The following is a 48518-nucleotide window of genomic DNA, read 5'->3' as shown; positions in this document are numbered from 1 at the left end:
TGCCGGCGGGGGCTGCCCGCGTGCGGGGTCAACCAGTGGGGGCGCCACCGGGCCGGGGCCCGGGTCCGGTTCCGGCGCCCCGCGCCGCGGGCCGCGGCGGCTGACCGGCCGGACGCCGCCGCGGACGTCGAAGGGCCGGCGCTGCTGCGCGCCGAGGTCGCCGCACAGCGCCGGCAGGTACGCCACGCGATCCGCTGGCTGGACGGCGGCGAGCGCACCGTGTTCGCGCTGTGGTGGCTGGAACTGATCGGCGAGCTGAACCGCACCGACCTGGCCGCCGGCCTCGGCATCAATGTCGCTCACGCCGGCGTACGGGTCCAGCGCATGCGCGAACGCCTGGAGGCCGGCCGCCGGGTCGTCGCCGCGCTCGAGACGATGCCCGCGTGCGCCGCCCTCGACCAGGTGACCGCCCGGTGGGACGGCACCCCCGGCCCGTACTGGCGCAAGCGGATCGAACGCCACGTCCGTACCTGTCCGGTCTGCGCACGTGCCGGCGGCGACCTGGTGCCGGCCGAACCGCTGCTCGCCGGCATCGCGCTGCTGCCCGTGCCCCTCACGCTCGCCGGCGCCCTGCTCGCCAAGAGCCTGGCCGCCGGTCCACCGGCGGCCGTGGCCGGCGGCGCCACCTGGCTCGCCCGGCTGACGCAGGCCGCGACCGTGCATCCGGTGGCCGCCGCGATCAGCGCGGGCGTTCTCGCCGTGGGCATCGCCGTGCCCACGACGTGGACGGCCGCCCCCGCCGAGTACCGCGCCGCCGTGGGGCTCCTGCCGCGCCCCGGCCCGGTGCCGCCGCAGCCCGATCCGGCGAGCCAGCTGCCGAAGGGCAAGCTCTCGCTGGAGTCCGCCGCCGAGGCCGGCCGGTTCGTCGCCGTGGCCCAGGGCCGGGGCGTGCTCGTTCCGGTCAGCCCGGCGAGCGACGCCGCGGCCCGGCAGCGGGCCACGCTGGAGGCGGTCACCGGTCTGGGCGACGCCGCCTGCTTCTCCCTGGTCGACGCCGACGGCCGCTATCTGCGGCATTCCTCGTTCCAGCTGCGGTCGAGCCCGGACGAGGGCACCGTCCTGTTCCGCCGGGACGCGACCTTCTGCGCGCGAGCCGGCTTCCGGCAGGACTCGATCTCGCTGGAGTCGGTGAACTTCCCCGGCTTCTTCCTGCGCTCGGTCGACGGTCAGCTGTGGATCGACCAGTTCGACGGCAGCGACGCGTTCCGGGCGGAGAGCTCGTTCGTCGTGCGCGCCCCGCTCGCCTGAGAACCGCGCCCCGCTCGCCTGAGAACCTAGGGCAGGCGCAGGCGGGCCTGGACCGGCAGGTGGTCGCTCGGGTACTGGGAGCCGCGACGATAGGTGTTCATCAGCGCGCCGACCGCGGTGACGCCCGGCGTGGTGAGGATCCAGTCGATGCGCTTGCCGTCGGGTGTCGGGGACTGGTAGCCGTGGTTGGTCCCGTACGCCGGTCCGCGCCGCGCCGCGGAGGTCCAGGTGTCGCGCAGGCCGGCCCGGTCCACCAGCGCGCGGTAGATCTGGCTGCTGTCCGATGCCGGGCTGTTGAAGTCGCCGGTCAGCACGACCGGCAACCGGTCGAAGGTGGCGAGCCGCTGCACGATGAGCCGGGTCGCGTTGCGGCGGGCCGGCTCGCTGACGTTGTCCAGGTGGGTGTTGACGGCGTAGAACTCGCGGCCGGTCGCCAGATCGGTGAAGAGCGCCCAGGTGACCATGCGGACGCTGTAGGCGCCCCAGCTGATGGATCCCGGGACCTGCGGCGTCTCGGAGAGCCAGAAGTTCCCCGACGTGCGCGGGCGCAGCCGGGCCGTGTCGTAGAAGATCGCCATGTGCTCGCTGAGGGAGCCACCGGCGCGGCCCAGGCCGAGGTAGTCGTAGTTCTCGCCGAGGTCGCTCTCGATGTCGCGGAGCTGGCCGGCGAGTCCCTCCTGGGTGCCGATCAGGTGGGGCCGTTCGGCGGTCAGCAGGTCACGCATGGCCGGGCGCCGCTGTGCCCACGAGTGCGGCGTGATGCTGGCGGCGAACCGGAGGTTGAAGGTCATGACGTCGAGGTCGGCGGGCGTGGCCGGGCCGGCGAGCGTCTCCATCGCGGGGAGTTGCGGATCGCTGGTCAGCACGTGCCGGACGGGCTCGCGGCCGGTCTGCTGGAGACAGACGGCGGTGAGCGCCGCCACGATCAGCAGCCGCACGCTGCGCTTCGGCATGGTCCGACGATAGCCAGCAGCGCTCAGCCGAGCTGCTGCGCGATCCGTTCCAGGCCGCTTTTGATCAGCTTGCCGTACTCGTCGTCGCCGAGTGCGCCGATCCCGGCCCGCGCCTGCTCGAGGTGTTCGCGGGCACGGCCGGGGTCGCCGAGCCGGTGGTAGCAGTCCGCCAGGTTGAGGTGCAACGACGGGTACAGCCCGGCCACCGGCAGCGTCACCCCGGCCTCGGCGACCCCGCTGTCGGTGAGCCGGTCGGCCGCCGCCAGCGCACGCTGGTCCCAGAGCAGCTCCTGACGGACGTCGTCCTGCACGTCGGCCATCGTGTGGGCGAGGACGCAGACGTGCAGCGGGTCGCCCTGCTCGCCGCCGATCTCGTCCCAGAGCCCGGTGAGCTGGTCGCGGGCCGCGTCGGGCTGCCCGCGATGATGATGCAGCTCCGCGGCCTGACCGATGCGGACCAGCACGGCGTCGGTGATCATCGCTGGTCTCCTCCGGACGGCATGAGGTACAGCGTCGTGAACACTGCCACGCCGACCACCGCCGCGGCGATCAGCTGGGTGGTGCTGTAGTCGGCACCCGCACCCACCATGGTCAGGTAGACGGCGACCGCGATCGCGCCACCGACGTGACTGGTCGACTCGAACAGCGCGGAGGCCATCCCCCGATCCTCCGGGGCGGCGTCGCCGATGCACTCCCGGGTGAGCCCCACGTAGATCGGGCCCGCGCTCAGCCCCCAGGCGATCAGGAAGACCACCAGCAGCGGCAGCGAGCTGCGGCCGCTCACGGCCACCAGGGCCAGGGCGATCGCGCAGAGCGCCAGCGCCGCGGCGACCATCCGCCGGGAGCCGTAACGCCGCGCCAGCCGGGCGGCCGGTGCGGCACTGATGATGGCGGCGAGCAGCACCGGGGCCAGCACGATACCGGCCTGCGCCGCGGACAGCCCGTGCGCGTCCTGCAGCTGGAGGCTGCCGACGACCACGACGGCGGCGTAGGCGGCCGAGTGCGCGCCGAATGCCAGGCAGCTCGCCACCAGCCGGCGCGACCGGACCACGGCCGGTTTGATCAGCGGGTGCGCGACGCGGCTCTCCCACCGGGTCAGCGCCGCCAGCATCAGCAGGCCCACGACGACGGGCAGGAGCGCGACCGGCCGCCACCCGTGTTCGCCGATCTGGCTGGCGCCGTGGATGAGCGCGAGCAAACCACCGGTGACCAGCACGGCGCCGGTGACGTCGAGCGGTTCCCGCCGGCCGCTGCGCGGCTCGTCGGCCGGCAGCCACAGCAGCGCGGTCAGCACGGCCAGCACGGCGACCGGCACCACGATCAGAAACAGCCAACGCCAGCCCAGGTACGACGTGATGAGGCCACCGCAGACGGCGCCGGCCATCCCCGCCGTGTTCGCCGCGACCGCCACCACCGCGAAGACCCGGCTGCGCCACGGCTCCTCGGGGAAGAGCGTGGCCGCCGACGCCAGCATCGCCGGGATCGCGAAGGCGGCGCCGACGCCCTGCAGCACCCGCCCGGCGAGCAGCACCGCGAAGGTCTGCGCCACCCCGGACAGCAGCAGGCCCACCGCGGTCAGCGCGATGCTCGCGACGATCACCCGGCGGCGGCCCCAGACGTCACAGACCCGGCCGCCGAGAACCAGGAAGCCGCCGATGCTCAGCGAGTAGAGCGTGACCACCCACTGCAGCCGGCCGGCCGGGACGGCGAACTCGGCGCCGATGCGCGGCAGGGCGGTGGCGACGGCGAGGCTGTCGAACAGCACCAGGAACATGGCGCCGGCGAGCACCAGAGCGGTGGGCCAGCCGGGCGCCGCCCGCCGCGTCGCGGGGGTGATCGACTGCGGTCGCATCGGTCCGTCCTCCGTGATTCGCGGGGTGTCGTTTACCCACCTCTGCGCAGAGCACCAGGCCGACACTTCCCGCTCGGAGGCGGACCCAAACCGGTCAGCCGGCCCGGCGCACGAACGTCATGACCCAGTTCACCGGATCCCAGGTCGCGCCGTCGTCGTAGGAGAAGTCCTGCTCCCACCGCGCCGAGGTCGGTGTGATCATCGACCACCGGTAGCGGACCAGAGCCGGCCGGCCGCCGATCGTGTCCGGGCCGAGGAAGACGCCGACGCCGTCCCGGAACCGGCCCTCGACCGGTGGATCGAGCCGGCCGGGACGGGTGGTCGAGCTCCACCAGATGCGCCACAGATCCGCTTCCGGGTCGTACAGCCGCAGTGACATGCCCTCCATCGGCAGGCCGTCCGGCAGCGTGGCCGAGAGGGTGTCGACGTTGCCGATGCCGCCGAGCACCGGCCGGGCCTCGCAGGTGCTGTCGAACTCGCGCCACTCGGTGCACTCCGGGTCGAGCACGTCGGCGATCCTGCGGTGGCGCACCGTCCACTGGCCGAAGAGGAAGTCGAAGTCGCCGCGGCCGTCGAGGGCCTGCGAGGCAGTGGTCTGCTGGGTCATGCGGCGACGCTAACGCCGGGGTGTGTCAGAAGCTGTCAGGGTTGCCGGGCATGATCGCCGCATGACTGCCGGTCGCCTTCTGTCCATGGTGCTGTTGCTGCAGACCCGGGGCCGGCTCTCCGCCGGGCAACTCGCCGGCGAGCTCGGCGTCTCCGTCCGCACCGCCTACCGCGACCTCGCCCGGCTCCAGGCGGCCGGCGTGCCGGTGTACGCCGAGACCGGCCAGCACGGCGGATATCAGCTGGTGGAGGGCTATCGGACCCGGCTCACCGGGCTGAGCGGCAGCGAGGCGCGGGCCCTGTTCCTCGCCGGGCTCCCGGCCACCGCCGCGGACCTCGGCCTGGCCGAAGAGGTCGCTGCCGCCCGCCTCAAGCTGCTCGCGGCCCTGCCGGACGACCTGCGCGACGAGGCCGCCCGTACGTCTGCGGTCTTTCATCTGGACGCGCCCGGCTGGTACCGGGAGCCGGAGGCGCAGCCGTTCCTGATCCTTCTCATGGACGCCGTCGTCGCGCAGCGGGCCGTCGACGTCTGCTATCTGCGCTGGCGGGCGCCGCAGGAGGTCCGGCGACGCCTCCATCCGTACGGTCTGGTGCTGAAGTCAGGGGTCTGGTATCTGGTGGCCGGCGCCGCCGGCGACGGCGATCGCGGGCCGGCCACCTATCGGGTGGCCCAGTTGCGGCAGGTCGTCCTGACGACCACCGGTTTCCAGCGCCCGGCCGGCTTCGCGCTGGAGGCGCACTGGTCGGCGTATCTGGCGGACTTCGAGGCTCGCCGGTTCACCGGCACGGCGACCATCCGGATCTCACCGCGGGGCCGGGCCCGGCTGGCGGACCTGGCCGAGCCGGCGATCGTCCGAGCGGTGGAGCGGACCGCGGGCGAGCCCGGCGCCGACGGCTGGGTCGACGCCACCATTCCGGTCGAGAGTGTCCAGCACACGTGTCAGGAGATGCTGCGGCTCGGCGCGGACGTCGAGGTGCTCGCACCGGCGCCGCTGCGGCAGGCGATGGCCGCGACGGTGCGTGACCTGGCGATCCGGTACGCCGTCGCCTGACGGGGCGGCCGGCCGATCTCCACAGTGCCGTTCCTCCGGCCGGGGTGTTTCGCCGTGGCGGGCCTGGGCACACAGCGCGGGAAACAAGGAGGTGAATGCCGTGACGGCAAGCGCATCGCCCGGTGGCGAGTCCACCGGTGCGTCGACAGCGGAACTGGTGAGCCAGGCGGCCGCCCAGATCTCCACGCTGGTCCGGGACGAACTGACCCTGGCGAAGCTCGAACTGACCGAGAAGGGCAAGCGCGCCGGCGTCGGCGGTGGCCTGTTCGGCGCAGCCGCCGCCCTTGCGCTCTACGGCGTGGGCCTGCTGCTGACTCTCGCCGTGGTGGCACTCGACCTGGTCTGGCCGTTGTGGGTGGCCGTGCTGGTCGTGATGGTCGTGGTCTTCGCCGCGGCCGGGATCGCCGCGCTGCTCGGCCGGACGAAGTTGAAGGCGGCGGCGCCCCCGCTGCCGCGTGACGCGATCGCCGGTGTGGAAGCCGACGTGAACACCATCAAGACCGCAGCCCGGGAAGGACGTCGCTGATGAGTACTTCGGACACCCCCGCCGATCCGGAGCAGTTGCGCTCCGAGATCGAGCAGACCCGCGCCGAGCTGGGCAGCACGGTGGAGGCGCTGGCGGCGAAGACCGACGTCAAGGCCCGTGCCAAAGAGGCCGCGGCGGACGCGAAGATCCGCGCCAAGGTGGCGGCGGCCGACGCGAAGGATCGCGCGAAGGAGGCCGTGAGCGACGCGAAGGTCCGTACGAAAGAAGCCGCGGTGGATGTCAAGGACCGCACCCGGCAGACCGTGGCCGAGGTCCGTGAGGACCCGCGCCGCGCGGTGCCGCCGGCCCTGATCGGCGCGATCGCGCTGGCCATCCTCGTCACCGTGATCGTGGTGCGCCGCAGACGAGCCTGACAGCACGGGGAACGCCGGTGCGGCGGAACCGGACGCCGCCGCACCGGCCCATCGTCACGACCGTTGTGCTGCCGGCACGGCCGCCGGCATCGGCGCCGCGCCGCGCCGGCGGGCGATCAGCGCGTCGACCGACCACGGCCCGGCGCCGATCACCGCGATGGCCAGGAAGGCCCAGGCGTAGAGGGCCGGGGTGACGCCGCCGTTCTCGATCGGCATCAGCCCCTGCGGCTGGTGCACGACGAAGTAGGCGTAGGCCATCGATCCGGAGGCGAGGATCGCGGCCGGCCGGGTGGCGAGCCCGGCCAGCACCAGGGCGCCGCAGACCAGCTGGATCATCCCGGCGTACCAGTTCGGCCAGGTGCCGGGGTCGATCGCCTGGCCGGATCCGCGGTTGCCGCCGAGGACGCCGAAGACCGTGGCCAGCCCGTGGCAGAAGAAGAGCAGGCCCACCACGATCCGGAACAACGACCAGACCGGCTCAGCGAGGCGCGGAGTAGTCATGGGGTCTCCTTGGGGAAGGGGAACGGGGATGACCGCAGATTACGAAGCGTCACACCGATTTCACAATGACGTTCGTCAATGTGCAGCTAAAGCTGTGGGAGCGCTCCCAGGATGCGGGAAAGGGCGTCATTCCGCTCGGTAGGTGGCCCGGTCGACATCGGCGTAACCGCCCTCGGCACCCAGATCCTGCACCCAGAGACCGACGAAGGCGCCGGTGAAGCCCCAGGCCTCGGGTTCGCCGGGCACGATCGTCGCGGCGTACTCGTCGGACAGGGTGGTGGCGTCAAAGGTGCCGCCGAGATCGTGCCAACCGGACCCGGTCGTGAACGCGAAGCTCAGCGCCGCACCGTCCAGGCGGACCCGCAGGCCCACCCGCCGGTGGTCACCGAGCGGGGTGCGCAGGCCCGGCGCCGCGGTGACACGCCCGCTGTCGCAGCACAGCACGTCGAGCACCGCCGCGCCGTCGTCGTCGGCGGTGACGTGCAGGTAGTACCAGTTGCGGGAGTTGTAGTAGGCGGTGACACCGGCCAGCTGGCGGTAGTTGCGTGGCTCGAACTCCATGGTCGCCTCGAAGGTGCACCGCCGGGCGGTGACCCGGCGAGCCACCAGGCTCGGCCGGTGCCGCGCCATCGGCGACTGGCCGCCCCGGATCCGCAGGTACGACGGGCGGGCCGCCAGATCCAGCCAGTCCGGTGTGGCCGGCCGGCGCAGGGTCGACCAGTTCACGCCCAGCTCCGGGGCGTCGAAGTGGTCGTCCTCGAACTGCTCGGAGGAGACCTGCTGGGGCGGCACGGTGACGCCGGCGGGCGCGGGGACCTCGTCGGCGGGCACCCCGTCGTGGATGCGGGGGAACCCGCCGTCCGGCCACTCGACCTTCTGCAGGGCGGTCTCGCGGCCGAGCACGCACCGGTCGAACGGCGGGTACGGCCGGGCGGCCAGGTGCGCCAGGTACCACTCGCCGGCCGGGGTCTGCACCAGACTGCCGTGGCCGGCCTTCTGCAGCGCCAGGTCGGGACGGCCGGACGAGGTCAGCATCGGTCCGGCCGGATCCACCTCGTACGGCCCGAGCAGGCGCCGGGACCGGGCGACCGTGACCTGGTGCGCCCAGCTGGTGCCGCCCTCCGCCGTGACCAGGTAATACCAGCCGTCCTTGCGGTAGACGTTGGGAGCCTCGGTGAGACCGGCCCCGGTGCCGGCGAAGATGATGTGGTCCGGGCCGACGAGACGGCGCTCCCGCGCGTCGTAGCGCTGGAGGGAGATCCCGGCGAAGCGGTCGCGGCCGGGCCGCCAGTCGGCGCGCATCGACAGCATCCAGGTCGTGCCGTCCTCGTCGTGGAACAGCGACGCGTCGAAGCCGCGGCCGTGCAGCACCACCGGGTCCGACCAGGGTCCGGCCATGCTCGGCGCGGTGACCAGGTAGTTCTGTGGATCCCAGTAGCCGCCCGCGAACGTGGCCACATCGGTGTACAGCAGGTGGAACAGCCCGTTGGCCCAGGTCAGGTTGGGCGCCCAGACACCGCACGAGTCGGCGGCGCCGGTGAGGTCGAGCAGCCGCCGCTCGGTCAGCACGCCGCCGAGCGGCCGCCAGTCGACCAGGTCGGTCGAGTGGTGCACGCGCACCCCTGGGTACCACTCGAAGGTCGAGGTCGCGATGTAGTAGTCGGCGCCGACGCGCAGGATCGACGGGTCCGGGTGAAAGCCCGGCAGCACCGGGTTGCGGATCATCCGGTGGCCGGCGCGGCCGTCGTCGGCGGTGGGGACGGCGGCCTTGACGATCGTCATATGGGTACCACCCGCAGTGATGGTGGCGCGGCGGACGAGCCGCCGCGCCACAGGTGAGTTCGGATCGGGATCAGCTGGTACGACAGGTGACCGTCGGCCAGGTCCAGTTGCCGTTCGCCATGATCGTCACGCCGAAGTTGTTGCCGCTGCCGTTCGGTCTGGCGGTGACGGTTCCGGTCGTGCCGCTGACGGCGGCGTTCCAGCTGTTCTGAATGCTCTGACCCCCGTTCAGGGTGAGGGTCACGGTCCAGTTGCTGGTGTTCTGCACCGCGACGTTGAGGTTGAACCGGTCACCGAACTGCTGGCCGGCCGAGAGCACCGCGGTGCAGTTGCTGCCGCCGGGGTTCTGGGTCGGGCCGGTGGTCGGCGTGGTGGGGCCGCTGCCTTCGCGGACGGTGATGTCGGAGCTGCCCTGACTCTGGTAACCCTCGGTCGCCATGATCTGGTAGCTGTGGTTGGTGCCGAGGTTCAGCCCGGCGCGGGCCCACGCGTCGAAGTGGTTGGCGATGGTGATGGTGCCGCTGCTGCGCTTCTGCTGCCGCACGCTCCAGAACTGGTAGAACGTGGCGGTGCCGTCGATCGACGGCTGGTTGACCCGCTGGCTGCGCAGGATGTCGTAGGTGCCGCCGTCGGTGGTCACCGTCCCCATCCGGGTGGCGCCGCTACTCGGGTTGTAGCTGCCGAAGTTCTCGACGATGTAGTACTCGATGAGCGGGTTGCGGGTCCATCCGTACAGGGCGAGGTAGGTGTTGTTGTTGCCCGGGTTGTAGGTGCCCGAGTAGGTCACCGTCCGCCGGGTGCCGGTGGCCCAGCCCTTGCCGCCGACCCAGTTGTTGGTGCTGCGGTCCCAGCTGCTGGTGTACCGGCCGTCGGCACGCAGCGTCATGCTCGCGTTGCCGCTGTCCTTCCAGAACGAGAAGTAGTAGCCGTTGTGGGTGCCGGTGGTGTTCGAGCTGACGGTGCGGTCGGCCTCGGCGTGCGCGGTGCCGGCCAGGGTCACTCCGGTGATCGCCATCGCCAGGGCGGAGAAGGCGGCGGCGAGCAGGCGGACACGGCCGCGTCTGCGGCGTTGGGGGTGAGCGAGATCTGCGGTCATGTGAGTGCTTCCTCCTCATGAAGGGCTGACGGGGAAACAGCCCCACGGGGCACGACGACCACATCGGTCCTCGTTGCGGGGGACGCCGGCCATCGAGGCCGGTCATTGCGAGATCGTGGCCCGACCGCCGTAGCCTTGTCAACAACTTCCGGAAACATTGCGTAAATACCGAAGTTGATCTTCAGTGGGCGCGCGGCCATATAAAACCAGCTCAGCTTGGAGTTTCACCAAGAAAGACGCTTCGCTACGTGCGCCAGCGCGGGAAACATCGGAATGAATACCGGGAGTATCGCCGAAACTTTCGGAATCCCACTAGGGTATGCCGGTGACATTGCTGTTGAAACTCGTGCTGGCGCCGTTGCTGGTCGTCGGCTCGTCGCTGGCGGGCCGGCGCTGGGGAGAGCGGCTGGCCGGCGTGCTGGTGGCCTTCCCGATCGTCGCCGGCCCGATCCTGCTGATCACCGCCCTCGAGCACGGGACCCGGTTCGGCGCGCGGGCGGCCTCCGCGTCGCTGCTCGGGCTGGTGTCGCTGGCGGTGTTCGTGGTCGCCTTCGCCTACGCCGGCCGCCGCTGGAACTGGCTCGGATCGCTGACCGCCGCGTGGGCGGCGACCGTGGTGGCCGACGTCCTGCTGGCTCAGGTCACGGTCGGCGCCGCCGGAGGTCTCCTGGCGGTGCTGGTGGCGGTGGGCATCGCGCATCGCCTGGTGGCCGCGCTGGATCAGGGCGTCACGGCCGGCGCGCCGGCGGTGGCGCCCTGGTGGGACCTGCCCGGCCGGGCGGCGGCCACCGCCGCGCTGGTGCTGACGATCACCGGGATCTCCACCGCGGTCGGCCCGGTGGTGACCGGCATCCTGGCGCCGTTCCCGATCGCGACGAGCGTGGTCGTCGCCTTCGTGCTGGCCCAGCAGGGCCCGGCGGCCGCGGTGCGCACACTGGCCGGTGTCACCCGCGGCCTGGCCGGCTTCGCGGCCTTCTGCTTCCTGCTCGCGATCCTGCTCGTCCCGGCCGGCATCCCGTGGTCGTTCACCGCGGCCGTCGCCGGGGCTCTCGTCGTGCAGCTGGCCTGGCGGCAGCGGTCGCCGCAGGCCCGGCGCGAGGTGACCGATACGATCGCCGCAGACGCATCGGGCAGGAAAAATCGGAGGTCAAGTGGCACGGGATGACATCTCGCGTGGCCAGGCGGAGCGACTTCGCGGGCTGGACGAGGCGGCCCGCGCGGCCAAGACGTTCGAGATCCTCGCCGACCGGGGCGCGCTCTGGGTGTGGGGCGACGAGGACGAGATCCTGTTCAGCGAGAACGGGGAACGCCGGACCGTGCTGCCGATCTGGCCGCACGCCACGGTGGCCCGGCTGGAGAACGAGGGTGAGGTCTCCGGCGAGCACGCCATCCGGATCCCGATCGACGCGTTCCTCAACGAGTGGCTGCCGCAGCTGGCCGAGGACGACGCCGACATCGCGCTCTTCCCGGTCGAGGACCGCAACGCGGCGGTCCTCACCCTCGCCGAGTTCCGCTCACGGATGACCGCCGCACTGCGCCTGAACTGACCGTTGTCGGAAAGCCGATGGCTGGCGGCCTTGAGCAGGGCGGGCGCACAGGTCGAGCATCGATCCCATACCTCGGAGGTCTGGGATGGCGGCACGGCGGGAGGCGCCCAGCGCGCCGGCAGGGAGCATCGGCGGCGGCTTCACCCCGCCGGTCCCCCGGCCGGCCGCCCCGGCCGTCAGCCTTCCGCCGGCGGGCGGCGCGATCCGCGGCATCGGCGAGACCTTCGGCACCGATCCGTTCACCGGCACCGCCGGCCTGACCGTGCCGATCGCCACCAGCCCGGGCCGGGCGGGGTTCGGGCCGGCGCTGACGCTGGCGTACGACTCGGGGTTCGGCAACGGCTCGTTCGGGGTCGGCTGGGCGCTGTCGGTGCCGGCCGTCTCCCGGCGCACCGACCGGGGGCTGCCCCGCTACGACGACACGGACGTCTTCCTGCTCTCCGGGGCCGAGGACCTGGTTGCGGTGCTGGAGCCGGACGGCGCCGGTGGCTGGCGGCCCGTCACCGCGATCGAGCCGCCGCACGCGCCCGGGTTCCGCATCGACCGGTTCCGGCCGCGCACCGAGGGTCTGTTCGCCCGGATCGAACGCTGGACCAGGCTGGCCGACGGGGACGTGCACTGGCGCTCGACCAGCCGGGACAACGTCACCCACCGTTACGGTGAGCACCCGGCCGAGCGGATCGCCGACCCGGCGGACCCGGGGCGGGTCTTCTCCTGGCTGCTGTGCCGCAGTGACGACAACCTGGGCAACGCGATCGTCTACGAATACCTGGCCGAGAGCGACGACGGCGTCGATGTCACCCGGGCCTGCGAACGGCACCGCAGTTCCCTGCAGCGCACCGCCAACCGCTATCTGAAGCGAATCCGTTACGGCAACCGGGTCTCCACCCGGATCGCGCCGGACCCCGATCCGGACGGCTGGCTCTTCGAGGTGGTGCTCGACTACGGCGATCCCCCCGCGGCACGGGCGCATCCGTTCTCGTCGTACCGTGCCGGGTTCGAGATCCGCACCTACCGGCTGTGCCGGCGGGTTCAGGTCTTTCACCACATGCCCGAGGAGCTGGCGGTCGGCGCCGGCTGCCTGGTCCGGGCGACCGAGTTCGGCTACGCCGACCGGGGCGCGGCCGGCGAGTTCCTCACCTCGGTCACCCAGCGCGGTTACCGGCGTGACGGGAGCGGCGGCTATCGCGACGCGGCGATGCCGCCGCTGGAGTTCAGTTACAGCTCCGGTGAGCTGCGCGCCGAGGTGCACGAGATCGACCCGGACAGTGTCGCGAATCTGCCCGCGGGTTCGGCCGCCGCCGGGCACCGGTGGGTGGACCTGGACGGCGACGGGATCGCCGGCGTGCTCGCCACCGGCCCGGACGCCTGGTACTACACGCCGAACCTGGGCGGCGGGCGACTGGGCGCGACGCGCGAGGTCCCGGGGATGCCGTCTCCCGCGGTGTCCACGCCGGCCCGGCCCCGGCTGCTCGACCTGGACGGCGACGGCCGGCTGGAGGTCGTCACCGGCGAGGGGCGGCTGACCCGGACCGCCGGCGCCGGGTGGGAGCCGTGGCAGCCGTTCCCCTTCCCGCCGCCGGTCGACCTGGACGCCCCGCACGTCACGCTGGTCGACGTGGACGGTGACGGGGTCGCCGACATCCTCGTCCTGGAGGGCGACAGCCTCACCTGGTATCCGTCCGCCCGATCCGACGGGTTCGGGGCCGGCGTCACGCTGCCGACCGCGGCGGACGACGACGCGGGGCCGCGGCTGGTGCTGTCCGGCCGGTCGTCCTCGGTGCACCTGGCCGACATGTCCGGTGACGGGCTGGCCGATCTGGTCCGGATCGGCAACGGCGAGGTCAGCTACTACCCGAATCTGGGGTACGGGCGGTTCGGCGCGCGGGTCGCCATGGACGGCGCGCCGTGGTTCGACAGCGCGGAACTGTTCGACCCGGCGCGGCTACGGCTGGCCGACGTCGACGGGTCCGGCGTCACCGACATCCTCTACCTGGCACGGGACGGGGTGCGGATCCACCTCAACGACGGCGGGAACGGCCTGGTCCCGTACGGAGATCTGCCGGGACTGCCGTCGCCGCAGGCGACCGAGAGCGCTGAGACGGTCGACCTGCTGGGAACCGGCACCACCTGCCTGGTCTGGTCGTCGTCGCACCCGGACGACGCGGGACGGTCGCTGCGCTACGCCGATCTGACCGGCGGGGTGAAACCGCACCTGCTGGAGCGGGTGGTCAACAATCTGGGCGCCGAGACCGCCATCGGGTACGCGCCGTCCACCCGGTTCTGCCTGGCCGACGCGGCGGCCGGCCGGCCGTGGCAGACCCGGCTGCCGTTCCCGGTGCAGCTGGTGGAACGGGTGGAGACCCTGGACCGGATCAGCGGGAACCGGTTGGTGCGCCGGTTCGCCTACCACGACGGGTTCTTCGACGGGATCGACCGGGAGTTCCGCGGGTTCGGGATGACCGAGCAGTGGGACGCCGAGGAGCTGTCCGGATCGGACGTGCCGCCGGTGCTGACCCGCACCTGGGCGCACACCGGCGCGTTCACCGGCGGGCAGGCGATGCCGGAGACCGTGCTGCTGACCGACGGCTCCCGGCTGCCACACGAGCCGGAGACCGGCGAACTGCGCGAGGCCTACCGGGCGTTGCGCGGCGCGCCGCTGCGGCAGGAGGTGTACGGCCTCGACGGGTCGGCCGGGCAGGACCTGCCCTACACGGTGACGACCACGTCGTACGCGGTGGAGCTCCTGCAACCGGCCGCCGGGCAGCGGCATGCGGTCTGCCTGCGCCGCCCGCTGGAGACCGTGACGGAGTCCCACGAGCGGGCGCTGGTCCCCGATCCGCGCGTCGGCCACGAGGTGGTTCTCGACGTGGACGGGTTCGGCAACGTGATGCGCGGCATCTCGGTGGTCCATCCGCGGCGCGAGCCGGGGGCCGATCTGGATGCGCGGCTACCGGCCTGGGCGGCGGACGCGGTCCGCGCGGCGCAGGGCACACCGACGGCCGTGGTCACCACCAACCGGTTCACCAACGCGGTCGACGACGGGCCGGCGTACCGGGCTCCGGTGATCGCCGAGTCGCACGCCGAGGAACTCACCGGGGTGGAGACCGCGCCGCTGACCGTGACGGAGCTCCGGGCGCTCGCCGACGGCGCCGGCCGGCGCACCGTCCGCCGGTCGCGGGTGCGCTACCGCGCCGACGACCTGTCCGGGCCGCTGCCGGTGGGCGTGCAGCAGTCGCTCGGCCTGCCGTATCGCAGCGAGCAGCTGGTTCTCACCGACGAGCTGGTGGGCACGCTGCCACTGAGTGACCCGGCGGCGGTGCTGGGCGGCGAGTGCGGATATCTGCCCGATGACGACGGATGGTGGGCGCCGTCCGGGCAGGCGGTGTTCGGCTCGTCAACTTTCCTGCTGCCGGAGGGTTTCACCGACCCGTACGGCAACGCCAGCACGCTCGAACGCGACCGGTACGAGCTGCTGCCGGTGGCGGTCACCGACCCGCTCGGGAACACGGTGACCGTGGTCAACGACTACCGGGTGCTCGCGCCGGCCCGGCTCACCGACCCGAACGGCGCGGTCTCCGAGGCGCTGTTCGACGCGCTCGGCATGGTCGCCGCGACCGCCCGGCGGGGCCGGCCCGGCGATCCGCGCGGCTCGGCGCTGGACGGCGTCGACCCCGACCTGGACGACGCCACGGTGGCGGCGTACCTGGCCGATCCGGTGGGCGCCGCGGCGGAGCTGCTCGGTGCGGCCGGCAGCCGCATCGTCCACGACCTGTTCGCCTACGCCCGGAGCGGCGCTGACCCGCCGGTGGCCGCGACGCTCGTCCGCGAGTCGTACGACGCCGGCGACACCCGGATCGGGCAGGCGCTGACGTACTCGGACGGGTTCGGCCGGGTGCTGCAGACCAAAGCGCCGGTGGCCGGCGGCTGGGTGGCGTCCGGCTGGACGATCGTGAACAACAAGGGCCTGCCGGTGCGGCAGTACGAGCCGTTCTTCACCGCCACCCACCGCTTCGAGGCGGACGTGCGGGCCGGGGTCAGCCCGATCATCTGCTACGACCCGCTGGGCCGGGTGGCGGCGACGGTGAACCCGGACCACAGCTGGGCGAAGGCGGTGCACAGCGCCTGGCGGCGGGAGTCCTGGGACGGCTGCGACACCGTGCTGATCGCCGACCCGCGCACCGACCCCGACGTCGGCGGCCACCTGGCCCGCCTGCCGGCCGGCGACGTGCTGCCCACCTGGCTCGCCGGCCACGCCACCGATCCGGCGGCGGCCGCGCACGCCGGCACCCCGGAACAGGCCTACCTGGACCCGGTCGGCCGGGTGATCCTCACGGTGGCGCACAACGACGTGCTGCAGCCGACCCTGACGGTGCTGGACGTGGAGGGCAACCCGCGGGAGGTCGTCGACGCGCTGGGCCGGCCGGCCGCGGGCTACGACTACGACCTGGCCGGTCGGGTGCTGCACACGGCGAGCCTCGACGCCGGCGAGCGGTGGACGCTCAGCGACGTCACCGGGCAGCCGCGGTACGCCTGGAACAGCCGCGGGCTGCGGCACCGGTTCACCTACGACGCCCTGCTGCGCCCGACCGGGACCTATCTCGGCGAGACGCTGGTCGCCACGACGGAGTACGGCGAGTCGCTGGACCGCACGCTGGCGGCCGCGGGCTATCTGCTCGGCCGGGCGCACCTGGTCAGCGACGGCGCGGGCACGGTCACCACGGAGGCCTACGACTTCGCCGGCAACCCGGTCACCGTGGCCCGGCGGCTGCTCGCCGATCCGGCGGCGGAGCCCGACTGGTCCGGGCCGGTGGCGCTCGGCGACGAGTCGTTCACCACGGTGACGGCCTACGACGCCCTCGAAAGGCCGGTGCTGACCACGGCGCCGGACGGTTCCCGGGTGCGCCCGGGCTACGACGAGCGCGGCCTGCTCACCACGGTGGACGTGGCGCTCGGCGACGGCGGCTGGGAACCCTACGTCACGGGGATCCGCTACAGCGCGAAGGGCCGGCGGGAGCGGATCTCCTACGGCAACGGCGCGGTGACCGACTACGACTACGACCGGCTGACGCTGCGGCTGACCGCGATGCGCACGGTGCGGGCGGGCCAGCCGGTACAGGACCTGGCGTACCGCTATGACGCGGTCGGCAACGTGGTGCGGATCGCCGACGCGGCGCAGCCGACGGTGTTCTTCCGCAACACGGTGGTCGAGGCGAGCGCGGACTACACCTACGACGCGATCTATCAGCTGGTCGCGGCCTCCGGGCGGGAACACCTCGGGCAACTGGGCGCGCCGGGACCGTACGACACCGGCGCGGCCGGCCACGACCAGCCGGGCGACGGGCTCGCGATGGGCCGCTACACCGAGACCTACGAGTACGACGCGGCCGGCAACCTCCTGACCATGCGGCACCTCGGGTCCGACCCGGCGCACCCCGGCTGGACCCGCGAATACGCCTACGCCGCCGGGAACCGGCTGGAACCCCATTCGTACGACGACCACGGCTCCATGACCGCGATGCCGCACCTGCCGCTGCTGGTGTGGGACCACGCCGACCGGCTGCGGGCGACCGCCCAGCAGGTGGTGACCGCCGGGCTCCCGGAGACCACCTGGTACGGCTACGACGGCGGCGGGCAGCGGGTCCGCTGGGTGACCCTGCGCTCGGCGGCCCCGGAGCAGCAGCCGACCCGCAAGTGCGAGCGGATCTACCTCGGCGGCTTCGAGGTCTACCGCGAGTACGACGGCGCCGGCACCACCGTGACCCTGGAGCGGGTGTCCCTGTCGGTGCTGGACGGGACGCACCGGATCGCCCTGACCGAGCGGCGAACCGTCGGCGACGACGGCACCGCCGAACTGCTGGTCCGGTTCCAGCTGGGCAACCATCTCGGGTCGGCGTGCCTGGAACTCGACGCCGCCGGGACGGTCATCTCGTACGAGGAGTACCACCCGTACGGTTCGACGGCCTACCAGGCCACCGACCGCTCGGTGCGGGCCGCCACCAAGCGGTACCGCTTCACCGGCATGGAACGCGACGAGTCCACCGGGCTCGCCTATCACTCGGCCCGCTACTACGCCCCGTGGCTGGGCCGCTGGATCTCCGCCGACCCCGAGCTGCACCGGGCGCCGGCCCGGTCCGGTTACGCCTACTGCGCCAACAACCCGGTCGGCTATCTGGACGTCGGGGGCCGGGCGGAGTTCCCGTTCGACCGCGCCACCCTGACCGGGATGACGGCCGACGAGGTGGCGGCCGAGTTGCTCGCCCGGGGATGGCCGCAGCTGACGACGGTGGCCGACGACGTGGGAGGAACCGTTCGCTGGGTGTTCCAGGATCCGGACCAGGAGTACTTCGTCAAGATCGAGGCGCGGGCCGCCGAGCGGGTGAACATGACCACCGACGCGGGCCCCCGGCTGAGCCTGCTCAAGGACGATCCGCGGTTCGATCAATCGCCGGAGTTCCAGGAACTCCAGGAGCGCAGCCGGACCAGCCGCAAGCCGATCAGCCCCAAGGACCGGCGCATCGCCCGGGAGGACTGGGGCCGCCGGCCCAAGACGTACGTCGACCGAACCGGAACCGTTCTCGCCGGCCCCGATGCGGCCGCTCTCGGGCACTCGACGCTGTCCGGGCACCCGAACCCGTTGCCGACCGACGAAGCGGTCGAGGCGGCCGAGCAGGCCCGGCGAGCCGCCCTGGCCGCTCAACGGCGCGGACCGGGCGGTAGACGGGGTACCGCCACCGTCGGGACGATGCTCTTCATCGCCGTGGCGCTGGGCGGCTACGTCTACTACCTCCACGATGTCGGCAGCCTGCGGGAAGGGGCCGTGCGCAGCGCGGAGTTCGGTGCGTCCCTGGGCGCCGGCGTGCTCGCGGAGCGGCTCCTCGGTACGGCCGTGGTGGCACCGCTCGCCTTCGTGTCCCTGCCGAGCGACAACCCCGACATCGCGCTGCAGAACGAGCAGAGCGCCGTCGCGATGGATCTGCTGGAGCACCACTTCCCCGGATCCGTGCGCAGCTTCCTCGGGGTCAGATACGTCCCCACCGACAAACTCGAGCTTTTCCAGCAGGCAACGGACCTGATCCGCAACACCCAGCCGATGTCCGCCGAGGAGTTCTCCGACTACATCCAGCACACCGAGCCGTGACGGAGACCACGATGGACCCGACCCGACCTGACCAGACCCCGGCCGCCATCGCCGGGAAGGTCCACCTGGAGTACGGCGGACCGGCGGCGGACCGCACCCTGCGTGCGTACCGCAAGGGCTTCGGCGGGGTGACCACCCGCATCGGTGAGACCAGCACGGGCGGAGACGGCAGCTACCGCCTGGAACTGCCGCCGCAGGGCCCGCTCAACCTGGAACTGCGGATGGTGCAGGCGGGCGGCGCCGAGGTCACCCTCACCGACACCCTGTTCGGCGTCCGGCCCGGCGACGTGATCAACGTGGTCGCGCCGACCGCCGTGCAACCGCCCCCGACCGAGCACGGCCGGCTGCTCACCGACACGAAACGGCACCTGGCCGGGCAGCCGCTGGGCGCCGCCCGGCAGACCGCCGACCAGCCGGACCTGACCCTGCTGCAGGAGAACACCGGCTGGGACGCGCGCCTGGTCGCCCTGGCCGCGACCGCCGACCACGTGGCCGCCGACACCGGTCTGGACCCCGCCGCCGCGTACGCCCTGGTCCGCGCCGGCCTGCCGGGCGACCCGGCCGGGCTCGCCGGTGTCGCGCCGCAGGCCGTCGACCGCGCGCTGACCGCGACCGCGACAGCCGGCATCGTCGACCTCGACGAACCGGCCCGGCGGCAGGCCGTCGCCGCCTTCACCGGCTTCGCCCGGGCCCACCGGCTCGCCGCCACCGCGCCCGGCGCCCTCTCCAGCCAGCGCGACATGCTCGCCGCCGCCGACCTGACCGACAACCAGGCCGCCGCGTTCGACGACATCGAGGCCACGATCGCGCACACCGGCGGCGCCCCCGACGACCTCTGGACCGCGGCCGCCGAGGCGGATCTGCCGGTCGACACCCTCAAACTGGTCGGCCGGCTCGGCCGGCTCACGCTCAACAACGCGCCGCTGACCCGCCGGCTGCTGCGCACGCTGAAGAGCAACCACCTCGGCCCGGCGCTGGTCTCGCTCAACCTGCACCAGCCGCGGGCCTGGGAGAGAGCGGTCCGGGCCGCCGCCGACAGCGCCGAGGTCGCCGTCGGCGACCTGGTCCCGCCGGCGTTCCCCGGGCTCGCCGCCTATGCCGCCGACATGGCCCGCAAGGTCCGGATCAGCTTCCCCACCAATGTGGTCGCGTCCGCCGTCGCCACCGGCCGGCTGACGCTGGCCGACGTCGACGACACGGTCCGGCACCACACCGCCACCGTCCTCGACCGGGCGGCCGCGCTCGACCTGCAACTCGGCCGCACGCCGGTCTCCGCGATGCTGCACGAGCACGGCACCGCCCTGCTCGACGGCATCCCGGCCGGCCAGCGCGACGCGGTCACCGCGACGATCCGCACGCTGCATCGCGTCTACCAGATCAGCCCCACCGACGAGGCGATGGCGGCGCTGCTCGACGCGGACCTGCGGTCCGCTCACGACGTCACCGCGATGCCGCTGCGCACCTTCCTCGCTCGCCACGGCGAGCGGTTCGCCTCCGCCGCCGAGGCCACCCGGACGTACGCCAAGGCGCAGCAGGTCGCCGGCGCCGCCCTGACCACCGTCACCGCGGCCCGCCAGCTCGCCGCCGCACCGCCGGTCTTCGCCCTTTCCGGTACGGGGGCCGCCGCCCACCGGGCCGGTCAGGACCGGCTGGTCGAGACGTTCCCGACGATGGAGCAGCTCTTCGGCAGCCAGGACTTCTGCACCTGCGACCACTGCCGCTCGGTGCTCGGCCCGGCCGCCTACCTGGTCGACCTGCTGCACTTCCTCGACCCGCCGGCCGGCACCCTGCCGAGCGGTGCGAAAGCCCCGTTCGAGGTGCTCGACGCCCGCCGCCCCGACCTCGCCGAGCTCCCGCTGACCTGCGAGAACACCAACACGGTGCTGCCCTACATCGACCTGGTCAACGAGATCTGCGAGTACTACGTCGCGCACGGCCGGCTCACCACCGGCGCGGTCCGCGACACCGGCGACGCGCTCTCCGCCGATCTGGTCGCCGAGCCACAGTTCCTCATCCCGCAGGCGTACGACGAACTGCGCCGCGCCGTGCACCCGATGACCCTCCCCTTCGACCTGTGGCTGGAGACCGTCCGCAGGCTGCTGGACCACTTCGGCACCCCGCTGTGGCAGGTGCTCGAGACGTTCCGCCGCAGCGACGAGCTCTATCCACGCGGCCGCCACCGCTACGGCCTGGCCGCCGTCGCGATCGAACGCCTCGGCCTCTCCCCCGCCGAGCACGACCTGCTCACCGCCGCCGACCAGCAGGCGCACTGGCACGAGCTCTACGGCTACCGCCCCGCCGACGAGGCGAAGGCCCTGGCCGAGCTGCCGAACGCCGTGACGCTCGCCCGCCGGCTCGGCGTCTCCTACCGGGACCTGCTGCTCCTGGTCACCAGCCGGTTCGTGAACCCGGAGCTCGCCGCCGTCACCGCCCTGCCGAAGTTCGGCCTGGCCCTGTCCGATCTGCTGCGCTACCGGGGCGCCGCCGGGCACGCGCCGATGACCGAGGACGAGCGGGCCGCGTTCGAGGCCGCCCTGGAGCCGGCCGGTGGCCCCGCCGCCCTCGACGCCGTCCTGGCCCCGGCACACCTGGCCCGCATGCTGGTGCTCGCCGACCCGTCCGGCAGCGTGGGCTTCGAGACGACCGTGCTGCAGTACGCCGACGGCCGCCCCGCCGACCCGATCGCGTTCCTGCTCCTCGACCACCTGGTCCGGGTGTGGCGGCGTACCGGCTGGACGCTCGCTGAGACCGACCGGGCGCTGACCGCCTTCCTGCCCACCGATCCCGATCCGCGCACCGGCGCCACGATCGGCCCGGCGCTGGCGAGCGCGCTGCTCGGCGCCGCCCGTCTCGGCGCCCTCACCGAGACCCTGCCCGGTGACCGCACCGAGCTGCTGGAACTGTGGACCGACCTGACCCCGCAGCGCTACGCCGCGCTGTTCCTCGTGCCGGGCACCCCACCGGTCGACCCGGCCGTGTTCGACCAGCCGCTCGGCCGCTATCTGGAACACCTCGACGGCAGCGCCTGGCGGCCGTTCCGCTGGCGGCCGGAGGTGCCCGAGGACCCGGCCACCGGCAACGTCAGCCTGGCCACGCACGCCGGCACCGTGCAGGGCGCGCTCGGGCTGGCCGCCACCGACCTCACCGCGATCCTCGCCGACGCCGGGACCAGCCTGGAGGCCGCGCCGCTGAGCCTGGCGACGGTGTCGCTGCTGCACCGGTACGCGGTGCTGGCCCGCCGGCTGAAGCTGACCGTCCCGGACCTGATCGCGTTGCGGCAACTGGCCGGCGTCGACCCGTTCACCCCGCCGCCACCGGGTCCGGTCACCGTGATCGCCGACGACCACGCGGCGGTCACCGTCACGTTCGCCGAGACCGTCACCGCCGTACGCTCGGCCGGGCTCGCCGTGGCCGACCTGGACTACCTGCTGCGCCACCGCTACGACCCGGCCGGCCCGTTCGCCCCGGTCGCCGCGCCGCCGCTGGAGCTGATCCGGGCGCTGGCCGTGGAGATCGACCGGATCGGCGCCGAGCACGCTGATCCCGCCGACCCGAGCGCGCTCGGCGACGACGAGCTGCGCCAGAAAATGGCCCTGGTGCTGCCCGCCGACACCGTCGACACGTTCTTCGGCATGTGGACCGCGACCATCACCTACGACGCGGTGCTCACCCAGATCGCCGAGGGCGACGCCCTGGACCCGGCGCTGGTCGCGGACCAGCCGTCGATCAGCCTCCGCTACGACCCGGTGCGCGGCGAGCAGCACCTGCTCCGCACCGGCGTGCTGCTGCGCGCGGAGAAGGAACGGCTGCTGCGCGCCTTCGGCGGGACCGCCGACGAGCTGGCCCGCTACCGGGAGCTGCTCGACTCGGTGCAGGCCACGGCGCAGGGCTTCTTCGACGCCGTCCTGCTGGCGCCGGTCGGGTTCCTGGCCGCGGCCGACTTCGCGACGCTGTTCGCCCCGGCGCCGGTCCGCGACGACGCGGCGGCCCGGCAGCTGCTGCTCGGCGCGTTCCTGCCGTTCCTGCGCGACCGGCTGATCGACAACGCGATCGTCGCCGGTGTCCTCGGGGTGTTCACCGCCGAGTTCGCCGACAGCGAAGCCCTGGTGACCGCGATCCTGGACGGGCCGGCGCTCACCGCGTACCGGGCGGCGGGCGACCGCGGTGTCACCGTCGCCGCGGACGCGGCGGCGCAGACCGCGTCCGTCGAGGCCTACCTGGAGGTGCCCACCGCCGGGACCTACCGGTTCGCGGTGGCCTGCGAGCGTGCCGGCACCACGGTCGAGCTGCGCTTCGACCACCTGCCCGACGCGGTGCTGCTGAGCACCACCACGCAGGACGGCCAGCAGCCGGGCACCGCCGTCGAGCTGCTGCCCGGCATCACCTACCACCTGGTCGTCACGGCCACCGGGACCTCCGGCGGCGCGGTCGAGGTGCGGGTGCTCGGTGAGAACCTGCCGGAGGGCCCGCTGGACCGGCTGATCTGCCGGCCCGCGGAGGCGGTGGAGCGGGTCCGGCGCGCGCACGTCCGGCTGGACAAGGCGCTGCGGCTGTGCGCCGCGGCCGGGCTCACCGAGCCGGAGCTGCGTCACCTGCTGACCCATCCGGACGACTTCGGCGGCCTCGACCTGGCCGCCTTCCCGGTGACCGCGGCCGAGGACCGCCCGCGCCTGGCCACCGCGCTGTTCGGGCAGGTCCGGCGGCTGCTCGACCTGGCCGCGCTGCGCACCGCGATCGGCGCGCTGCCCGGCGAGCTGACGGACCTGTTCGCCCACGCCCGGCAGACGTACGCCGCGGACCTCGCCCCGGAGACCGCCACGGAAACGCTGCTGGCCGACGTACGCTCGCGGGTCGCCGTGCTCACCCGCCGCGAGGAGACCGTGATCGCCGAGGCGTTCGACCGCCTCGGGATCGGCGCCGTGGCGACCGGGACCGGCGCTGCCGTGCCGGCGCTGACCAGCGAGATCGGTCTCGGCCGGCTGTGGACCGTGCTCGCCCTGGCCACCCGGATCGGGATCTCCCCGGCCGCGCTGGCCGACTCGGCCGTCCCGGAGCCGGACGCCGCCGTGGCCCGGCGGCTGCGCGACGCGGTGCGGGCCGGCTACGACGCGGACGGCTGGCGCCGCGTCGCCCAGCCGATCTTCGACACCCTCCGGCAGCGCCGCCGCGACGCCCTGGTCGCCTGGATCATGCAGCACGAGGGCCTCACCCTGCCGGACCAGCTCTACGAGTTCTTCCTGATCGACCCGGCCACCGAACCGGTCGTGCACACCTCCCGGCTGCGGCTGGCGATCTCCGCGGTGCAGCTGTTCGTCCAGCGCTGCCTGCTCAACCTGGAACCGGACGTGCCCGCGTCGCTGATCGACGCCGAGCGGTGGCAGTGGATGAAGCGGTACCGGCTGTGGGAGGCCAACCGCAAGATCTTCCTGTGGCCGGAGAACTGGCTGGAACCGGAGTTCCGCGATGACAAGAGCCACCTGTTCGACGGCCTGGAGAGCACCCTGCTGGCCGGCGACGTCACCGAGGAACTCGTCGAGGAGGCGCTCTTCGCCTATCTGCGCGGGCTGGAACCGCTGGCCCGCCTGGACATCCGCTCGATCCACCGGGACCCGTCCGACGACACCGTGCACGTCGTCGGCCGCACCTTCGCCGCCCCGTACGCCTACTTCTACCGCACCTACCGCCACGGCATGTGGACGCCGTGGGTGCCGGTGACCACGCAGATCGACGGGGACCACCTGGTCGCGGCGATGTGGCGGGACCGGCTGCACCTGTTCTGGGTGACCTTCGTGGAACACTCCGACGCCAGCACGCCGTCGGGCAGCATCGAGGACCTGGCCGAATCGTCCGCCGACGAGTTGCGCGCCACCCGGATCGTCGACGTGCAACTGCACTGGACCGAGTACCACCAGGACACCTGGACCGAGCCGACCAGCGGCGGCCTGTCCACCCCGGTCAGCACCGAGGTCGGCCCGAACTGGTCGGCGGCCGACCAGTCGGTCCACGTGAGCGCGTCCGGTGACGCCCTGCTCATCCACCTGAACTGCCAGTTCATCGACTCGATCAACCTGTCCTTCCTGCTGGAGAACAAGAACAGCCCGCCGCTGCGCGGTGCCCACGAGAAGCCGCCGGTGCCGCCCTACACGACATGGAGCGTGAAGATCGAGGGCACGCCGTCACCGCCCATCGACAACCCGTTCTGGATCCGCTACGTCGACCGGGTAACCACGGTGAACGGGGTGACCACGAAGGACACCGTCACCGCGCACATCCTCGACATCGGTTCGGACTGGACGCTGTGCACCCTCGACAACCCGGTCACCGGCGCCGGCGCCGAGGTCGCGGGACTGACCGCGCCGTTCTTCTACGCCGACGGCGAGCACACCTTCTACGTCGAGCCGACGCTGACCGAGACCAGCCTGCCGTCCGCCGACGGGTGGGTGATCCCCGCAATCACCGCGAACCTGACCTACGACACCGACACGTACTGGGACGGGCTCGACCTGCACGGCCAGGTCGCGGCCGCCGCCGACGGCGCCATCGGCACGCTGTCGCCGGCCGCCCGCTTCACCGTCACCCCGCCCGCCGACTGGGCCACAGCGACGGCCTCCACCATCAGCTACCAGGGCGTGCCGGTCCCTGGGAAGGGAGCCCGGTCATGATCGCCTTCCACCACGGAATCGACCTGGCGACGCCGGCCACCATCGAACGGATCCGCGAGCGCGCGCTCAGCTATTCCTTCCACACGCATTTCCATCCGTACGTCGGCGAGCTGGTGCACCGGCTGGTGACCGGCTCGATCGGCGGCCTGCAGGCGACCGACACCGAGGACGCCCTGACCCGACCGCTGATGACCAACCGCGAGTACCGGCCGACCACCCTGGTCACCGAGCCGTACCCGGTGGCCGACCTGGACTTCAGCACGTCCGGCGCCTACGCCGTCTACAACTGGGAGCTGTTCTTCCACGTGCCGCTCACCGTGGCGATGCATCTGAGCCGCAACGGCCGCTACGAGGAGGCGCAGCGCTGGTTCCACTACGTCTTCGACCCGTACGACGACAGCGACGGCCCGACCCCGGACCGGTTCTGGAAGGTCAAGCCGTTCCGCACCACCGACGTCGAGTCGATCACCGAGATCCTCACGAACCTGTCCACCGGCGCCGACCCGGTGCTGCTCGCCGACACCGTGAACGCGATCGCGGCCTGGGCGGACCAGCCGTTCGCGCCGCACGTGGTGGCCCGGTACCGGCCGAGCGCGTACATGACCAAGACCGTGATGGCCTACCTGGACAACCTGATCGCCTGGGGCGACTCGCTGTTCCGGCAGGACACCGGCGAGGCGATCAACGAGGCCACCCAGCTGTACGTGCTGGCCGCGAACCTGCTCGGGCCACGGCCGGAGGAGGTGCCGCCGAAGGGGCAGCAGGTGACGCAGACGTACCGCAGCCTGCGCGCCGACCTGGACGCGTTCTCCAACGCCATCCGGGAGATCGAGGACGACCTGCCGTTCGACCTGGCGCCCGCACCGGCCCCGGTGCCGGACGAGGCCCCGCTGTCCACGCTGACCGGCATCGGCTCGGCGCTCTACTTCTGTGTTCCGCGCAACAGCACCCTGCTGGGGTACTGGGACACCGTCGCCGACCGGCTCTTCAAGATCCGCAACAGCCTGACCATCGAGGGCGTGTTCCGGCAGCTGCCGCTCTTCGAGCCGCCGATCGACCCGGGCATGCTGGCGCGGGCCGCGGCGGCCGGGCTGAACGTCGCCGCGGTGGTGAGCGGTCTCAACCAGCCGCTGCCACTGGTGCGGTTCCGTGCCCTGGTGGCGAAGGCGGGCCGGCTCTGCCAGGAGGTGCGCACCCTCGGCGGGCAGCTGCTCTCGGCGATCGAGAAGAAGGACGCCGAGACCCTCACGGTGCTGCGGGCCCGGCAGGAACGGCACATGCTCGAACTGGCCGAGGTGGTCAAGTACGAGGCCTGGCAGGAGACGATCAAGTCCCGGGAGGCGCTGGAAGCCTCGCTGGCGAACTCCTACCAGCGGTTCCGCCACTATCAGCGGCTGCTCGGCGCCGAGGCGTCGGCGCTCGCCCCGCCGGAGCTGGGCCCGCTCGACGTCGACGCCCTGAACAGCGGCCGGTTCTCCGCCACCGAACCGGTGACCGAGCCGGCGGACGCCGCGATCGAGCCGGCGCGGACCGCGCCCGACGCCGCGGCCGGGCACAGCCTGACGCCGGAGGAGGCGCAGGAACTCCAGTTCCTCATCTACGCGCAGGACTGGACCGACAAGGCCGGCGCCCGCGAGGGGACCGCCGCGATCCTCGGCGTCATCCCGTCGTTCAGCGGCAACATCGAACCGTTCGGCATCGGCATGACCATGACCTTCGGGGGCAGCAACCTCGCCACGATCGCGTCGGCGACCGCCTCGGAGGCCCGCAGCCAGGCCAGCGGCATGTCGTTCAACGCCGGACAGTCCGCCCGCATCGCCGGGTACGACCGGCGCGAACAGGACTGGACCCTGCAGAGCACCGTCGCCGCCGGCGAGATGAACGCGACGCTCAAGCAGTTGCGCGCCGCGCAGATCCGCGAGGCGATGGCCGAGCGCGACTACACCAACCACCAGCAGCAGATCCGCGACGCGGCCGACATCGAGCGGTTCCTCACCGACTCGCGCACCGGCAAGACCAGCAACGAGGCGTTCTACCTCTGGCTCAAACGCGAGACCCGCGGCCTCTACGGGCGGTGCTTCCAGCTCGCGTACGACACCGCCCGCAAGGCCGAACGCGCGCTGCAGCACGAGCTCGGCGACCCGAACCGGACCTTCCTGCGCTACGACTACCGCGGCGGCAAGCAGGAACTGCTGGCCGGCGAGCAGCTCTACCTCGACGTGACCCGGATGGAGCTGGCCTACGACGACCTCAACCGCCGCGAGTACGAGCTGACCAAGCACGTCTCGCTGCGCCAGCTGGACCCGCGAGCGCTGATCGAGCTGCGCACCACCGGCCAGTGCACGATCGACGTCGGCGAGGCCACGTTCGACCTGGACGCGCCCGGGCACTTCTTCCGCCGGCTGCGCGGCGCCTCCCTGACCATTCCGTGCGTGACCGGCCCCTACGCCGGGGTGAACTGCACGCTGACCCTGCTGTCCAGCTCGGTGCGGACCAGCCCGTCGCTGACCGACGGCTACGACCGGGTGTCCGCCGACGACAGCCGGTTCAGCGACTACTACGGCGGCGTCCAGTCGATCGTCACCAGCTCGGCCAGCTCGGACAGCGGTCTCTTCGACGGCGGCGCCGGCGACGACCGCTACCTGCCGTTCGAGGGCTCCGGAGCGGTCAGCCAGTGGCGGCTCGAGCTGCCCGCGGACGTCCCCCAGTTCGATCACGACACGATCACCGACGTGGTGCTGCACCTGCGTTACACGGCCCGCGAGGGCGGCCTCGCGCTGCGCACGGCCGCGGTCGCGGCCCTGCAGGCGCGCATCGCCGCGGCCTCGGCACTCGGTTCGACCAGGCTCCTTTCGGTACGGCACGAGTTCCCGACCGAGTGGGCCCGGTTCACGGCCGCGACGCTGCCCGCACCGCTGACCCTCACGTTGCGCGAGGAGCACTACCCGTACTGGGCCCGGCTCACCGCCGACCGGGTGCTGCACGAGGTGGAGCTGTTCGCCTCAGCCGGCGACACCGACATCACCGTCTCCGGCACGACCCTGCGCACCGATCCGAGCGTCGGCGGCCTGCGCAGCGGCCGCCTGCCCGCGCCGCTGCCCCCGGCGATCGGCACCTGGACCCTCGACTTCGACGACAACACCCTCACCGATCTATGGGTCGCCCTCACCTGGGGCGCGGCCCCCTAGCGCTCCGGCATCTCCCGCGCCTCCCAACAACGCCGACAGGTCGCACGCCCCTGACGGCTGTACGTCAGTGCTGTCTGCCGCCCCGAAAAGCAGCACCCACCGCCAGCCACCCCACCCAGCTGACCGTGAGCGTCGCGTTCCGGCCCGCGAAGCAGCACTCGCTGGCAGCCGCGCCAACCGGCTGACCGTGAGCGTCGCGTCCCGGCCCGGCCCGCCGCGCCCGCTGGCAGCCGCGCCAACCGGCTGACCGTGAGCGTCGCGTCCCGGCCCGGCCCGCCGCGCCCGCTGGCAGCCGCGCCAACCGGCTGACGGTGAGCGTCGTGTCCTGCCCCGCTTCGTAGGGCCTTACGGGTGAAGTCGCCATTCGGCTGCAACCGCCGCTAACTCGCCAACCGTGCGGATCGGGCCGCCCGATTTCGGCTCGTCGGCCGGATTCACGGGCTCTCGCCCCACCCGGCTGCCGCACCCTAAACGCTCCTCCGATGCCTGTCACCCCACCGTTCGTCGATGGCAGGACATAGGCAAACGGTATTGGCTTCTTTCCAGCCAATACATCGGAGGCAATCTATGCGCAAACGTGGTGGGTGGTGGGCCCGCACGGGGGCCACACTGGTCATGTGTTTGATCATGGGCGTGGCGGTGGCGTTGCACCAGCCCGCACCGGCCGTACCGCCGGCGGATCCACACGCCGGCCACATCATGCCGAGGGCGGTTCCGGTCGCGGTGACGACGCCGATGCCGCTGCCGCGCACCGGATGGGTGGTGACCGCCGACAGTGGACAGTCATCGGCCGCCCGGGTGCTCGACGGCGACCCCGCGACCTCGTGGGTCAGCGGGACCACCGCGCTGCCGCACCGGCTGGCGCTGGACACCGGCAACCGGGTCGCGGTCAGCGGCCTGACCTACCTGCCGCGGTCCGGCACCGCTGACGGCCGGATCGGTCAGTACCGGGTCGAGATCAGTGACAACGGCACCACCTGGAGCACGCCGGTGGCGACCGGCACCTTCGCCGACGACGCCGCCCTCAAGACCGTCTCGTTCACCACGGTGATCACCCGGCACGTCCGGCTGGTCGCGGTCACCGAGGCGGGTGGGCGCAGCACCCGCTCGGCGGCGGCCGAGATCAACCTGCTCGGCGGCACCGACCCGGCCCTGCCGCGCACCGGCTGGACCGCCGCGGCCGACAGCCAGGAGACGGCAGCCGCGAACAACGCCGCCGCGAACGCCCTGGACGGCAACACCGCGTCGATCTGGCACACCGCGTGGAGCGCCGCGCCGGTGCCCCCGCTGCCGCACACGTTCACCGTCGACATGAAGGTCACCAACCTGGTGTCCGGGTTGAGCTACCTGCCCCGGCAGGACGGCAGCCGCAACGGGCTGATCGGCCAGTACCGCGTCGAGACCAGCACGGACGGCGCCACCTGGGCGCCGGTCGCGGCGACCGGCGCGTTCGTCGACAGCGCCACCGCGCAGACCGTCACCTTCAACCCGGCGCTGGCGCGGTACGTCCGGATCACCGCGCTCACCGAGGCCGGCAACCGCGGACCGTGGAGCAGCGCCGCCGAGATCAACCTGCTCGGCCGGGCCGATCCCACGCTGGCCCGGACCGGCTGGACGGTGGCGACCGACAGCGAGGAGACGGCGCAGGAGAACGGCCGCGCGGTCAACGTGCTGGACGGCAACGCCACCACGATCTGGCACAGCGCCTGGAGCGCCGCGCCGGTGCCCCCGCTGCCGCACACCCTCACCGTCGACCTGACGAGCTCCGTACTGGTCGGGGGTCTGGCCTATCTGCCGCGCCCCGCGCCGGGCGCGAACGGCCGGATCGGCCGCTACCGGATCGCGACCTCGACGGACGGGACCACCTGGACCGACCGGGTGACCGACGGCGCGTTCGCGGACAGCCCGGCCCGGCAGACGGTGATCTTCCCGCCCGCGCAGGCCCGTTACGTACGGCTCACCGCGGTCACCGAGGCCGGCACCCGCGGCCCGTGGAGCAGCGCCGCCGAGATCGACCTGCTCGGGCCGAGCGGCTCCGTCGTACCGAAACGGGGTGTGTGGAGCGCGCCGGTCGGCTTCCCGCTGGTGCCGGTGGCCGCCGCCCAGCTGCCCAACGGCAAGATTTTGACCTGGTCGGCGTTCCGGCCGGACGCGTTCAGCGGCGGCACCGGGCAGACGCTGACCGCGACCTACGACCCGGCGACCGGCGTGGTCACCCAGCGCACCGTCACCGAGACCGGCCACGACATGTTCTGCCCCGGCATCTCCACCCTGCCGGACGGCCGGATCCTGGTGACCGGCGGCAACAACAGCGAGAAGACCAGCATCTACGACCCGGCCACCGATGCCTGGACGGCCGGGCCGAACATGCGGACACCGCGCGGATACCAGTCGAGCACCACGCTCGGTGACGGCCGGGTCTTCACCATCGGCGGGTCGTGGAGCGGCGGCTGGGGCGGCTACAACGGCAGCCCGCACAAGGCCGGCGAGGTGTGGTCGGCCGCGACCGGCTGGACCGCGCTGCCCGGCGCGGACGCCGCCCCGATGCTCACCAACGACGCCAACCCGAACGGCGACTACCGCAAGGACAACCACACCTGGCTGTTCGCCTGGTCCGGTGGCCGGGTCCTGCAGGCCGGCCCGAGCAGGGCGATGAACTGGTACTCCACCAGCGGCACCGGCGCGGTGAGCCCGGCCGGGACGCGCGGCGACGACACCGACGCGATGAACGGCAACGCCGTCATGTACGACACCGGCAAGATCCTCACGGTGGGCGGGGCGCCGAACTACGAGAACAACAACGCCACGGCGAACGCGTACGTGCTGACCGTCGACGGGACCACGGTGACCACCCGCAAGGTCGCGCCGATGGCGAACACCCGCGCCTTCCACAACAGCGTGGTGCTGCCGGACGGCAAGGTCGCCGTGTTCGGCGGGCAGAACTATCCGGTGCCGTTCTCCGACAACACCTCGGTGCTCAGCGCCGAACTGTTCGACCCGGCGACCAACTCGTTCAGCACGATGTCGTCGGCGGCGATCCCCCGGACGTATCACAGCGTCGCGCTGCTGATGCCGGACGCCCGGGTCTTCACCGGCGGTGGCGGGCTCTGCGGCACGGGCTGCGCCACGAACCACTTCGACGCGGAGTTCTTCACCCCGCCGTACCTGCTCACCGAGGACGGCAAGCCGGCCGCCCGGCCGGCGATCACCACCGCGCCGGCCTCCGCCGCCAACGGCGCGACCATCACGGTGAGCACGGACAAGGCGGTCACTTCCTTCGCAATCGTACGGATGGGCACCGCCACCCACAGCGTCAACACCGACCAGCGCCGTCTCTCCCTGACGCCGACGGCGGTGACCGGTGGTTACCGGCTGACCATCCCGGCCGACCCGGGCGTGGCCCTGCCGGGTTACTGGATGCTGTTCGCCCTGGACGCCAAGGGCGTGCCCAGCGTGGCGAAGACCATCCGCATCGGCTGACCGGGGCGCCGCCTGCTTCACGGCTTCGTGAAGTAGGCGGCGCTCTCCTCGTCGGCCGGGTAGTAGGACTCGATCGCCACCTCGTCGAGCGTGATGTCCATCGGGGTGCCGAACGTGGTGATCGTGGAGAACAGCCGTAACTCCCGGCCGTCGACGCGCAGGATCATCGGGATCACGACGTCGGTCTCGATCCGTGGACCGTCGCCGGGCTCGGGTGCCAGCAGTTCCTCGTACAGCGCGGTGAGCTCCGGGTCGGGGGCGGCGGCGAGCTGACGGCCGATCCGGTTGCGGAACACCGCGCGCACGTCGGCGAGGTTGGCGACCATCGGGGCGAAGCCGCGCGGGTCCAGGCCCAGCCGCACCAGGTTGACCGGCGGCCGCAGCAGCTCGGGGTCCACCCGCGCGAAGAACGGGCGGACCGCGCGGTTGGTCATCACGATGTTCCACCGGCGGTCGAAGACCAGCGCCGGATAGGGCTCGTGCGCCCGCAGAACCCTGCGGACCGCGTCCCGGGCCGCCGACAGGGCCGTGTCGCCGAGCGGCCGTTCGGGGTATCGGGGCGCGAAGCCGGCCGCGAGCAGCAGCCGGTTGCGGTCACGCAGCGGCACGTGGAGCTGCTCGGCGAGGCGCAGGATCATGTCGGCGCTCGGCCGGGACTTCCCGGTCTCGACCAGGCTGACGTGGCGGGCCGAGACGTCCGCCGCGATGGCCAGGTCGAGCTGGCTGATGCCGCGCCGCTGCCGCCATTGGCGCAGGAGTTCCCCGACCGTGAGCACGATCGTGAAGCGTACGCATCGGCGGGCCGTCCGCAATGAAATCCGATGTCATCGACAGCCGCCGCCGCCGCGGAAACACTGCGTCCATGACAACCGACAACAAGGTCATCGTCCAGCGGGCGCTGGCCGGGCTCATCGAGACCGGCGACGTCGAAGCGCTCGCCCGCGTCCTCAGCGAGGATTTCGTCCACCACCGGCCGGGCTCCGCCGGAGCGCCCAAGGCCGAATGGCTGGCCGCGGTGCGCGCCGCGCTGGCTCCGATCGCCGGCATGCAGGTCGAGATCCACCACCTGGTGGCCGACGACGATCACGTTGTCATGCACTCGCGGCGCTGGCTCCCCGACGGCGGCCCGGAGATCACCGTCGTGGACGTCTGGCGCCTCGAGGACGGCCTGATCACCGAAGCCTGGGAGATCATCGAGCCTACCGCCCAGGCCACCGCCAACCTGACGTGGTGGAACCCCGCGCGGCCGTGATTTCGCACTTCATGCGCTCAGATCCACTGACTTACGTCAATCCTTCGGCCGGAATCGTCTAGGTGGCCGATTAGGCTATGTAGCCGATCTTCACCGATATTTACGCTTTTTCAGGGCGACCGCGCGGGCACGGCCGCGTGGCGCCCTGGAGGGTGAGATGAAACGGTCGATGAAATGGATCGTGACGTCGGTGATCACGGTGGCGGCCTTCGGCGGCGGCCTCTGGCTGGGAGACTTCCTCAGTGATCGACTTCTGCCGCCGGGATGGCCGGATGCGGGCAGAGCCGGAGCGGCGACGGCCTTCGCGGCGCTGGTGAGCGCGACGATCGCTTTCAGTATCGGCAAGTGGTGGACCGAGCACGAGCCCGAGAAAAAGCCCGAGAACCCGACGCTCCATCAATCCATCAGCGGCAACATCTTCGGTGGCTCGGGGGTCACCGCCAACAACGTCGGCCGCGATCTCAACATCGGCGACCTCGGGTCCTCGCACAGAGACAAGCACCATGGCTGAGGCTGACACCGGCGGCGCCGGCCCGTGGGCCGGTTCGTTGTCTCAATCGATCGACGGATTCGTGGTCGGCAGCAACGGCGGCGTCACCGGCAACAACGTCGGCCGGGACCTCAACTACCACTACCACGTGACTCCCACGGTTCGAAGAGCTGTCGAACTGATCGACTCGGACGATCCACCCGCAACGCAGCTCGCCGAGTTCGTGAAATGGTCACAGGACGAGCGCCGGGCCATCCTGTGCGAGGTGCGCACCGACCGGGCCGTCAGCCTGATCGCCGGGATGGCCGCGAAGCCTGACTTGCGTCCCTCGATGATGGAGTTGCTTGAGCGCGCTTCCGCCAACCGCGTGATCGAGCTGTTGGGCCCGAGCGGCCTGCGGCAGACGCTCGCCGCCTGGATCATCCTGAGACTGTCACGGGACCGCGCCCACCATCTGGTAAGCCTGCTCGCCGCACGTCAGCCGGAGCCGGCCGCGCGCCTGATCGAGTGCGTGGCCGGCCTCAAGCCAGACTCCGAAGAACAGGCCGGACCGGCCCGGGCGGCCGAGGTGTTCCCCGGCGGCGACACCGGAACCCGCGTCCTGGCCGCCCTCTCCGACAGCCCGGTCGCCGGCAACCTGCTGGTCCGGCTGCCCCGCGACCTGCTGACGACCCTGCTGCCCGGCCTGCGACCGGACGAGCTGTGCCGGCGGCTGCGCCACGCGCCCAGGACCGTGCTGGGCGCCCTGTCCGAGGCCGACGAGTCCACGCTGCCGATGGCGGACATCGCCCAGGTGCTCAACGACCTCGACGGCGACCGACTCGCTCAGGCGCTCTGCACCCTCGGCCCCGCCCGCTCGCAACGCTGGCTGAACCTGATGCCCGAGCGCCGGACCGCCCTGATCCTGGACCGCGGCATGGGCATCCCCGGGGCCGCATCGATGCTCGACGCCATGGAGCGCGGCCGGGCGGCGCGGGTGCTGCGGGCCGTCGGCGACGAACGCCGGGCCGCCGCGATGCTGGAACGGGTCGACCGCGGCACGGCCACCGACCTGCTGCGAGTCCTGGCCACCACCGACCACGCCGACTGGGCCGGCGCTCTCCTCGTACGCATGCCGAATCGCCTGGTGGGCGCCCTGCTCGTCTGGATCGCCCTGCAGGACGCCGAAGCCGCGAAGCGGCTGCGTGTCGCGCTCGCCGCCCGGCAGCCGGGCCGCGGCACCCCGGCCCAGGTGTGGAGGTTCGGGCCGACCGGCTGGCCCGCCCTCGACGCCTGCCTGATGATGTTGAGCATCGCCGGCCTGGTCCGGCGCGGCCCGGGCGGCAGCCGCACCACCGTGGACCTGTGGCGCTGTCTGCGCGACGAGGCGAGCCCGCCGGACTACCGCAAGCAGCGCACCATCCTCGCCGCCGTCCTGCCGGTGGCCTTCCTCGCCGGTGTCGTCGCCTTCTGGGACGGCCCGGCGCCCGCGCCGGCCCGGTCCGCTCCCCTGCCGAGCCCGTCGGTCATCGAGCGGGCGTCCGAGCCGGCGGGCTCACCGCAGCTGGCGGCCTACCGGGCGGACTGGCCCGCCCCCGGCTGCACGGTCTGGCGCCGCGACACGACAGTGACCCTGGATCCCGCCCAGCCGTCCCCGGTCGAGGGCATGCTGCGCATGAGGTGCTCTCCGCAGAACGCCGAGGGCTACGAGCTGGCGGTCGTCTGGTACCCACCGGCGGCCCCCGGCACCGACCGCTTCACCGGACGGCCGAAGACCACGCTCGGGCCCGCGCTGCCGTGGTCGACCGCGGACGGCACTCGGCAGGGCACCTATCTGAAGTACTACCCGGAGAAGGACAAGGCCGCGATCTGGCTGGAGGACCAGCGGGAACCCGTCGCGCTGATGCTCTTCGGCCCGCCGAAGGGCGGTGACGTCTTCGCCCAGCTCGAACATCTCCTGGACACCCACGGCTACCGCCTGTCCTGACTCAGTTCCCCCGCGGCCGTGCTGCTGGCGGTGTGGGAGTGGGAGGACGTCGTCATCGACGGCGAGGCCCCGGAGTTCGACGAGTGGCTGGCCGTGGTGGCGGTCGGCTGGCTCCCGCTGATCGCCGTGGCGCTGTTCCGGCTGATCCGGCTCTACCGGCGGATGCGGGTGGCCGCCCAGGCCGCGGTCGAGGCTTTCCAGAACACCGTGCACACCGTCGCGGGTTGGGTGTGGCGCGTGGATGTGAACCTGCGGGTCACCTACTCCAGCGAGGGGGTGCGGCCACTGCTGGGGCTGGAGCCGGAAGCGGTGCTCGGCCGCGAGGTCGCTGCGGTGCTCACCGATGACGCCGAGCCCGGCCTGCCGCCCTCGGTCGGCAGGCCGGCCAGGAATGGCAGACCCGGGCCCGGCACGCGGACGGCACGGTCCGGCACCTGCGCAGCAGCGCCACCCCGGTGTACGACGAGCAGGGCCGCCTCGTGGCCTACCACGGCTTCAGCATCGACATCACCGTCGAGGTGCTGGCGACCACGGCGCAGCGTGACCAGGACGAGCAGCGCGAAGCGGCCCGCGCCCGGATCACCGCGGTGCTGAACCACGAGGACGCCCTGCAGATCCACCTGCAGCCGATCGTCGACCTGACCACGCGCCGTGCCGTCGGCGCGGAGGCTCTGGCCCGGTTCGCCGGGCAGCCGTACCGGCCGCCGAACGAATGGTTCGACGAGGCGTGGCAGGCCGGACTCGGCCCGGACCTGGAGCTGCGGGCGGTCACCGCCGAGGGGGTGGAGACCGCCGAGGAGGTCGGCGTGCTGCTCGACACCGGGGTCCGGCTGGCGCAGGGCTATCACCTCGGCCGCCCCGCCCCGGCGTGGCCGGCTGAGCACTACCGGAACGAACTGCTGGTCGCCGGCCGCTGACGGGCAGGTTCAGCGACGGAAGTGCTCGACCAGGGTGGTGAGTTCCCCGGCGAGCCGGGACAGGTCGGTGGCGGCCTGCTGAGTGGTCCGGGCGCCGGTGGCCGTGACGGTGGCGACCTGGGCGACCTCCGACACCGACCGGGCCACCTCGCCGCTGCTGGAGGCGGCCTCGGCGACGGTACGGCTCATCTCGGCCGTCGTCGCGGTCTGCTCCTCGACCGCGGAGGCGATCGTGGTGGTGTAGTCGCCGATCTGGTTGATCACTTCGGTGATCTCGTCGATGGCCGTGGAGGCGGACTCGCTGGAGGCCTGGATCGCGCTGATCCGGCTGGTGATCTCGTCGGTGGCGCGGGCGGTCTGCTGGGCCAGCTCCTTGACCTCACCGGCGACCACGGCGAACCCCTTGCCCAGCTCACCGGCGCGAGCGGCCTCGATCGTCGCGTTGAGCGCCAGCAGGTTGGTCTGTTCCGCGATGCTGGTGATCAGCCGGACCACGTCGCCGATCTCGGCGCTGGCCGCGCCCAGTTCGGCGACCTGGGCGGTGGTGGCCCGCGCCGTGTTCACCGCGCGGTTGGCGACCTGGGCGGCCTGGGCCGCATTGTTGGCGATCTCGGCGATGGAGGCGCTCATCTCCTCAGCACCGGCGGCGATGGTCTGCACGCTGCCGTTGGTGGTCTCGCTGGCGGTGCTGGCCAGGGCAGCCTTGTCGGAAGTGTCGTTCACCCCGGACTGCAGCTGGCCGCTGACCGCCGACAGCTGTTGCGCGGACCCGGAGAGGGTCACGGCGACCTCGGCCATCCGGTTGACGCTGTCACGGACCGCGGCGGTGCTGGTGTTGAGTTCCTCGGCCATGCGGCCCAACTCGTCGCGGCTGTGCACGTCGGCCGTCACGGTGAGGTCACCGGCGGCCAGGGCGCGGGTCACGTGCCGTACGCCGGTGATGGTGCCCATGATTCCGCGCACCACCAGGAACGCGACCGCGCCGGCCAGCAACACCCCGGCCACCAGGACGGCGATCACCGTGGTCCGGGCGGTGCGGTAGGCGGCGGCGGTCTCGGCGCGTTTGTCGGCGGCGACCCGCAACTCGATGGTGACCAGGTCTTTGAGTGCGTCGATGCTGGCCTGCCGCAGCGGGCGGGCCTGGCTGTCGCGGGCGGCGGTGAACCCGGCGACGTCGTTGCGGGTGGCCAGCGGCACCAGCGTGCCGTCACGGAGTTCTTGCAGGCTGCTCCAGCTCTCCCGGAACTTCGCGACGGCTTCTTCCCGGCCGGTCATGTCCGTGGCGGTGTAGCGCGCGAACACGGTGTCGATGTCCGCGTCGGCCGCCTCGATGGCTTCCTGATCGGTGGCCCTGTCCGCCGCAGTCCGCGAGAGTGCCAGGTCCAGCGTCGCCGTCCAGCTTCGGTTCACCCCGCCGCGGACCTCGCTGAGGTCGGCGACCGGCACCAGATTCTGGCTGTAGAGGTATTCGTTGGCGTCGGCCGCCGCCGAGAGCCGGCTCAGCCCGATCAGGCCGATGATGACGGCCGTGAGCAGCGCCGCCAGCACCGCTACGTAAACCTTGACCCGCACTGACAGATCGGAGAACCACCCCACAGACGAATACCACCACGCGCGAGGTCCGAGAGCCGCCTGAATGCCGGGAATGTGGGAGCCGGGCGGTGTGTCAGTCGACACGAATCCGACACGGAGCCGTGATTCTCCGTTCTCAGCCCGTAGCTTTGAGTGCTGCCCCGGGCAGCTCGTCGCCGCGCGCCTGGCTGACGCTGACCCCGTGAGGGTGGAGATGGAGCACGCCGAGTGACCGTCATGACTGACCTGCGACTGATCGACCTGCCCGAGATCACCATCGAGCCCGAGGCTCCGGCGCTGTTCAGCACCTGGTCAGCCCCGGTGCGCCGGACCCTGATGGACATCCTCGACGCGACCGTCCGGGCCCACCCGGGCGCCCAGGCGATCGACGCCGGCGGCACCACCCTCACCTACCGTGAGCTGGCGGTCGAGGTCGACGCGGTGCGGGCGACACTGGCCGGGCACGGGATCGGCGCCGGCGACCGGGTCGGCATCCGGGTCTCGTCCGGCACCGCCGAGCTCTACCTCGCCATCCTCGGCGTGCTGGCGGCCGGCGCGGCGTATGTGCCGGTCGACGCCGACGACCCGGACGAGCGTGCGGAGCTCGTCTTCGCCGAGGCCGGCGTCAGCGCGGTCATCGGTGACGGCCTCGGGGTGTCGGTGCGCCGCCGGCCCGAGGGCCGTCCGGGCCGCCCCGGGCCGGACGACGACGCCTGGATCATCTTCACCTCCGGCTCGACCGGCACGCCGAAGGGCGTCGCCGTCACGCACGCCGCCGCGGCCGCGTTCGTGGACGCCGAGGCGCAGCTGTTCCTGGTCGGCGAGGAGGTCGAGCCGATCGGCCCGCACGACCGGGTGCTGGCCGGGCTGTCGGTGGCGTTCGACGCCTCCTGCGAGGAGATGTGGCTGGCCTGGCGGCACGGCGCCTGCCTGGCCCCGGCCGCGCGCTCACTGGTGCGCAGCGGTGTCGACCTGGGCCCGTGGATGGCCGAGCAGCGCATCACGATCGTCTCCACGGTGCCCACGCTGGCCGCGCTGTGGCCGGCCGAGGCGCTCGACGAGGTCCGGCTGCTGATCTTCGGCGGCGAGGCCTGCCCGCCCGAGCTCGCGGAACGTCTCGCGGTCGAGGGGCGCGAGGTCTGGAACACGTACGGCCCGACCGAGGCGACCGTGGTGGCCTGCGCGGCGCCGCTGACCGGGGAGGGCCCGGTGCGCATCGGGTTGCCGCTGGCCGGCTGGGAACTCGCCGTGGTCGGCCCGGACGGTGAGCCGGTCGCGATGGGCGCGACCGGCGAGCTGGTCATCGGCGGGGTCGGCCTGGCCCGCTACCTGGACGCGGCCAAGGACGCCGAGAAGTTCGCGCCGCTGCCGTCGCTCGGCTGGCAGCGGGCGTACCGCAGTGGCGACATCGTGCGCGCCGAGCCGGAGGGGCTGGTGTTCCTCGGCCGCGGCGACGAGCAGGTGAAGCTCGGCGGGCGCCGGATCGAGCTGGGCGAGGTGGACGCGGCACTGCAGGCGCTGCCCGGTGTCGCCGGCGCGGCCGCCGCGGTGAAACGGACGGCTGCGGGCAACCAGCTGCTGGTGGGTTATCTGGTGCCGCACGACGGCGCGGAATTCGACGTGGCGGCGGCGACCGCACGGATCCGCGAGCAGTTGCCGGCTGCCCTCGTACCCCTGCTGGCTGTGGTGGACAGCCTGCCCACCCGGACCTCCGGCAAGGTGGACCGGGCCGCGCTGCCCTGGCCGCTGGCGACCGCCGGGCCGGAGGCCGGCGAGCTGACCGCGACCGAGGAGTGGCTGGCCGGCGGCTGGGAGGAGATCCTCGGGGTCCGCCCGGCCGAGGCGAACGCCGACTTCTTCAGCAGTGGCGGCAGCAGCCTGAACGCGGCGCAATTGGTGGGCTGGATCCGGCTGCGGCACCCGCAGGTGTCGGTGGCCGACGTCTATCAGCATCCCCGGCTCTCGCAGATGGCCGCGGTCCTCGACAACCTCGGCACCACGACCACGACCCGCCGTGAGGTGCGGCCCACTCCCCTGTGCGCCGGGCTGATCCAGGCGCTGCTGATCCTGCCGATGCTCGCGCTGGTCGGGCTGCGCTGGCTGGTCGTGCTCGCGGCGATCAGCAACCTGGTCCCGTGGGCGCCGACGGTCAGCTGGTGGTGGATCGCGGCGGGCTGGCTGCTGCTGTCCAGCCCGCCCGGACGGATCGCCATCGCGGCCGGGGGCGCCCGGCTGCTGCTGCGCGGCGTGCGCCCCGGCGACCACCCTCGCGGCGGTGGCGTGCATCTGCGGTTGTGGGCGGCCGAGCGGCTGGCCGAGCTGAGCGGCGCGACCGGCGTCGCCGGGGCCGGATGGATGATCACCTATGCGAAGGCGCTCGGCGCGAAGATCAGCGAAGACGTCGATCTGCACTCCGCGCCGCCGGTCACCGGCCTGTTGAAGCTGGGCCGTGGCGCGGCCGTCGAGCCCGAGGTCGACCTGTCCGGCTACTGGGTGGACGGCGACGTCGTACGGATCGGTGCGGTGCGTGTCGGCGCCCGCGCCCGCGTCGGCGCCCGGAGCACGCTGATGCCCGGCGCCCGCGTCGGCAAGGGCGCGAAGGTGGCCGCCGGCTCGACGGTGACCGGTGCCGTGCCGGCGAACCAGCGCTGGGCCGGCTCACCGGCCGGGCCTGCCGCCAAGGACGCGGCGGACTGGCCGGCGCAGCGGCCGCCGCGCCGCTCGAAGTTCTGGGTGGCCGCCTACAGTGTGACCGCCCAGCTGCTGGGCCTGCTGCCGGTGGTGGCCCTGTTGCCGGCGCTGGCGCTGCTGCTCAGCCGGCCGGATCTCGGTGCCGCGCTTCTCGCCGTCCCCGTGGCGGCTGTCGTCTACTTCGTCGGCTACGCCGTGCTCGTGCTCGTCGCCGTCCGCGCACTCAGCATCGGTGTGCGCGCCGGTTACCACCCGGTGCACGGTCGGGTGGCCTGGCAGGTGTGGACCACCGAGCGTCTGATGGGGATGGCGCGGGCCGCGCTGTTCCCGATGTACGCCAGCCTCTTCACCCCGGTGTGGCTGCGGCTGCTCGGCGCGAAGGTGGGCCGCGGCGCCGAGGTGTCCACGGTGCTGGCACTGCCGGCGATGACGACCGTCGACGACGGGGCGTTCCTGGCCGACGACACGATGGTCGCCACCTACGAGCTGAGCCACGGCTGGCTGCGGGTCGCCCCGGCCCGGATCGGCAAGCAGGCGTTCCTCGGCAACTCCGGGATGGCGGCGCCCGGCCGGTCGGTGCCGAAACGGGGACTGGTCGGGGTGCTGTCGTCGGCGCCGCGCAAGGCGAAGAAGGGCTCGTCGTGGCTGGGCGCCCCGCCGATGCCGTTGCGCCGCACCGTCGAGTCGGGTGACGCCAGCCGTACCTATGCCCCGCCGCTGCGGTTGAAGCTGGCACGCGCCGCGATCGAGCTGTGCCGCATCGTGCCGGTGATGTGCGCCGGCGCCCTGGCCGTGCTGGTGCTCGCCGCGCTCGCGTGGGTGTGGCAGAGCGCCGGCGGCTGGGCCGCCGCGCTCGTCGCCGGGCCGGTGATGCTCGGCGCGGCGATCACCGCCGCGCTGCTGGCGTCGGCCGCGAAGTGGCTGCTGGTGGGCCGGTTCCGGGTCACCGACCAGGCACTGTGGACGTCGTTCGTCTGGCGCAACGAGCTCGCCGACACGTTCGTCGAGGTGCTCGCCGCGCCGTGGGTGTTCCGGTTCGCCAGCGGCACGCCCCTGCTGAACCTGTGGCTGCGGACCCTCGGCGCGAAGATCGGCCGGGGCGCGTGGCTGGAGACGTTCTGGCTGCCGGAGTACGACCTGGTGCGGCTCGGCCCCGGCGCCACCGTCAACCGGGGGTGCGTGGTGCAGACCCACCTGTTCCATGATCGGATCATGAGCATGGATGAGGTCACTCTGGGCGCGGGCGCCACCCTCGGCCCGCACGGCATCGTGCTGCCCGGCGCGAGCATCGGCGCGCGCACCACCGTCGGTCCCGGTTCGCTGATCACGCGCGGCGACAACGTGCCCGACGACAGCCGGTGGATCGGCAACCCGATCGCGGCCTGGCGATGAACCCGGCGCTGCGGCCGGGTGATCCCTCGCCGGGCGCCGACCGTTCCACCGACTCCTACCTGCCCGAACACGGCAACGGTGGGTACCGGGTGCTGCACTACGACCTCGACCTGGACTACCGGGTGGTGACCAACCGGCTCGCCGGCCGGGCGGTCATCACGGCCCGGGCGGTCCAGTCGCTGTCGCGGTTCAGCCTCGACCTCGGCCGCTTTCGCGTCCAGGACGTGCGGGTCGACGGGCGGCCGGCCAAGTTCGGCCTGCGGCCGAACAAGCTGCGGATCAAGCCGGAGCGGCCGATCGGTTACGGCGCCATCTTCACCATCGAGATTCGGTACGGCGGGGAGCCGCACCCCATCGCCGGCCGGTGGGGCGACATCGGCTGGGACGAGCTGACCGACGGGGCGCTGGTGGCGAGCCAGCCGAACGGGGCGCCGTCCTGGTTCCCGTGCAACGACCGGCCCGACGACAAGGCCACGTTCCTGGTGTCGGTGACCGCCGCGTCGCCGTACACCGTGCTGGTGACCGGCGACCTGGTCGCCCGGCGCCGCCGGGCCGGCACGACCACCTGGGTCCATGAGCGCACCGAGCCGACCGCGCCGTACCTGATGAGCGTCCAGATCGGACGCTACGAGCAGGTGGAGCTGGCGGCCGGCCGGGTGGTGCAGCGGGCGGCGATCCCGCCGCGGCTGCGCGCGGCCTTCCGGCACGACTTCGGCCGGCACGGCGAGATCATGGCGAGTCTGGAGGGGTGGTTCGGCCCCTACCCGTTCCGGGAGTACGTCGTGGTGGTCACCGACGACGACCTGGACGACCCGGTCGAGGCTCAGGGCATGGCCGTCTTCGGGCGCAACCACGTCGACGGGCGGCGCACCCACGAGCGGCTGGTCGCGCACGAGCTGGCGCACCAGTGGTTCGGCAACAGCCTGACGATCGCGGACTGGCGGCACATCTGGCTCAACGAGGGCTTCGCGACGTACGCCGAATGGCTGTGGTCGGAGATCTCCGGCGGCCGTTCGGTGAACGCGCACGCGGCCCAGTGGCACGCCTGGCTGCGGACCCGCCCGGCGCCGATCGCCGTCGCCGACCCCGGTGTGGACCGGATGTTCGATCCGCTGGTCTACAAGCGCGGGGCACTGACCCTGCACGCCCTGCGGCAGCGGGTGGGCGATCTCGCGTTCTTCGCGCTGCTGCGGTCGTGGACCGCCGAGCACCAGCACCGGACGGTGACGACCGGGCAGTTCCGGGACCACGCCAAGCGGTTCGCGACGGAGCCGTTGGACGGCCTGTTCGCCGCGTGGCTGGACCGCCCGGCGTTGCCCCCGCTCCCTCGGGTCTCGTGACCGTCAGGAGATCGGGACCAGCAGGAACCCGCGCCGGTCGTAGAACCCGCCCGAGTCGCAGTCGTACGGGCAGGCGAACCCGGTGATCGCGCCCCGGTCGTTGATGTCCGAGGCCGAGTAGAGGGTGACACCGGCGGGCAGGCCGGGCACCCGGGTGTTGAGGTCGACCATCCGGCCGTTCTGCCAGAGGAACGCCCGCGCGTCGTAGGTGGCGGTGGTGGGAATGGTGGCGACCCCGACCACCTGACCGGCTTCGTTGATCGACTTGGCTTCGGAGTACCGGCCGCCCAGGGTGCCGAGGTCACGGATGGTCCCGTTGCGCCAGAGCGCGGCGTGCACCTGCGCGGCGGTGTTCTGGGAGGCGCCAACGACGTCACCGCGATCGTTGATGCCGGTGGCGTAGGTGGATTCGGTGGTGCCGCCGAGGGTGCCCAGGTCCTTGAGGGCGCCGCCGGTCCAGAGGAAGGCGTGCAGGCCGCCCTCGGGCACGGAGGCGCCGCCCACCACGTGACCGTGGTTGTTCACCGCGTAGGCGATGCCGTCGGTGCCGTACCGGCCGGCGGCGCCACCGAGCGTGCCCAGGTCGATGATCCGGCCGTCCTTCCAGACCACGGCCCGTTCCGGCTCGCCCTGCTGCGCGAACCGGGTGCCGACGACGACGCCGCTGTCGTTGACGTCGCGGGCGGCGCTGCCGCTGCCCGGCCCGTAGCCGGTGCCCAGGTCGGTCAGCACGCCACCGGTGTGCCGGAAGGCGTGCGGCGGGTCGGTGAAGTTGACGTGCGTGTGGCCGACCACGACGCCCTGCTCGTTCACCGCGGTGGCCGCGCTGTCAGCGGTGCCCAGGTCACGGAAGACGCCGTTGCGCCAGCTGAAGGCGTGGATGCTGAAGGGCCCGGCGATCGTCGAGTGGCCGACGACCGTACCGCAGTTGTTGAGGCCGGCTGCTTCGCTGCTCGCTGCTGCCGAGGAGGGTGCGCCGATCGCACCCAGGTCGATGTACCGGTAGCGCGGCAGAGCCGCCGCGGCCGAGGCCGCGGCGGGCGCCACCACGCCGGCTCCGATCGATATCGCGGACGCCGCCAGGACGGCCGCCATCCCCCGTGATCGCTTCATGCCATCGATCATGGTGGACATCGGGGACGCCGGGTCTTACCGATCCCTTACGGCTCTACCTTTAGTTAAATTAATAATCTTTCGTTGACAGGGGCGGAGTGCTTCTCCATGCTGATGCGACACCCCCAGCAAAGGAGTAGGTCCCGTTGAGGCCTTCAGACACCGCCTGGCTCTCTCAGGAGACGGGGCGTCTGCTCGACTTCGGCCGCGCTTTCCCGCACCCGCTCGGCGGAGCCGCGTGGCTGCGCACGGACGGCACACCGGACGTCGACGCGCCGGTGCACACCTGGATCACCGCGCGCATGACGCACGTCTACAGCCTCGCCCACCTGCTCGGCGTGCCCGGCGCCGGCGCGCTCGCCGACGTGGCACTCGCCGGCCTGACCGGTGTCCTGCACGACCGGGAGCACGGCGGCTGGCATCCCGCTGTCGCCGCCGACGGCCACCCGGCACCCGGCAAGTCCTGCTACGACCACGCGTTCGTGGTGCTCGCCGCCGCGTCGGCGACCATCGCCCGGCGGCCCGGCGCCCCCGCGCTGCTGACCGAGGCGCTCGACACCCTGGTCGGGCGCTTCTGGGACGACGAGCACGAGATGTTCGCCGACCAGTGGGACACCGGGTGGAACCGGCGGGACGACTACCGCGGCCTCAACGCCAACATGCACGCGGTCGAAGCGATGACAGCCGCGTTCGACGCCACCGGCCGGCGGGACTTCCTGCAGCGGGCGCTCGCCATCACCGGGCGGACTGTGGGCTGGGCGCGGGACCACGGATGGCGCCTGCCGGAACACTTCGACGCCCAGTGGCAGCCGCGCCTGGACTACCACCGCGACCAGCCGCACGACCCGTTCAAACCGTTCGGCGCCACCGTGGGTCATGCCCTGGAGTGGTCGCGGCTCATCCTGCACCTGGAGGCCGCGCTCGGGCCGGAGGCGGAGGATTGGATGCTTCCGGGAGCTCGGGCGCTCTTCGATCAGGCGGTCGACGACGGCTGGGCGGTCGACGGCGCTCCCGGTTTCGTCTACACGACCGACTGGGACGGCACGCCGGTCGTCCGCCAGCGGATGCACTGGGTCGCCGCGGAGGCGATCGCGGCGGCGGCCGCGCTGCACACCCGCACCGGCGAGCAGCGGTACGCCACCTGGTGCGAGACCTGGTGCGACCACGTGCGCGAGCATTTCGTGGACCCGGAACACGGCTCGTGGTGGCACGAACTGGACCCCGCCAACCGTCCGGCGGCGACGACCTGGCCGGGCAAACCGGACCTCTACCACGCCGTACAGGCGATGTTGATCCCCCGGGCGCCGCTGGCGCCGGGCCTGGCGGCCGCGTGCGCGAAGTCCGGAGTGGTGCGATGAGACCGTTCCTCGTGGTGGGCGAGGCGATCCTCGACGTCATCTCCGAATCCGGCCACGACCGGGAGCTGCCCGGCGGCAGCCCGGCCAACGTCGCCGCCGGCCTCGGCCGGCTCGGGCACCAGGTGGGCCTGTGGGCCCACATCGGAGCAGACCACGCGGGTACGGTGCTGCGCGAGCACCTCACCGCCTCGGGCGTCGACCTGCTGGCGCCGGTGGCGGGTGTGAGTTCCCGCGCGCACGCCCGGATCCAGCCGGACGGGTCGGCGCGCTACGAGTTCACGGTGGACTGGCCGCGCTGGCCGGGCGGCCCGGCACCGGACGAGCCCGCCGAGCACGTGCACACCGGCTCGATAGCCGCGCTGATGCCACCGGGAGCCGACGACGTGGAGCAGCTGCTGCGGCAACGCCGTGCGGCCGCGACCGTCAGCTTCGACCCCAACGTCAGGCCATCGCTGATCGGCTCGCCGGACGAGTCCCGTGCCCGGGTGGAGACCCTGGTGGCCGCGAGCGACGTGGTGAAGGCCAGCGACGAGGATCTCGCGTGGCTCTACCCGGGCGTGCCGCCTCTCGACTCCGCACGCAAGTGGCTGGCGCTGGGCCCGTCATTGGTGTGCGTGACGCTGGGCGCGGAGGGGGCCTTCGCGGTGGCCGGCGACCTTGATGTGGCGGTCCCGCCGGTTCCGGTCACGGTCGCCGACACCGTCGGGGCCGGTGACGCCTTCATGTCCGGCCTGCTCGACGCGTTGTGGGAGCGCCGGTTGCTGGGCGTCGAAGCCCGGCTGCGGCTGGGTGCTGTCACGGGCGAGACGATCCGTCAGGTGCTCTCCCGTGCGGCGCTGGTCGCGGCCATCACGGTCTCGCGCGCGGGCGCTGCCCCGCCTACCGCAGAGGAGGTCTCCGCATGGGAACGCTGACCGGGGCGGTGGCTGCTGCGATGACGGCGGTGGTAGCGCTGGCCACTCCGGCGGCGGCCGCCGCGCCCTCCGGCACCGCGCAGTCGTCTGGCATCGCAGGCTCATCCGTCACCGCGCCGTCGTCCGGCACCGCAGGTACATCCGTCACCGCGCCGTCGTCCGGCACCGCAGGTACATCCGTCACCGCGCCGTCGTCCGGCGTCGCAGCTTCGTCCGGCATCGCGGGCTCGCCCAGGTATTGCACACGTGCGCCGGCCCCAGGCGAGGGCGTCCTTCCGGTTACCTTCCAAGGTCGGCAGTATCCGGTGACCGTCTACGTTCCGGCCGGCGCGCGGCACGGCGAGCGCCTGCCGGCAATCCTCAATCTGCACGGCACGCAGAGCACCGGCAGCAACCAGCTGCACTACAGCGACATGAAGCCGTCCGCCGACGCCGGCCGCTACCTCGTCCTGGCGCCCAGCGGGGTGATTCCGGCCGCCAGCGGCTTCGCCTGGAACGTCCCCGGCGTGGGAACCCCACCGCACGCCGCGCGCGACGACGTCGCCTTCCTGGACCAGGTCATCGCTACCGCGGTCACCTCACTGTGCGCCGACCCCAAGCGCGTCTACGGCACCGGCTACTCCGGCGGCGGCCGCATGATCTCCGCCTTCGCCTGCCACCGCCCACACCGGCTCGCCGCCATCGCACCCGTCGCGGGCCTGCGCGCCGGACGCCCGGATCCGCTCGACCCGTCCCGGCCCGATCCGCAGTCCTGCACCCCGGCCCGGCCCGTCCCGGTGCTCACCTTCCACGGTCTCCAGGACTGGACCAACCCGTTCCAGGGCGGCGGCTCCGAGTACTGGCGCTATTCCGTACCCGCAGCCCAGCAACGCTGGGCCACCATCAACAACTGCGCGAGCAAGGCACGCACGGTCACTCTCACCCCACAAATCTCCAAGATCACGTACGCAGGCTGCCGCCACGGCGCAGAGGTGGTCCTCTACACCGTGGCCGACGGCGGGCACACCTGGCCCGGCACCCCGGTCGACAACGGCAACGGCACGGTCACCCACGAGATCAACGCCAACCAGCTCATGTGGCGCTTCTTCCAGCGCTACCGCGTCCACCCCAACCAAGCACCAGCCGCTCCGCCCGGCTGACACTCAGCGTCCCTCCATCCCGCCCGAACCAGCTCGAGCACCAGCCACCCCGCCCAGCAGACACACCCGAAGCAACTCCGAACAGCAGCCACCCCCACCGGCTGACACCCAGAGTCCCCTCGCCCCACACGAAGCAGCCCTGAACGTCAGCCGTCCCGTGCGGCTGACACCCAGACTCCCCTCACCCCGCACGAAGCAGCCCTGAACGTCAGCCGTCCCGTGCGGCTGACACCCAGAGTCCCCTCACCCCGCACGAAGCAGCCCTGAACGTCAGCCGCCCCGTGCGGCTGACACCCAGAGTCCCCTCACCCCACACGAAACAGCCCTCAACAGCAGCCGCCCCGTGCGGCTGACACCCAGAGTCCC

The 48518-nt window shown here is 72.6% G+C and carries 29 protein-coding genes; 19 read left to right on the top strand and 10 right to left on the bottom strand.

All coding sequences use genetic code 11. The annotated features are described in order from the left end of the window. The coding region (locus AB0F81_RS03605) for an AbfB domain-containing protein (protein ID WP_360190333.1) at nucleotides 1–1248 on the top strand (1248 nt) is incomplete at its 5' end. 26 nt (nucleotides 1249–1274) lie between these two features. Here the strand turns inward: AB0F81_RS03605 and AB0F81_RS03600 are convergent. The 4 genes from AB0F81_RS03600 to AB0F81_RS03585 form a co-directional block, all read right to left on the bottom strand. Next, nucleotides 1275–2201 carry an endonuclease/exonuclease/phosphatase family protein gene (locus AB0F81_RS03600; protein WP_360190330.1) on the bottom strand — a complete coding sequence of 309 codons (927 nt, stop codon included), beginning with the start codon at nucleotides 2199–2201 and terminating at the stop codon, nucleotides 1275–1277. A 23-nt stretch (nucleotides 2202–2224) separates the two neighbouring features. Continuing rightward, entirely contained in the window at nucleotides 2225–2680 is a 456-nt protein-coding gene (locus tag AB0F81_RS03595; RefSeq protein ID WP_360190327.1) for a hypothetical protein, read from the bottom strand. Beyond that, nucleotides 2677–4053, bottom strand: a complete 1377-nt coding sequence (locus tag AB0F81_RS03590) for an MFS transporter (protein WP_360190324.1) — start codon at nucleotides 4051–4053, stop codon at nucleotides 2677–2679. The genes AB0F81_RS03595 and AB0F81_RS03590 overlap by 4 nt, the downstream gene beginning before the upstream one ends. A gap of 94 nt (nucleotides 4054–4147) precedes the next feature. Then, nucleotides 4148–4660: a hypothetical protein gene (locus AB0F81_RS03585; protein ID WP_360190321.1), complete on the bottom strand. Its 513-nt coding sequence runs from the start codon at nucleotides 4658–4660 to the stop codon at nucleotides 4148–4150. A gap of 61 nt (nucleotides 4661–4721) precedes the next feature. Between AB0F81_RS03585 and AB0F81_RS03580 the strand changes: the two genes are divergently transcribed. From AB0F81_RS03580 to AB0F81_RS03570, 3 genes are all read left to right on the top strand, one after another. Then, nucleotides 4722–5711 carry a WYL domain-containing protein gene (locus AB0F81_RS03580; protein WP_360190318.1) on the top strand — a complete coding sequence of 330 codons (990 nt, stop codon included), beginning with the start codon at nucleotides 4722–4724 and terminating at the stop codon, nucleotides 5709–5711. A 91-nt stretch (nucleotides 5712–5802) separates the two neighbouring features. After that, a complete protein-coding gene (locus AB0F81_RS03575) occupies nucleotides 5803–6237 on the top strand; it encodes a phage holin family protein (protein WP_360190315.1) in 435 nt (144 codons plus the stop codon). After that, on the top strand, nucleotides 6237–6611 hold the full coding sequence (locus AB0F81_RS03570; RefSeq protein ID WP_360190312.1) for a DUF3618 domain-containing protein: 375 nt from the start codon (nucleotides 6237–6239) through the stop codon (nucleotides 6609–6611). The genes AB0F81_RS03575 and AB0F81_RS03570 overlap by 1 nt, the downstream gene beginning before the upstream one ends. A 54-nt stretch (nucleotides 6612–6665) precedes the next feature. Here AB0F81_RS03570 and AB0F81_RS03565 read toward each other — a convergent pair whose 3' ends face one another. From AB0F81_RS03565 to AB0F81_RS03555, 3 genes are all read right to left on the bottom strand, one after another. Beyond that, entirely contained in the window at nucleotides 6666–7112 is a 447-nt protein-coding gene (locus AB0F81_RS03565) for a DoxX family protein (RefSeq protein ID WP_360190309.1), read from the bottom strand. Between the two features lie 126 nt (nucleotides 7113–7238). After that, nucleotides 7239–8894 (bottom strand): glycoside hydrolase family 43 protein, encoded by a 1656-nt coding sequence (locus AB0F81_RS03560; protein ID WP_360190306.1) that lies wholly within the window; start codon nucleotides 8892–8894, stop codon nucleotides 7239–7241. Between the two features lie 70 nt (nucleotides 8895–8964). After that, nucleotides 8965–9990: a glycoside hydrolase family 11 protein gene (locus AB0F81_RS03555; RefSeq protein WP_360190303.1), complete on the bottom strand. Its 1026-nt coding sequence runs from the start codon at nucleotides 9988–9990 to the stop codon at nucleotides 8965–8967. Between the two features lie 325 nt (nucleotides 9991–10315). On the opposite strand from AB0F81_RS03555, the gene AB0F81_RS03550 reads away from it, so the two are divergent. From AB0F81_RS03550 to AB0F81_RS03525, 6 genes are all read left to right on the top strand, one after another. Continuing rightward, nucleotides 10316–11155: a hypothetical protein gene (locus tag AB0F81_RS03550; RefSeq protein ID WP_360190300.1), complete on the top strand. Its 840-nt coding sequence runs from the start codon at nucleotides 10316–10318 to the stop codon at nucleotides 11153–11155. Next, on the top strand, nucleotides 11142–11537 hold the full coding sequence (locus tag AB0F81_RS03545) for a DUF2750 domain-containing protein (RefSeq protein ID WP_360190295.1): 396 nt from the start codon (nucleotides 11142–11144) through the stop codon (nucleotides 11535–11537). The genes AB0F81_RS03550 and AB0F81_RS03545 overlap by 14 nt, the downstream gene beginning before the upstream one ends. 85 nt (nucleotides 11538–11622) lie before the next feature. Continuing rightward, complete coding sequence (locus tag AB0F81_RS03540) at nucleotides 11623–18678, top strand: SpvB/TcaC N-terminal domain-containing protein (protein ID WP_360190292.1); 7056 nt, start codon at nucleotides 11623–11625, stop codon at nucleotides 18676–18678. Nucleotides 18679–18689: 11 nt separating this feature from the next. Further along, nucleotides 18690–25340: a neuraminidase-like domain-containing protein gene (locus AB0F81_RS03535; protein WP_360190288.1), complete on the top strand. Its 6651-nt coding sequence runs from the start codon at nucleotides 18690–18692 to the stop codon at nucleotides 25338–25340. Then, the gene (locus AB0F81_RS03530) at nucleotides 25337–28528 is read left to right on the top strand and encodes a hypothetical protein (RefSeq protein WP_360190285.1); all 3192 of its coding nucleotides are present in this window, start codon (nucleotides 25337–25339) and stop codon (nucleotides 28526–28528) included. The genes AB0F81_RS03535 and AB0F81_RS03530 overlap by 4 nt, the downstream gene beginning before the upstream one ends. Before the next feature lie 615 nt (nucleotides 28529–29143). Continuing rightward, a complete protein-coding gene (locus AB0F81_RS03525; protein ID WP_360190282.1) occupies nucleotides 29144–32008 on the top strand; it encodes a discoidin domain-containing protein in 2865 nt (954 codons plus the stop codon). Between the two features lie 17 nt (nucleotides 32009–32025). Here the strand turns inward: AB0F81_RS03525 and AB0F81_RS03520 are convergent, their stop codons facing one another. Then, entirely contained in the window at nucleotides 32026–32784 is a 759-nt protein-coding gene (locus AB0F81_RS03520) for a helix-turn-helix transcriptional regulator (RefSeq protein ID WP_360190279.1), read from the bottom strand. Nucleotides 32785–32870: 86 nt separating this feature from the next. On the opposite strand from AB0F81_RS03520, the gene AB0F81_RS03515 reads away from it, so the two are divergent. From AB0F81_RS03515 to AB0F81_RS03500, 4 genes are all read left to right on the top strand, one after another. After that, on the top strand, nucleotides 32871–33260 hold the full coding sequence (locus AB0F81_RS03515; protein WP_360190276.1) for a nuclear transport factor 2 family protein: 390 nt from the start codon (nucleotides 32871–32873) through the stop codon (nucleotides 33258–33260). A gap of 157 nt (nucleotides 33261–33417) precedes the next feature. Beyond that, complete coding sequence (locus tag AB0F81_RS03510) at nucleotides 33418–33771, top strand: hypothetical protein (protein WP_360190273.1); 354 nt, start codon at nucleotides 33418–33420, stop codon at nucleotides 33769–33771. After that, the gene (locus AB0F81_RS03505) at nucleotides 33764–35716 is read left to right on the top strand and encodes a hypothetical protein (protein WP_360190270.1); all 1953 of its coding nucleotides are present in this window, start codon (nucleotides 33764–33766) and stop codon (nucleotides 35714–35716) included. The genes AB0F81_RS03510 and AB0F81_RS03505 overlap by 8 nt, the downstream gene beginning before the upstream one ends. Nucleotides 35717–36171: 455 nt before the next feature. Next, on the top strand, nucleotides 36172–36633 hold the full coding sequence (locus AB0F81_RS03500) for a hypothetical protein (protein WP_360190267.1): 462 nt from the start codon (nucleotides 36172–36174) through the stop codon (nucleotides 36631–36633). A 9-nt stretch (nucleotides 36634–36642) separates the two neighbouring features. Here the strand turns inward: AB0F81_RS03500 and AB0F81_RS03495 are convergent, their stop codons facing one another. Further along, on the bottom strand, nucleotides 36643–38229 hold the full coding sequence (locus AB0F81_RS03495; RefSeq protein WP_360190264.1) for a methyl-accepting chemotaxis protein: 1587 nt from the start codon (nucleotides 38227–38229) through the stop codon (nucleotides 36643–36645). A 213-nt stretch (nucleotides 38230–38442) separates the two neighbouring features. Between AB0F81_RS03495 and AB0F81_RS03490 the strand changes: the two genes are divergently transcribed. Then, nucleotides 38443–42288 carry a Pls/PosA family non-ribosomal peptide synthetase gene (locus AB0F81_RS03490; protein ID WP_360190261.1) on the top strand — a complete coding sequence of 1282 codons (3846 nt, stop codon included), beginning with the start codon at nucleotides 38443–38445 and terminating at the stop codon, nucleotides 42286–42288. Next, complete coding sequence (locus AB0F81_RS03485) at nucleotides 42285–43628, top strand: M1 family metallopeptidase (protein ID WP_360190336.1); 1344 nt, start codon at nucleotides 42285–42287, stop codon at nucleotides 43626–43628. The genes AB0F81_RS03490 and AB0F81_RS03485 overlap by 4 nt, the downstream gene beginning before the upstream one ends. A gap of 3 nt (nucleotides 43629–43631) precedes the next feature. Here the strand turns inward: AB0F81_RS03485 and AB0F81_RS03480 are convergent, their stop codons facing one another. Next, complete coding sequence (locus AB0F81_RS03480; protein ID WP_360190258.1) at nucleotides 43632–44741, bottom strand: hypothetical protein; 1110 nt, start codon at nucleotides 44739–44741, stop codon at nucleotides 43632–43634. A 146-nt stretch (nucleotides 44742–44887) separates the two neighbouring features. On the opposite strand from AB0F81_RS03480, the gene AB0F81_RS03475 reads away from it, so the two are divergent. The 3 genes from AB0F81_RS03475 (at nucleotide 44888) to AB0F81_RS03465 (ending at nucleotide 48152) form a co-directional block, all read left to right on the top strand. After that, nucleotides 44888–46099, top strand: a complete 1212-nt coding sequence (locus AB0F81_RS03475; protein WP_360190255.1) for an AGE family epimerase/isomerase — start codon at nucleotides 44888–44890, stop codon at nucleotides 46097–46099. Beyond that, complete coding sequence (locus AB0F81_RS03470) at nucleotides 46096–47013, top strand: carbohydrate kinase (RefSeq protein WP_360190252.1); 918 nt, start codon at nucleotides 46096–46098, stop codon at nucleotides 47011–47013. Before AB0F81_RS03475 ends, AB0F81_RS03470 begins: the two co-directional genes overlap by 4 nt. A 305-nt stretch (nucleotides 47014–47318) precedes the next feature. Continuing rightward, nucleotides 47319–48152: a PHB depolymerase family esterase gene (locus tag AB0F81_RS03465; protein ID WP_360190249.1), complete on the top strand. Its 834-nt coding sequence runs from the start codon at nucleotides 47319–47321 to the stop codon at nucleotides 48150–48152. Nucleotides 48153–48518: the final 366 nt, after the last annotated feature.

Source organism: Actinoplanes sp. NPDC024001, from assembly GCF_040638955.1.
Lineage (GTDB): Bacteria > Actinomycetota > Actinomycetes > Mycobacteriales > Micromonosporaceae > Actinoplanes.
Note: the sequence above shows the minus strand (reverse complement) of the source record. Positions and strands in the feature narration are given on the sequence as shown.

Coding starts and splice junctions, on each gene's coding strand:
- AB0F81_RS03600 (WP_360190330.1), bottom strand. CDS start 2,201: ATGCCGAAGCGCAGCGTGCGGCTGCTGATCGTGGCGGCGCTCACCGCC.
- AB0F81_RS03480 (WP_360190258.1), bottom strand. CDS start 44,741: ATGAAGCGATCACGGGGGATGGCGGCCGTCCTGGCGGCGTCCGCGATA.
- AB0F81_RS03530 (WP_360190285.1), top strand. CDS start 25,337: ATGATCGCCTTCCACCACGGAATCGACCTGGCGACGCCGGCCACCATC.
- AB0F81_RS03585 (WP_360190321.1), bottom strand. CDS start 4,660: ATGACCCAGCAGACCACTGCCTCGCAGGCCCTCGACGGCCGCGGCGAC.
- AB0F81_RS03570 (WP_360190312.1), top strand. CDS start 6,237: ATGAGTACTTCGGACACCCCCGCCGATCCGGAGCAGTTGCGCTCCGAG.
- AB0F81_RS03535 (WP_360190288.1), top strand. CDS start 18,690: ATGGACCCGACCCGACCTGACCAGACCCCGGCCGCCATCGCCGGGAAG.
- AB0F81_RS03565 (WP_360190309.1), bottom strand. CDS start 7,112: ATGACTACTCCGCGCCTCGCTGAGCCGGTCTGGTCGTTGTTCCGGATC.
- AB0F81_RS03490 (WP_360190261.1), top strand. CDS start 38,443: ATGACTGACCTGCGACTGATCGACCTGCCCGAGATCACCATCGAGCCC.
- AB0F81_RS03560 (WP_360190306.1), bottom strand. CDS start 8,894: ATGACGATCGTCAAGGCCGCCGTCCCCACCGCCGACGACGGCCGCGCC.
- AB0F81_RS03580 (WP_360190318.1), top strand. CDS start 4,722: ATGACTGCCGGTCGCCTTCTGTCCATGGTGCTGTTGCTGCAGACCCGG.
- AB0F81_RS03515 (WP_360190276.1), top strand. CDS start 32,871: ATGACAACCGACAACAAGGTCATCGTCCAGCGGGCGCTGGCCGGGCTC.
- AB0F81_RS03510 (WP_360190273.1), top strand. CDS start 33,418: ATGAAACGGTCGATGAAATGGATCGTGACGTCGGTGATCACGGTGGCG.
- AB0F81_RS03555 (WP_360190303.1), bottom strand. CDS start 9,990: ATGACCGCAGATCTCGCTCACCCCCAACGCCGCAGACGCGGCCGTGTC.
- AB0F81_RS03540 (WP_360190292.1), top strand. CDS start 11,623: ATGGCGGCACGGCGGGAGGCGCCCAGCGCGCCGGCAGGGAGCATCGGC.
- AB0F81_RS03595 (WP_360190327.1), bottom strand. CDS start 2,680: ATGATCACCGACGCCGTGCTGGTCCGCATCGGTCAGGCCGCGGAGCTG.
- AB0F81_RS03590 (WP_360190324.1), bottom strand. CDS start 4,053: ATGCGACCGCAGTCGATCACCCCCGCGACGCGGCGGGCGGCGCCCGGC.
- AB0F81_RS03505 (WP_360190270.1), top strand. CDS start 33,764: ATGGCTGAGGCTGACACCGGCGGCGCCGGCCCGTGGGCCGGTTCGTTG.
- AB0F81_RS03470 (WP_360190252.1), top strand. CDS start 46,096: ATGAGACCGTTCCTCGTGGTGGGCGAGGCGATCCTCGACGTCATCTCC.
- AB0F81_RS03525 (WP_360190282.1), top strand. CDS start 29,144: ATGTGTTTGATCATGGGCGTGGCGGTGGCGTTGCACCAGCCCGCACCG.
- AB0F81_RS03485 (WP_360190336.1), top strand. CDS start 42,285: ATGAACCCGGCGCTGCGGCCGGGTGATCCCTCGCCGGGCGCCGACCGT.